This is a genomic window from Aestuariivirga sp., from assembly GCF_046294715.1.
Taxonomy (GTDB): domain Bacteria; phylum Pseudomonadota; class Alphaproteobacteria; order Rhizobiales; family Aestuariivirgaceae; genus Aestuariivirga.
The window spans coordinates 1-55,002 of sequence record NZ_JBKBKI010000023.1 but is presented as its reverse complement, the minus strand read 5'-3'; the positions used below and the strand labels follow the sequence as shown (position 1 = coordinate 55,002).

The 55,002-nt window shown below is 67.3% G+C and carries 52 protein-coding genes (1 of these 52 only partly in view); 34 read left to right on the top strand and 18 right to left on the bottom strand.

The features are described 5' to 3' along the window. From ACK4HL_RS14780 to lpdA, 11 genes are all read left to right on the top strand, one after another. Positions 1-766, top strand: partial view of an aminotransferase class IV gene (locus tag ACK4HL_RS14780; RefSeq protein WP_409761660.1) — the 3' portion only. 125 nt of this gene lie to the left of the window's left edge; 766 of the gene's 891 nt are visible here — the last part of the coding sequence; its start codon lies beyond the left edge, outside the window; its stop codon occupies positions 764-766. A gap of 3 nt (positions 767-769) precedes the next feature. Further along, positions 770-1,420 (top strand): fructose-6-phosphate aldolase, encoded by a 651-nt coding sequence (gene fsa / locus ACK4HL_RS14775; protein WP_409761658.1) that lies wholly within the window; start codon positions 770-772, stop codon positions 1,418-1,420. 149 nt (positions 1,421-1,569) lie between these two features. Then, positions 1,570-2,775, top strand: a complete 1,206-nt coding sequence (locus ACK4HL_RS14770) for a metalloprotease (protein WP_409761656.1) — start codon at positions 1,570-1,572, stop codon at positions 2,773-2,775. An 8-nt stretch (positions 2,776-2,783) separates the two neighbouring features. Continuing rightward, entirely contained in the window at positions 2,784-3,875 is a 1,092-nt protein-coding gene (zapE, locus tag ACK4HL_RS14765) for a cell division protein ZapE (protein ID WP_409761654.1), read from the top strand. Positions 3,876-4,005: 130 nt separating this feature from the next. Beyond that, on the top strand, positions 4,006-4,968 hold the full coding sequence (mdh, locus tag ACK4HL_RS14760) for a malate dehydrogenase (protein WP_409761652.1): 963 nt from the start codon (positions 4,006-4,008) through the stop codon (positions 4,966-4,968). 35 nt (positions 4,969-5,003) lie between these two features. After that, positions 5,004-6,173, top strand: a complete 1,170-nt coding sequence (sucC, locus tag ACK4HL_RS14755; RefSeq protein WP_409761650.1) for an ADP-forming succinate--CoA ligase subunit beta — start codon at positions 5,004-5,006, stop codon at positions 6,171-6,173. Then, the gene (gene sucD, locus ACK4HL_RS14750) at positions 6,173-7,048 is read left to right on the top strand and encodes a succinate--CoA ligase subunit alpha (RefSeq protein ID WP_409761648.1); all 876 of its coding nucleotides are present in this window, start codon (positions 6,173-6,175) and stop codon (positions 7,046-7,048) included. The genes sucC and sucD overlap by 1 nt, the downstream gene beginning before the upstream one ends. A gap of 52 nt (positions 7,049-7,100) precedes the next feature. Next, on the top strand, positions 7,101-10,061 hold the full coding sequence (locus ACK4HL_RS14745) for a 2-oxoglutarate dehydrogenase E1 component (protein ID WP_409761646.1): 2,961 nt from the start codon (positions 7,101-7,103) through the stop codon (positions 10,059-10,061). A 12-nt stretch (positions 10,062-10,073) separates the two neighbouring features. Beyond that, the gene (gene odhB / locus ACK4HL_RS14740; RefSeq protein WP_409761644.1) at positions 10,074-11,327 is read left to right on the top strand and encodes a 2-oxoglutarate dehydrogenase complex dihydrolipoyllysine-residue succinyltransferase; all 1,254 of its coding nucleotides are present in this window, start codon (positions 10,074-10,076) and stop codon (positions 11,325-11,327) included. A gap of 2 nt (positions 11,328-11,329) precedes the next feature. Further along, complete coding sequence (locus tag ACK4HL_RS14735; protein WP_409761642.1) at positions 11,330-12,085, top strand: SDR family oxidoreductase; 756 nt, start codon at positions 11,330-11,332, stop codon at positions 12,083-12,085. A gap of 16 nt (positions 12,086-12,101) precedes the next feature. Continuing rightward, a complete protein-coding gene (gene lpdA / locus ACK4HL_RS14730; RefSeq protein ID WP_409761640.1) occupies positions 12,102-13,490 on the top strand; it encodes a dihydrolipoyl dehydrogenase in 1,389 nt (462 codons plus the stop codon). A gap of 14 nt (positions 13,491-13,504) precedes the next feature. On the opposite strand, the gene ACK4HL_RS14725 is transcribed toward lpdA, so the two are convergent. The 5 genes from ACK4HL_RS14725 to ACK4HL_RS14705 are packed head-to-tail and all read right to left on the bottom strand — an operon-like array spanning position 13,505 to position 18,360. Beyond that, complete coding sequence (locus tag ACK4HL_RS14725; RefSeq protein WP_409761638.1) at positions 13,505-14,833, bottom strand: NAD(P)/FAD-dependent oxidoreductase; 1,329 nt, start codon at positions 14,831-14,833, stop codon at positions 13,505-13,507. 60 nt (positions 14,834-14,893) lie between these two features. After that, complete coding sequence (locus ACK4HL_RS14720; RefSeq protein ID WP_409761636.1) at positions 14,894-15,829, bottom strand: tyrosine recombinase XerC; 936 nt, start codon at positions 15,827-15,829, stop codon at positions 14,894-14,896. A gap of 51 nt (positions 15,830-15,880) precedes the next feature. After that, entirely contained in the window at positions 15,881-16,492 is a 612-nt protein-coding gene (locus ACK4HL_RS14715) for a GNAT family N-acetyltransferase (protein ID WP_409761634.1), read from the bottom strand. 24 nt (positions 16,493-16,516) lie between these two features. Further along, positions 16,517-16,810 (bottom strand): hypothetical protein, encoded by a 294-nt coding sequence (locus ACK4HL_RS14710; protein ID WP_409761632.1) that lies wholly within the window; start codon positions 16,808-16,810, stop codon positions 16,517-16,519. Positions 16,811-16,860: 50 nt separating this feature from the next. Further along, positions 16,861-18,360 (bottom strand): CoA-acylating methylmalonate-semialdehyde dehydrogenase, encoded by a 1,500-nt coding sequence (locus ACK4HL_RS14705; RefSeq protein WP_409761630.1) that lies wholly within the window; start codon positions 18,358-18,360, stop codon positions 16,861-16,863. A 219-nt stretch (positions 18,361-18,579) separates the two neighbouring features. On the opposite strand from ACK4HL_RS14705, the gene ACK4HL_RS14700 reads away from it, so the two are divergent. Further along, on the top strand, positions 18,580-19,185 hold the full coding sequence (locus ACK4HL_RS14700; protein WP_409761628.1) for an N-acetyltransferase family protein: 606 nt from the start codon (positions 18,580-18,582) through the stop codon (positions 19,183-19,185). On the opposite strand, the gene ACK4HL_RS14695 is transcribed toward ACK4HL_RS14700, so the two are convergent. The 4 genes from ACK4HL_RS14695 to ACK4HL_RS14680 all read right to left on the bottom strand — a co-directional run bounded on the left by ACK4HL_RS14695 (position 19,130) and on the right by ACK4HL_RS14680 (position 22,480). Next, positions 19,130-19,573, bottom strand: coding sequence for a hypothetical protein (locus tag ACK4HL_RS14695; protein WP_409761626.1), 444 nt, complete (start codon positions 19,571-19,573; stop codon positions 19,130-19,132). The two genes, ACK4HL_RS14700 and ACK4HL_RS14695, sit on opposite strands and share 56 nt — an antisense overlap. Continuing rightward, positions 19,570-19,977: a hypothetical protein gene (locus ACK4HL_RS14690; RefSeq protein WP_409761624.1), complete on the bottom strand. Its 408-nt coding sequence runs from the start codon at positions 19,975-19,977 to the stop codon at positions 19,570-19,572. The genes ACK4HL_RS14695 and ACK4HL_RS14690 overlap by 4 nt, the downstream gene beginning before the upstream one ends. A 96-nt stretch (positions 19,978-20,073) precedes the next feature. Beyond that, the gene (locus ACK4HL_RS14685; protein ID WP_409761622.1) at positions 20,074-21,045 is read right to left on the bottom strand and encodes a lysozyme inhibitor LprI family protein; all 972 of its coding nucleotides are present in this window, start codon (positions 21,043-21,045) and stop codon (positions 20,074-20,076) included. A 31-nt stretch (positions 21,046-21,076) separates the two neighbouring features. Then, positions 21,077-22,480, bottom strand: a complete 1,404-nt coding sequence (locus tag ACK4HL_RS14680) for an FGGY-family carbohydrate kinase (RefSeq protein WP_409761620.1) — start codon at positions 22,478-22,480, stop codon at positions 21,077-21,079. Positions 22,481-22,616: 136 nt separating this feature from the next. Here ACK4HL_RS14680 and ACK4HL_RS14675 point away from each other — a divergent pair, with 136 nt between their 5' ends. From ACK4HL_RS14675 to ACK4HL_RS14615, 13 genes are all read left to right on the top strand, one after another. Beyond that, positions 22,617-23,378, top strand: coding sequence for a class II aldolase/adducin family protein (locus tag ACK4HL_RS14675; protein WP_409761618.1), 762 nt, complete (start codon positions 22,617-22,619; stop codon positions 23,376-23,378). Next, the gene (locus ACK4HL_RS14670) at positions 23,375-24,697 is read left to right on the top strand and encodes an NAD(P)H-dependent oxidoreductase (RefSeq protein WP_409761616.1); all 1,323 of its coding nucleotides are present in this window, start codon (positions 23,375-23,377) and stop codon (positions 24,695-24,697) included. Before ACK4HL_RS14675 ends, ACK4HL_RS14670 begins: the two co-directional genes overlap by 4 nt. Positions 24,698-24,874: 177 nt before the next feature. Continuing rightward, positions 24,875-25,813 (top strand): carbohydrate ABC transporter permease, encoded by a 939-nt coding sequence (locus tag ACK4HL_RS14665; protein ID WP_409761614.1) that lies wholly within the window; start codon positions 24,875-24,877, stop codon positions 25,811-25,813. Continuing rightward, a complete protein-coding gene (locus ACK4HL_RS14660) occupies positions 25,813-26,721 on the top strand; it encodes a carbohydrate ABC transporter permease (RefSeq protein WP_409761612.1) in 909 nt (302 codons plus the stop codon). Before ACK4HL_RS14665 ends, ACK4HL_RS14660 begins: the two co-directional genes overlap by 1 nt. Positions 26,722-26,765: 44 nt before the next feature. Beyond that, positions 26,766-28,286, top strand: coding sequence for an ABC transporter substrate-binding protein (locus ACK4HL_RS14655; protein WP_409761610.1), 1,521 nt, complete (start codon positions 26,766-26,768; stop codon positions 28,284-28,286). 7 nt (positions 28,287-28,293) lie between these two features. Beyond that, on the top strand, positions 28,294-29,877 hold the full coding sequence (locus ACK4HL_RS14650) for a xylulokinase (RefSeq protein ID WP_409761608.1): 1,584 nt from the start codon (positions 28,294-28,296) through the stop codon (positions 29,875-29,877). Beyond that, complete coding sequence (locus ACK4HL_RS14645) at positions 29,874-31,193, top strand: iron-containing alcohol dehydrogenase (protein ID WP_409761606.1); 1,320 nt, start codon at positions 29,874-29,876, stop codon at positions 31,191-31,193. Before ACK4HL_RS14650 ends, ACK4HL_RS14645 begins: the two co-directional genes overlap by 4 nt. A 12-nt stretch (positions 31,194-31,205) precedes the next feature. Then, complete coding sequence (locus ACK4HL_RS14640) at positions 31,206-32,258, top strand: ABC transporter ATP-binding protein (RefSeq protein ID WP_409761604.1); 1,053 nt, start codon at positions 31,206-31,208, stop codon at positions 32,256-32,258. After that, positions 32,255-33,313, top strand: a complete 1,059-nt coding sequence (locus ACK4HL_RS14635; protein WP_409761602.1) for an NAD(P)H-dependent glycerol-3-phosphate dehydrogenase — start codon at positions 32,255-32,257, stop codon at positions 33,311-33,313. The genes ACK4HL_RS14640 and ACK4HL_RS14635 overlap by 4 nt, the downstream gene beginning before the upstream one ends. Positions 33,314-33,321: 8 nt before the next feature. Further along, positions 33,322-34,338, top strand: coding sequence for a sugar-binding transcriptional regulator (locus tag ACK4HL_RS14630; protein WP_409761600.1), 1,017 nt, complete (start codon positions 33,322-33,324; stop codon positions 34,336-34,338). Beyond that, complete coding sequence (locus ACK4HL_RS14625) at positions 34,335-35,603, top strand: FGGY-family carbohydrate kinase (protein WP_409761598.1); 1,269 nt, start codon at positions 34,335-34,337, stop codon at positions 35,601-35,603. Before ACK4HL_RS14630 ends, ACK4HL_RS14625 begins: the two co-directional genes overlap by 4 nt. Further along, positions 35,593-36,357, top strand: a complete 765-nt coding sequence (locus ACK4HL_RS14620; RefSeq protein ID WP_409761596.1) for a TIGR01459 family HAD-type hydrolase — start codon at positions 35,593-35,595, stop codon at positions 36,355-36,357. The genes ACK4HL_RS14625 and ACK4HL_RS14620 overlap by 11 nt, the downstream gene beginning before the upstream one ends. Beyond that, positions 36,351-37,334, top strand: a complete 984-nt coding sequence (locus ACK4HL_RS14615; protein ID WP_409761595.1) for a class II aldolase/adducin family protein — start codon at positions 36,351-36,353, stop codon at positions 37,332-37,334. Before ACK4HL_RS14620 ends, ACK4HL_RS14615 begins: the two co-directional genes overlap by 7 nt. 137 nt (positions 37,335-37,471) lie before the next feature. Here ACK4HL_RS14615 and iolB read toward each other — a convergent pair whose 3' ends face one another. Both iolB and iolC read right to left on the bottom strand, forming a co-directional pair. Further along, on the bottom strand, positions 37,472-38,269 hold the full coding sequence (gene iolB / locus ACK4HL_RS14610) for a 5-deoxy-glucuronate isomerase (RefSeq protein WP_409761593.1): 798 nt from the start codon (positions 38,267-38,269) through the stop codon (positions 37,472-37,474). A 14-nt stretch (positions 38,270-38,283) separates the two neighbouring features. Then, positions 38,284-40,200, bottom strand: coding sequence for a 5-dehydro-2-deoxygluconokinase (iolC, locus tag ACK4HL_RS14605; protein WP_409761591.1), 1,917 nt, complete (start codon positions 40,198-40,200; stop codon positions 38,284-38,286). Between the two features lie 196 nt (positions 40,201-40,396). Between iolC and iolG the strand changes: the two genes are divergently transcribed. Next, positions 40,397-41,386 carry an inositol 2-dehydrogenase gene (iolG, locus tag ACK4HL_RS14600; protein WP_409761589.1) on the top strand — a complete coding sequence of 330 codons (990 nt, stop codon included), beginning with the start codon at positions 40,397-40,399 and terminating at the stop codon, positions 41,384-41,386. A 5-nt stretch (positions 41,387-41,391) separates the two neighbouring features. Next, complete coding sequence (locus ACK4HL_RS14595) at positions 41,392-42,222, top strand: SDR family oxidoreductase (protein WP_409761587.1); 831 nt, start codon at positions 41,392-41,394, stop codon at positions 42,220-42,222. 231 nt (positions 42,223-42,453) lie between these two features. Here ACK4HL_RS14595 and ACK4HL_RS14590 read toward each other — a convergent pair whose 3' ends face one another. Continuing rightward, positions 42,454-43,371 carry a LysR substrate-binding domain-containing protein gene (locus ACK4HL_RS14590; RefSeq protein WP_409761585.1) on the bottom strand — a complete coding sequence of 306 codons (918 nt, stop codon included), beginning with the start codon at positions 43,369-43,371 and terminating at the stop codon, positions 42,454-42,456. 375 nt (positions 43,372-43,746) lie between these two features. Here ACK4HL_RS14590 and ACK4HL_RS14585 point away from each other — a divergent pair, with 375 nt between their 5' ends. From ACK4HL_RS14585 to ACK4HL_RS14575, 3 genes are all read left to right on the top strand, one after another. Next, complete coding sequence (locus ACK4HL_RS14585) at positions 43,747-43,962, top strand: hypothetical protein (RefSeq protein WP_409761583.1); 216 nt, start codon at positions 43,747-43,749, stop codon at positions 43,960-43,962. A gap of 23 nt (positions 43,963-43,985) precedes the next feature. After that, positions 43,986-44,708 carry a DUF1194 domain-containing protein gene (locus ACK4HL_RS14580; protein WP_409761581.1) on the top strand — a complete coding sequence of 241 codons (723 nt, stop codon included), beginning with the start codon at positions 43,986-43,988 and terminating at the stop codon, positions 44,706-44,708. Positions 44,709-44,796: 88 nt separating this feature from the next. Then, a complete protein-coding gene (locus ACK4HL_RS14575) occupies positions 44,797-45,030 on the top strand; it encodes a hypothetical protein (RefSeq protein WP_409761579.1) in 234 nt (77 codons plus the stop codon). A 66-nt stretch (positions 45,031-45,096) separates the two neighbouring features. Here ACK4HL_RS14575 and ACK4HL_RS14570 read toward each other — a convergent pair whose 3' ends face one another. Then, entirely contained in the window at positions 45,097-45,861 is a 765-nt protein-coding gene (locus tag ACK4HL_RS14570) for an SDR family NAD(P)-dependent oxidoreductase (RefSeq protein WP_409761577.1), read from the bottom strand. Between the two features lie 2 nt (positions 45,862-45,863). Beyond that, a complete protein-coding gene (locus tag ACK4HL_RS14565) occupies positions 45,864-46,691 on the bottom strand; it encodes a polyphosphate kinase 2 family protein (RefSeq protein ID WP_409761575.1) in 828 nt (275 codons plus the stop codon). Positions 46,692-46,855: 164 nt separating this feature from the next. Between ACK4HL_RS14565 and ACK4HL_RS14560 the strand changes: the two genes are divergently transcribed. The 4 genes from ACK4HL_RS14560 to ACK4HL_RS14545 all read left to right on the top strand — a co-directional run bounded on the left by ACK4HL_RS14560 (position 46,856) and on the right by ACK4HL_RS14545 (position 51,246). Continuing rightward, complete coding sequence (locus ACK4HL_RS14560) at positions 46,856-47,581, top strand: LOG family protein (RefSeq protein WP_409761668.1); 726 nt, start codon at positions 46,856-46,858, stop codon at positions 47,579-47,581. Positions 47,582-47,584: 3 nt separating this feature from the next. Next, entirely contained in the window at positions 47,585-49,246 is a 1,662-nt protein-coding gene (locus ACK4HL_RS14555) for an MBL fold metallo-hydrolase (RefSeq protein WP_409761573.1), read from the top strand. A 67-nt stretch (positions 49,247-49,313) separates the two neighbouring features. Beyond that, positions 49,314-50,174, top strand: coding sequence for a MurR/RpiR family transcriptional regulator (locus ACK4HL_RS14550; RefSeq protein WP_409761571.1), 861 nt, complete (start codon positions 49,314-49,316; stop codon positions 50,172-50,174). A gap of 43 nt (positions 50,175-50,217) precedes the next feature. Next, positions 50,218-51,246, top strand: coding sequence for a DnaJ domain-containing protein (locus ACK4HL_RS14545; protein WP_409761569.1), 1,029 nt, complete (start codon positions 50,218-50,220; stop codon positions 51,244-51,246). A gap of 9 nt (positions 51,247-51,255) precedes the next feature. On the opposite strand, the gene rbsK is transcribed toward ACK4HL_RS14545, so the two are convergent. From rbsK to ACK4HL_RS14525, 4 genes are all read right to left on the bottom strand, one after another. Further along, positions 51,256-52,176: a ribokinase gene (rbsK, locus tag ACK4HL_RS14540; protein ID WP_409761567.1), complete on the bottom strand. Its 921-nt coding sequence runs from the start codon at positions 52,174-52,176 to the stop codon at positions 51,256-51,258. Continuing rightward, positions 52,173-53,204, bottom strand: a complete 1,032-nt coding sequence (gene rfbB, locus ACK4HL_RS14535) for a dTDP-glucose 4,6-dehydratase (RefSeq protein WP_409761565.1) — start codon at positions 53,202-53,204, stop codon at positions 52,173-52,175. Before rfbB ends, rbsK begins: the two co-directional genes overlap by 4 nt. Before the next feature lie 16 nt (positions 53,205-53,220). Then, positions 53,221-54,441 carry an argininosuccinate synthase gene (locus tag ACK4HL_RS14530; RefSeq protein ID WP_409761563.1) on the bottom strand — a complete coding sequence of 407 codons (1,221 nt, stop codon included), beginning with the start codon at positions 54,439-54,441 and terminating at the stop codon, positions 53,221-53,223. 78 nt (positions 54,442-54,519) lie between these two features. Continuing rightward, positions 54,520-55,002: DUF2971 domain-containing protein (locus ACK4HL_RS14525; protein WP_409761561.1), on the bottom strand; the 483-nt coding region annotated here is incomplete at its 5' end.

The window sequence follows — 55,002 nt, the reverse complement described above, 5'->3', positions numbered from 1 at the left end:
CTGGGGCAACATGCATTTCGCCAGGCTCGAGGCCTCCTCCCGCGAACTGGGGATCGGCTTCGACCGCAACCTGCTGGATGACGCCCTGGAGGAGCTGCTCGCCGGCGCGCCCTCCTCCCACCAGGTGCTGCGCGTCACGCTGACGCGCGGCAGCGCCGGGCGCGGCCTTGCCGCCACTGGCGGCACCTCGAGCCTGCTGCTCACCCTCGATCCCTTCGATCCCGGGCTGATGTTCCGCCCGGTGGCGCTGGCCTCCACGGCGATCCGCCGCAATCCGCACAGCATGTCCTCGCGGCTGAAGACGCTCTCCTACATCGACAACGTCGCCGCCGCGCGCGAGGCGGCGGCGCGCGGCATGGAAGACGCGCTGATGCTCAACACCGAGGGCAACGCCGCCTCCTCGACCATCGCCAATTTGTTCCTGCTGAAGGAGGGAAGGCTGGTGACCCCGGCGCGCGGCCAGGGCATCCTCACCGGCGTCATGCGCCAGGCCCTCCTCCACACGGCTGCGCATCTCGGGATCGAAACCGAGGAGCGCGCCGTCGCCCCCGGTGAACTCGCCGGGGCGGAAGCCGTGTTCCTCACCAACAGCCTGCGCTTCGTGCGGCCGGTTTCGGCAGTCGACCAGCAGCCCCTCGCCCAGGGCGATCTCTCCCAGCTCGTGTCTGCCCTGTGCGAGGCCGCACGGCTGCAATGCGGCGCAGATCCGCGGTTGATTTGGGAAGCCCCCGGGGTTAAGCGTCCGGCCCACAAGGAAGGACGCTGAGCCATGAAATTCTTTGCCGATACCGCCGAAGTGAAGGACATCCGGGAACTCGCCGATCTGGGCCTGCTCGACGGCGTCACCACCAATCCCTCGCTCGTCGCCAAGTCGGGCCGCCAGTTCAAGGACGTGATCGCCGAGATCTGCGGCATCGTCGAGGGCCCGGTCTCGGCCGAGGTCGTCTCGCTCGACTATGAAGGAATGATGCGCGAGGCGGCCGATCTCCGGAAGATCGCGAAGAACGTCGCGATCAAGGTGCCGCTGACGCTCGATGGCCTCAGGGCCTGCAAGGCGCTCTCCTCCGACGGCTGCATGGTGAACGTCACGCTGTGTTTCTCGGCCAACCAGGCCCTGCTCGCCGCCAAGGCAGGCGCCTCCTTCATCTCGCCCTTCATCGGCAGGCTCGACGACATTCACCTCGAGGGCACCGACCTCATCGCCGAGATCCGGCAGATCTACGACAACTATGCCTTCGACACCGAGATCCTCGCGGCCTCGGTGCGCACCGCGCTGCACGTCAAGCAGGTGGCGCTGATCGGCGCCGACGTCGCGACCTGCCCGCCCGCGGTGATCAAGTCGCTGGTCAAGCACCCGCTGACCGACAGGGGAATCGAGCTGTTCCTGGCGGACTGGAAGAAGACCGGCCAGACGCTCTAGCCCGTGCGACATCCTCTCAGCCCCGGATCGTTCGGACATTCTTCACCCTGTCGTCCGGCGCGGGCCGGCGCGTTAACGCCAGAAAGAGTTCCCTCGCGCAAGCTGCGGCACAGCGGGGAACGGGGAGTGCCGAGGTGAGTCCGGAGGTCATGAGCAATTTGGGGCACGAGCTGCCCCTGATCCTCCTGCTCATCGCGCTTCTCGGCCTGCGCGTCAGGGTTACGCCGCGCGCCCGCATCTTCATTGCCGCGCCGCCGGAGAAGGTCTTCGCGCTCGTCGATTTCAGCGAAGGCGAGACGCAGCGCTGGCAGAGGACGCGCGTGCGCTCGATGCTGGTCGATCCCGCAAGCCGCACCTACAAGCTCAGCTTCACGACGCCGCTCGCCACCGGGGCGGTGCAATCCGGCGAGGCCTTGTTCCGGGTCAGCCGGCGCGACGTGCCGTTTCGACTGGAGGCCGAGCGCGTGGGGCTCGAGGGCCAGTCCAGCAACAGCCAGCTTCTCAGCATCAGGGCGGAGCTCGTTCCCCAGCAGGGCGGAACCATGCTCACCCTCATGCACCGGTGGGGCCCCCGGCCGCTTCTGGCGCAGCTCCTCGCGCGGGCCGATCTCTGGGGCAGCGTCCACCGCATCAAGGGCGTGGCCGAAACCGGCGTGCCGAATTTCCGGGCCGATGCGCTGATCTCCGCGGCGGTGGCTTCGCTCACCGGCGTCGCCTCGCTCTATGCCTTCGCCTATGCCTTCGGCTGGACCTTTGCCGGGCTTCTCGTGGTGGCCCTGCTTGTTCATGAATTCGGCCATCTCCTCGCCTACCGGCTCATCGGCCAGCCCTGGGGGCGGCTCGTCTTCCTTCCCTTCCTCGGCGCCGTGGCCGTGCCGCGCGTCGGTTTCACCAGCCAGGCCCAGATCGTCTTCTCGGCCCTCATGGGGCCGGGCTTCAGCGTGCTCCTCTCGGCGGGCTGCATGTTGTGGGTCTGGATGGGCCTGCCGCATGGCGAAACGGCCGCCATGCTGGGCATCGTCTCCTGTGCGCTCAACCTCTTCAACCTGCTGCCGGTGGAGCCGCTCGACGGCGGCGTGGCGCTGCGCTCCGTGCTCGGCCGGCTGATGGGGTCCGGGGCGCGCTTCGGGCTCATGGCGGCGGGTGCGCTCATCATCCTGGCGGGCCTCGCGATCGACCAGGTGCTGCTCGTGATCTTCGGCGCCCTGGCCTTCGTCTTCAACATCCGCAAGCGCTCGATCGACCGGGGGCTCGAGCCGCTCTCCCGCCTCGGCATCGTGATTTCGGCCTTCAGCTTTTCTTCGGTGCTTGCTGCCCACGCAACCCTGCTGCGGCACTTCCTCGGAAACGGGTGATCCCCGCAATGGGCGCCGTGCGCGAGGAATACGACCGCCGCCGCGGGACCGGCGCCCTCAAGCCGGACGCTGCCCAGCGTCCCGTCGCGGAAAAGCTCGACGAGCTGGCCGGGCGGCTGAAGGAAGCGCGCAGGCCCTCCGGGCTCCTCGGTTTCCTGAGGAAGCCGCCGCCTCCGCCCAAGGGCCTCTACATCCATGGCGAGGTCGGCCGCGGCAAGACCATGCTGATGGACCTGTTCTATGCCGCCGTGGAGGTCCAGCCGAAGCGCCGGGTGCACTTCCACGCCTTTATGCAGGACGTCCACGCCCGCCTCCATGCCGCCCGCCGCTCACAGGCGCAGGATGCGATCGCCCCCGTCGCCCGGGAACTGGCGAAGGAGGCAAGCCTCCTCTGCCTCGACGAGATGCAGGTGACCGACATCGCCGACGCCATGATCGTGGGCCGCCTCTTCGAGGGCCTGCTCGCGGCCGGCACCGTCATCGTCACCACCTCCAACCTGGCCCCGCAGGACCTCTACCGCGACGGCCTGAACCGCCAGCTCTTCCTGCCCTTCATCGCGCTCATCGCCGCGAGGCTCGAGGTCGTGTCCCTCGACAGCGCGACCGACTACCGCCTGGGCCGGGTCAAGGCGCACGAGACATTTCTCACCCCCCTCTCTCCGGAAACCGATTCCCGCCTCCAGGACCTGTGGCGGAGGCTCACCGATACGGAGCACGGCGAACCGATGGAGATCGACGTCCTCGGCCGCAGGCTGCACGTGCCGGAAGCCGCCCATGGCTGCGCCCGGTTCAGCTTTGACGATCTCTGCGCGAAACCCCTGGGCCCGCCGGATTACCTGGCGCTTGCCCACAACTTCCGCATTCTCTTCGTCGAGCGCATTCCCGCTCTGGGGCCGGAGCGGCGGAACGAGGCCAAGCGCTTCGTCCTCCTTGTCGATACGCTCTATGACGGCAAGGTCAGGCTGGTGGCGAGTTCCGCGCAAGCCCCGGAGGCGATCTATCCGGCGGGTGAGCATGCCTTGGAATTCGGCAGAACCGTCTCGCGCCTCAAGGAGATGCAGTCAGCCTCCTGGTGGGGCAAAAAAATCGCCGAAACTTGACGTTTTGGTCAAGTTTATAGTTCGAATTGACTAGGCGCGCGTCTTGAAGGTGGTAGATAACGGGGCTACACCAACGTCGCTTTTGCAATGCAAAACGACCTGACGGCTCGCCTCAAGAAGGACATCAGACATGGCTCGGAAGAAAATCGCGTTGATCGGCGGCGGCATGATCGGCGGCACGCTGGCGCATCTCGCTGCCCTCAGGGAACTGGGCGACATCGTCGTGTTCGACATTGCGGAAGGCCTCCCCCAGGGCAAGGCGCTGGACATCGCCCAGTCGGGACCCGTGGAAGGCTTCGACGCCAGGCTTTCCGGCGCCAATTCCTACGAGGCGATCGCCGGGGCAGACGTCTGCATCGTCACCGCCGGCGTGCCGCGGAAGCCCGGCATGAGCCGTGACGACCTCCTCGGCATCAACCTCAAGGTGATGGCTTCGGTGGGTGCCGGCATCCGCCAGCATGCCCCTCACTCCTTCGTCATCTGCATCACCAACCCGCTCGACGTCATGGTCTGGGCGCTCCAGAAATATTCGGGCCTTCCCACCAGCAAGGTGGTCGGCATGGCGGGCGTGCTCGACTCCGCCCGCTTCCGCCACTTCCTGGCGGAGGAATTCAACGTGTCCGTGGAAGACGTTACGGCCTTCGTGCTGGGCGGCCACGGCGACACCATGGTTCCCCTGATCCGCTATTCCACGGTCGCCGGCATCCCCGTGCCGGACCTCGTCAAGATGGGCTGGTCCACCCAGGAGCGGATCGACAAGATCGTGCAGCGCACACGCGACGGCGGCGCCGAGATCGTGAGCCTTCTCAAGACGGGTTCGGCCTATTACGCGCCCGCCACCTCGGCCATCGCCATGGCCGAAAGCTACCTGAAGGACAAGAAGCGCCTCCTGCCCTGCGCCGCCCATCTCACCGGCCAATATGGCGTGAGCGACACTTACGTCGGGGTTCCGGTGGTGATCGGCGCCGGGGGCGTGGAGCGCATCGCCGAGATTTCCCTGAACGAAGAGGACAAGGCCGGGTTCAAGAAGTCGGTGGATGCGGTGCATGGCCTCATGGCCGCGGCGAAGACCATCGCCCCCGATCTCGCCTGAATAGCTGACGCGCACGTAAACCCGAGGGAGCGCAGATGAACATTCATGAATACCAGGCCAAGGAAGTGCTCCGCGGCTTCGGCGTGCCGACGGGCCGCGGTATCCCGGCCTTCAGCGTGGACGAGGCGGTCAAGGCCGCGGAAACCCTGGGCGGCCCCGTCTGGGTGGTGAAGGCCCAGATCCATGCCGGCGGCCGCGGCAAGGGCGGCGGCGTCAAGGTCGTGAAGTCGGTGGAAGAGGTGAAGGCGGAAGCCGCCCGCATGCTGGGCATGACGCTCGTCACCCACCAGACGGGACCTGAAGGAAAGCTGGTGCAGCGCCTCTACATCGAGGAAGGCACGGCGATTGCCCGCGAACTCTATCTCTCGATCCTGGTGGACCGCGAGACATCGCGCGTCGCCTTCATCGCCTCGACCGAGGGCGGCATGAACATCGAGGAGGTGGCGCACGCCACGCCGGAGAAGATCATCACCGTGCAGGTGGACCCCGCGGCGGGCTATGCCCCCTATGTCGGCCGCCGCATCGCTGCGGCGCTGAAGCTCGAGGGCGATCAGGTGAAGCAGTGCGTGCGGATGATCGGCCAGCTCTACAAGGCCTTCGTCGAGAAGGACATGAGCCTCCTCGAGATCAACCCGCTGGTGGTGACGAAGGACGGCAACCTGATCTGCCTCGACGCCAAGATCAATTTCGACTCCAACGCCCTCGACCGGCACCCCGAGATCAAGGAGCTGCGCGATCTTACGGAGGAGGACCCGAAGGAGATCGAGGCCTCGAAGTTCGACCTCTCCTACGTGGCGCTCGACGGCTCGATCGGCTGCATGGTGAACGGCGCGGGCCTGGCAATGGCGACGATGGACATCATCAAGCTCTACGGCGCCGAACCCGCCAACTTCCTCGACGTGGGCGGCGGCGCCTCGAAGGAAAAGGTGGCGGCGGCCTTCAAGATCATCACCGCGGACCCCAAGGTGAAGGGCATCCTCGTCAACATCTTCGGCGGCATCATGAAATGCGACGTGATCGCCGAAGGCGTCATCGCCGCGGTGAAGGAGGTGGGCCTCAAGGTTCCCCTCGTCGTGCGCCTCGAGGGCACCAACGTCGACCTCGGCAAGAGGATCATCGGCGAGTCTGGCCTCAACGTCATCCCCGCCGACGATCTCGACGACGCGGCGGCCAAGATCGTCAAAGCTGTGAAGGAAGCGGCCTGATGTCCATTCTCGTCGGCAAGAACACCAAGGTCATCTGCCAGGGCATCACCGGCAACAACGGCACCTTCCACACCGAGCAGGCCATCGCCTACGGCACGCAGATGGTGGCGGGCGTCACCCCGGGCAAGGGCGGCACAAAGCACATCGGCCTCCCCGTATTCGACACGGTATGGGATGCGAAGCAGGCCACCGGGGCCGATGCCTCCGTGATCTACGTCCCGCCGCCGTTTGCCGCGGACGCCATCCTCGAGGCGATCGACGCCGCGATCCCCTTGATCGTCTGCATCACCGAGGGCATCCCGGTGATGGACATGGTGAAGGTGAAGCGCGCGCTCTCGGGAAGCAAGTCGCGCCTCATCGGGCCGAACTGCCCGGGCGTGCTGACGCCCAACGAGTGCAAGATCGGCATCATGCCGGGCAACATCTTCAAGAAGGGCTCGGTCGGCATCGTCTCGCGCTCCGGCACCCTCACCTACGAGGCGGTGTTCCAGACGACCCAGGAAGGCCTCGGCCAGACCACCGCCGTCGGCATCGGGGGCGACCCCGTGAAGGGCACCGAGTTCATCGACATGCTGGAGATGTTCCTCGCCGACGACGCCACGGAATCGATCATCATGATCGGCGAGATCGGCGGATCTGCGGAGGAGGACGCGGCGGAGTTCATCGCGAAGTCCAGGCGCAAGAAGCCCATGGCGGGCTTCATCGCGGGCCGCACCGCGCCGCCCGGCCGCCGCATGGGCCATGCCGGCGCCATCATTTCCGGCGGCAAGGGCGGGGCGGAATCGAAGATCGAGGCGATGAAGCGCGCCGGCATCGCCGTCGCGGATTCGCCCGCTTTGCTTGGCAAGACGCTGGTGAAGAAGCTGAAGGGCTGAAGGGCCCTTCAGGCGCAACGCCCCGGGGAGCGCCCGGACAGAGGAAAATGGGATGAACAAGACCGATCTCACGACTGCCTTCGAGCAAACCTCCTTCCTCTATGGCGGCAACGCCCAGTTCATCGAACAGCTCTACGCGAAATATCTCGAGAACCCTGCCGCCGTGGACACCCACTGGCGGCAGTTCTTTGCCGGTCTCGAGGACAATGCCGAGCTCGCCCGCCGCCAGGTGAGCGGCCCCTCCTGGGCGAGGAAGGACTGGCCGAGGCCCGAATCGGGCGAGCTCGTCTCCGCCTTCGACGGCAACTGGCCCGCAACCCCCGCCCCCGCCGCGAAGCCCGGCAAGGGCGAGGCCAAGGCGCCCGGCCTCTCGGCGGACGACGTGCGCAAGGCCACGATGGATTCGGTGCGCGCGCTGATGATGATCCGCGCCTACCGCATGCGCGGCCATCTCGCCGCCGACCTCGACCCCCTGAAGCTCAAGAAGCCCGAGAGCCACCCCGAGCTCGATCCCGCCTCCTACGGCTTCACCGAGGCCGACATGGACCGCCCGATCTTCCTCGACAAGGTGCTGGGCCTTGAGCACGCCACGGTGCGCCAGATCGTCGCCATCCTGCAGCGCACCTATTGCGGCACGCTCGGCGTCGAGTTCATGCACATCTCGGACCCCGAGCAGAAGGCCTGGATCCAGGAGCGCATCGAAGGCGCGGCGAAGCCGATCACCTTCACGCCCGAAGGCAAGAAGGCGATCCTCAACAAGCTGATCGAGGCGGAAGGCTTCGAGCAGTTCCTCAACGTGAAATACACCGGCACCAAGCGCTTCGGCCTCGACGGCGGGGAATCGATGATCCCCGCGCTCGAGCAGATCATCAAGCGCGGCGGCCAGCTCGGCCTCAAGGAGATCGTGCTCGGCATGGCGCACCGCGGCCGCCTCAACGTGCTGGCCAACGTCATGTCGAAGCCCTTCTCGGCGATCTTCCACGAGTTCAAGGGCGGCTCCTCCACACCGGACGAGGTCGAGGGCTCGGGCGACGTGAAGTACCACCTCGGCTCCTCCTCCGACCGCACCTTCGACGGCAACAACGTCCACCTCTCGCTCACCGCCAACCCCTCCCATCTCGAGATCGTCGATCCGGTGGTGCTCGGCAAGGCGCGCGCCAAGCAGGACCAGAGGAAGGACAAGGAGCGCACCTCGGTGCTGCCGCTGCTGATCCACGGCGATGCCGCCTTCGCCGGCCAGGGCGTCGTCGCGGAATGCTTCGGGCTCTCGGGGCTGCGCGGCCACCGCTCTGGCGGTTCCATCCACTTCATCGTCAACAACCAGATCGGCTTCACCACCAGCCCGCACTGGTCGCGCTCCTCGCCCTACCCTTCCGACGTCGCCAAGATGATCGAGGCGCCGATCTTCCACTGCAACGGCGATGATCCGGAATCGGTCGTCTACGCCGCCAAGATCGCCACCGAGTTCCGGCAGCGGTTCAAGAAGCCGGTGGTGGTGGACATGTTCTGCTACCGCCGCTTCGGCCACAACGAGACCGACGAGCCGGCCTTCACCCAGCCCCTGATGTACAAGCGCATCGCCGGCCAGCCCACCGTGGTGGCGCTCTACGGCAAGCGCCTCGTCGAGGAAGGCGTCATCGCCGCGGACGAGTTCGACGCCATGAAGGCCGCCTACCGCAAGACGCTGGACGAGAACTTCACCGCCGCCGAGGGCTACAAGGCCAACAAGGCGGACTGGCTCGACGGCCGCTGGGCCGGCCTCAAGGCCGCCAGGGACCACGAGGAGCCGAGGAAGGGCGACACCGGCGTTCCCGTCGACAAGCTGAAGGACATCGGCCTCAAGCTCACCAAGATCCCGAAGACCTTCAAGGTCCACCGCACCATGCAGCGCGTGCTCGACGCCCGCCGCAAGATGATGGAGGACGGCAGCGGCATCGACTGGGCGATGGCCGAGCACCTCGCATTCGGCACGCTGCTGCTCGAGGGCTTCCCCGTTCGGCTCTCCGGCCAGGACGTGCAGCGCGGCACCTTCTCGCAGCGCCACGCCGTGCTCGTCGACCAGGAAACGGAGAAGCGCTACACCCCGCTAAACCACCTGGTGAAGGACCAGCAGGTGAAGATCGACGCCATCAATTCCATGCTCTCGGAAGAGGCGGTGCTGGGCTTCGAATACGGCTACTCGCTGGCCGAGCCCAATGCGCTGACGATCTGGGAAGCGCAGTTCGGCGACTTCGCCAACGGCGCGCAGGTGGTGTTCGACCAGTTCATCTCGAGCGGCGAGCGCAAGTGGCTGCGCATGTCGGGACTCGTCGTGCTGCTGCCGCACGGCTACGAGGGCCAGGGGCCGGAGCATTCCTCCGCCCGTCTCGAACGCTATCTCCAGATGTGCGCGGAAGACAACATGCAGGTGGCGAACTGCACCACACCCGCCAACTACTTCCACATTCTCAGGCGGCAGCTGAAGCGCGACATCCGCAAGCCCCTGATCCTGATGACGCCGAAGTCGCTGCTCCGCCACAAGCGCGCCACCTCGCCGCTCTCCATGATGGGCGAAGGCACGTCCTTCCACCGCCTCCTGTGGGACGATGCCGAGATGCTGCCGGGCGAAAGCGTGAAGCTCGTCGCCGACGACAAGATCCGGCGCGTCATCCTGTGTTCCGGCAAGGTCTATTACGACCTCTACGAGGAGCGCGAGAAGCGCGGCCTCACCGACGTTTACCTGATCCGCGTCGAGCAGCTCTATCCCTGGCCGCACAAGGCCCTCATCAACATCCTCTCGCGTTTCAGGCAGGCGGAGTTCGTGTGGTGCCAGGAAGAGCCCTACAACATGGGCGCCTGGAGCTTCGTGCAGCCCAACATCGAGCGCGCGCTGGAATTCGTGGCCGCCAGGAACCCGCGCCCGCGCTATGTGGGGCGTTCCGCCTCCGCCTCCACGGCAACCGGATTGATGAGCAGGCACCTCAAGGAACTGAAGAGCTTCCTCGAGGAAGCGCTCGGCGACAGCAAGGCTTAAGGGACAGACAGAATGGCAAAGGAAATCCGCGTTCCGGCTCTCGGTGAATCGGTCACCGAGGCCACCATTGCGAAGTGGTTCAGGCAGGCCGGCGATGCCGTCAAGGCCGACGAGCCGCTGGTTGAGCTCGAAACCGACAAGGTGACGGTCGAGGTTCCGGCCCCAGCCTCCGGCAAGCTCGCCGCGATCTCCGCCGAGCCCGGCAGCACGGTGAACGTCGGCGCCCTCCTCGGCCTCATCGAGGAAGGCGCGGCCGGTGCCGCGCCCGCCCGAGCTGCCGAAGCTCCGAAGAAGGCCGAGGCGGCCGCCCCCGCCGCTGCGGCTCCCGCGGCGCCCGCGAAGGCCGAGCAGCCGCTCTCGCCGGCCGTCCGGAAGATGGTGGAGGAGAACAAGGTCGATACCGCGGCCGTCGCCGGCACCGGCAAGGACGGCCGTATCACCAAGGGCGACGTCATCGCCCATCTCGAGAAGCCTGCCGCGCCTTCGGCGGAGGCCCGTCCGCTGGTGATCCCGGCGGCACCCGCGCCCGCCCCCGCCCCACGCGCGCCCTCGGCCGCGCCCGATGCCGCGCGCGAGGAGCGCGTGCGCATGTCGCGCCTGCGCCAGACCATCGCGCGCCGCCTCAAGGATGCGCAGAACACCGCCGCCATGCTCACCACCTTCAACGAGGTGGACATGTCGGCCACCATGACGCTGCGCAACCAGTACAAGGACATCTTCGAGAAGAAGCACGGCGTGAAGCTCGGCTTCATGAGCTTCTTCGTGAAGGCCTGCATCCAGGCGCTGAAGGAGATCCCGGCCGTCAACGCCGAGATCGACGGCGAGGACATCGTCTACAAGAATTACTATCACGTCGGCGTGGCGGTGGGCACCGAGAAGGGCCTCGTCGTTCCCGTGCTGCGCGACGCGGACATGCTCTCCTTCGCGGGGATCGAGAAGACCATCGCCGACTTCGGACGCCGCGCGCGTGACGGCCAGCTGCAGATCGCCGAGATGCAGGGCGGCACCTTCACCATCTCGAACGGCGGCGTCTATGGCTCGCTGATGTCGACGCCGATCCTCAACGCCCCGCAATCGGGCATCCTCGGCATGCACAAGATCCAGGAGCGCCCGGTGGTGGTGAACGGCCAGGTCGTCGTGCGCCCGATGATGTATCTCGCCCTCTCCTACGATCACCGCATCGTCGACGGCAAGGAGGCCGTCACCTTCCTGGTGCGCGTGAAGGAGAACCTCGAAGACCCGCAGCGCGCGATTCTGGATCTGTGAACATGGCTACGGAAGCGGGCGTCGCCATCGTCACCGGAGGAAGCCGCGGCATCGGCAGGGCCGCGGCGCTGAAGCTCGGCAATGCGGGTTACACCGTCGTCGTGAACTATGCCGCGAACGAAACCGCGGCCGCCGAGGTGGTGAGGGACATCGCCGCCAAGGGCGGCAAGGCCGTGGCGGTGAAGGGCGACGTCGCCAGCGAGGCCGACGTGCTCGCGCTCTTCGAGGCCGCCGACAGGCTCGGCACCCTCAAGGTGCTCGTCAACAACGCCGGCATCATGGGCCACCAGAACCGGCTGGACGAGATGACGACGGAGCGCCTCCGCCGTCTCTTCGACATCAACATCATGGGCTCCGTGCTCTGCGCCCGCGAGGCGGTGAAGCGCATGTCGACGAAGCACGGCGGATCGGGCGGCGCGATCGTCAACCTCGGCTCGGCCGCCTCCGTCCTGGGCGCCCCGTCGCTCGGCGTCGAATATGCCGCGAGCAAGGGCGCCATCGACGTGCTCACGATCGGGCTTGGCCGCGAGGTGGCCTCCGAGGGCATCCGCGTCAATGCCGTGCGCCCCGGCATCATCGACACCGAGATCCATGACAGTTCCGGCATCAAGGGCCGCGTCCAGATGATGCGCGAACAGATCCCGATGAAGCGCGAGGGCAAGGCCGAGGAGGTGGCGGACGCCATCCTCTGGCTCTGCTCGGACCAATCCTCCTACGTCACCGGCTCCATCATCCCCGTGGCCGGCGGGCGCTGCTGAAGAACAGGAAGAACCCATGGCGAACCAGTTCGACGTCACCATCATCGGCACCGGCCCCGGCGGCTATGTCTGCGCCATCCGCGCCGCACAGCTCGGCCTCAAGGTCGCGGTCGTCGAGAAGCGGGAAAGCCATGGCGGCACCTGCCTGAACGTCGGCTGCATTCCCTCGAAGGCCCTGCTCCACGCTTCCGAGCTCTATGCCGAGGCGAGGCACTCCTTCCCGAAGATGGGCATCAAGGCCGAGCCCTCCTTCGATTTCACGAAGATGATGGGCTTCAAGCAGGAGGCGATCGACGGCAACACCAAGGGCATCGACTTCCTGTTCAAGAAGAACAAGGTCGCCGTGTTCCGCGGCACGGGCCGGATCGCCGGCCGGGGCAAGGTCACGGTCGGCAGCGAGACCATCGAGACGAAGAGCATCGTCATCGCCACCGGTTCGGACGTGGCCAGGCTCAAGGGCATCGACATCGACGAGGACCGCATCGTCTCCTCCACGGGGGCGCTGGCGCTGAAGCAGGTTCCGGCTCATCTCGCCGTCATCGGCGCGGGCGTCATCGGCCTCGAGCTCGGCTCCGTCTATGCGCGCCTCGGCGCCAAGGTCACCGTCGTCGAATATCTCGATCGAATCCTCCCCGGCATGGACGCCGACGTCGCCAAGAACTTCCAGCGCATGCTGCAGAAGCAGGGCTTCGCGTTCCGGCTCTCCTCGAGGGTCACGGGTGCCGTGAAGGCGAAGGACAAGGTGACGCTCTCGCTCGAGCCCGCCGCCGGAGGAGCTGCAGAGTCGATCGAGGCCGACGTGGTGCTCGTCGCGGTGGGGCGCGTGCCCTTCACCGAGGGGCTGGGCCTCGAGGAGGCGGGCGTGAAGCGCGACAACCGCGGCCGCGTGGAGGTGGACGATCATTTCGCCACCAGTGTTCCCGGCATCTATGCGATCGGCGACGTGATCCGCGGCCCCATGCTCGCCCACAAGGCGGAGGACGAGGGCGTGGCGCTGGCCGAGATCCTCGCCGGCCAGGCCGGCCACGTGAACTACGGCGTCATTCCGGGCGTGGTCTATACGGCACCCGAGGTGGCCGCCGTCGGCAAGACCGAGGAGGAGCTCAAGGCCGAGGGCGTGGACTACAAGGCCGGCAAGTTCCTCTTCCTCGCCAATGGCCGCGCCAAGGCCAACCAGACCACGGACGGTTTCGTGAAGGTGCTGGCGGACGCGAAGACGGACCGCGTGCTCGGCGTCCACATCGTCGGCCCCGTGGCCGGCGAACTCATCCACGAGGCCGCCGTGCTGATGGAATTCGGCGGCTCCGCGGAAGACCTGGCCCGCACCTGCCACGCCCATCCCACGCTCTCGGAAGCGGTGAAGGAAGCCGCCCTCGCGGTGGCGGGCCGGGCGATTCATTCCTAGGCGAACAGAGCCCCCTACAGCCCCGTCGTCGGCCGCGGCTTGGAGCCGTCGAAGAAACGGGAATAGCGGAAGGGGGCGGGGTCCACGCAGGGGCGCTCGCCCGTCACGATCTCGGCCATCAGCTTGCCCGCACCCGGGCCCAGCCCGAAGCCGTGGCCGGAGAAGCCGGTGCACAGGTGGAAGCCTTCCAGCCGCTCGACCTTCGAGATGACCGGCACCGCGTCCGGCACCGCGTCGATGCAGCCGGCCCAGCGCTCCGCCACCGTCATCGGCGCGAACGCGGGATAATATTCCTTCAGCCGCTTCGCCGCCTCCTCGAGGATGTCGGTCACCGGCTCGGGATCGAGGATGCGCACCTCCTCGAAGGGCGAGACCTCGTCGAGCGCCCAGCGCCGCTTGAGCTTCGCCTCGTCGATGAAGCGTCTGCCCAGCCGCAGCCGCAGCCCGGACCAGTCGAGCATCAGCGCGGGAAGGAACGCGCCGAACAGCCGGAAGGAGTCGGGCACGATGTCGGCCACCGAATAGTGCTGGTGCGTCACCGTATAGCCGCCGTCCATGCGCTTCCTGAAGGTGAAGCCGCCGCCCGAGCAGGTGCGGGTGAGCCCCGTCTCCAGGGGCTCCGTCCGCATCACCGAATTGACGACGGTGAGCTGCGGCAGCGGAATGCCGAGATTGCCGCAGAACCGCCGCGACCAGGCGCCGCCCGCCAGCACCACCGTGTCGCAGGCGATCGTTCCGTGCTCGGTCACCACGGCGCAAACGCGCCCACCCCGCGTTTCGAGACCGCGCACGGCACAGCGCGTGAAGACCTTGCCGCCCTTCCGCCGCAGCGCCTCGGCCATGGCGGGAACGGCGATGAAGGGCTCGGCGCGCGCATCGTCCGGCGTATAGAGCGCCCCCTTCCACCGCCGCGTCGAGCCAGGCTGCAGCGCATTCGCCTCCTCCGCCCCGATCATCCGCGTCGAGAGCCCGGCGGGCCTGGCGTTCTTCTCGTACCAGTCGGCCTTGGCGGCGATCTGCTCTTCCGTCTCGCAGAGATAGAGGATGCCGCAGCGCGTGAAGCCGGTTTCGGCCTCGATCCGCTGATCGATCCCGTCCCACAGCTCGAGCGCCACGCGGATCAGCGGGATCTCGCGCGGGTCGCGTCCCATCTGGCGGCACCAGCCCCAGTTCCGGCTCGATTGCTCCGCCGCGATCTCGCCCTTCTCCAGCAGCACCACGTCGATGCCGCGTTCGGCCAGCTCGAGGGCGGTCGCAACCCCGGCAATGCCCCCGCCGATCACGGAGACGGCGGCCTGTTTCGGAAGTGTCGTGTCGGACGTGATGGTTCTGATGCGCGGCATGATCACGATTTCTAGCCTGCGCTGCGGCGGAGCACCACCCGCGGGCGCTGCATGCCCGCCTCACGCGCGCGGATGGGCCTTGCGATACTGCTCGAGGAGATGCGCCCGGTTCACTTCCGTATAGACCTGGGTGGTGGAGAGGCTGGCGTGGCCCAGGAGCTCCTGGATCACCCGGAGGTCTGCCCCGCCGGCGAGCAGGTGGCTGGCGAAGGAATGGCGGAGCGCATGCGGTGTCGCCGTGTCGGGGAGGCCCAGCGCGCCGCGCAGCCTCGCGATCAGCAGCTGGATCGTGCGGGCGTTGAGCGGCCCGCCCTTCACGCCGCGGAACATCGGCCCGTTCCTGGCGAGCGCGAAGGGGCAGAGCTCCCGGTAGAGCGCAACCGCCTGCCGCGCCACCGGGAGCAGCGGCACGAGGCGCGTCTTGCTGCCCTTGCCGGTGACGCGGAGCACGGGCGCATCCGCCTGCTCGGGCGTGAGCGACAGCGCCTCCGAGATGCGCAGCCCTGAGCCATAGAGAAGGATCAGCACCGCCTGGTCGCGCGCCAGCACCCATTTCGGCGTGTCGCCGGTGGTGAGCGCGTCGCCGCCGACGAGCCGGGTGGCGGAAGCGACGGGGAGCGGCTTCGGCACCGCATGCGGCAGCTTCGGCGAGCGGATCAGCGTCAGTGCGGCATTGCGGAACAGCCCGCGCTTCTCGGCATGCCGGAAGAAGGAGCGCAGGCTCGACAGCTGCCGCGCCAGCGTGCGGCTTTCCGCGCCCGCCATGCGCCGCCTCGCCAGGAAGGCGCGGAAATCGGCAACGCCGAGCCCGGCGAGAGCGGCATTGTCCGGCGCCTCGCCCAGATGGTCCGCCATGAACAGCGCGAACTGCCCCATGTCCCGTGCATAGGCCTCGAGCGTCTTGGGCGACATGCGCCGCTCGGCCTTGAGGCTCTGGAGCCAGGCTTGCGCGGCCGCCGCGGCATCGGGAGCGAGGCTGATGGCGAAATCGGACATGGGGAAAGGCTAGCCCGAGGACGGTTAAGAACCCGCGACTGCGTGGCGCTTTCACCCCCCGATCAGCGGAACGGCGGGGCTCGCATCCTTCGGCAGGTGGCCGGTGAGGCGCGGGTCCGGGTGCACCTCCACCATCACCTGGTAGGGCCGGAAGCCGGAGCGCTGGTAGAAGGCCAGCGCATTGGGATGGTCATAGTTGCAGGTATGAACCCAGAGCCGCGAAATGGGCTTCTCCCACGCCCGCCGCAGTGCCTCGTTCATCAGGTAGCGCCCCGCGCCCGAGCCAACCGCGGAGGGCACGACGCCGAAGAAGGAGAGCTCGCACTGGCCCTCCTCTCGGAAATCGAGTTCGAGGAGGCCGATGTCCTCGCCGTCCTTCACCAGGACGTGGCAATGGACGTCCGGGTCGCCGATGATGGAGACGAGCTTCTCCTCCGGCATGATGAGGCGCGAGAACCACATGATGTCGCGGCCGATGGCGCGGAACAGCGCGCGGAAGCGCTCCGCGTCGCCGGCACCGAGGCGCTGGAGCGAAAGGCCCTCGATCGGCGGAACGGGCCGCGAGGGCGGCCTCTCCGTCATCTCGAGGCAGGTCACCACATTGGCCAGGTGGCCGGGCGGAAGCGGGTGGTATCCGGGAGGAAGCGGCGTCTCGTGCATCATGCCGCTTCCTTAGAGGCGGAGCGCCTATCGCCGCAAGCGGCGGAGATTGGCCTTCACCCGGCGCGCAGAGGGCCCAAGCGCCGCCTGCATGACCTGCTCGGCGCTGGCGGGCGTCCACGGCGCCAGCATCGCCCGGAACACCTCGATCTGCACGGCGAAGCAGGCCTCGGCGAAGGCCATCTGCTTCTCGACCATCATCTTCGTCATCTCCGCCTGGGAGGCGGCGCTGGGCCTCACCATGCCCCACCAGATCACCGGGAGCCGCCTTGCGATGATCTCGGCGGCCGAGAATCCCATCTCGATGTGTGAATGTCTCATCCCACCCCAACAGCAAAGCGGCCCCGGTTGTTCCGGGGCCGCCCGCTCGCTCAGCGCATGGTGGGGATCGAGAACTGCGCGCCTTCCTTGATGCCGGAGGGCCAGCGCGCCGTCACCGTCTTCGTCTTGGTGTAGAAGCGGACCGAGTCCGGCCCGTGCTGGTTCAGGTCGCCGAAGGCCGAGCGCTTCCAGCCGCCGAAGGTGTGGTAGGCGAGCGGCACCGGGATCGGCACGTTGACCCCCACCATGCCGATCTGGCAGCGCGAGGCGAAGTCGCGCGCCGTGTCGCCGTCGCGGGTGAAGATCGCGGTGCCGTTGCCATATTCATGGTCGTTCACCAGCTTCAGGCCTTCGTCGTAGCTCTTGGCGCGCACCACCGAGAGCACCGGCCCGAAGATCTCCTCCTTGTAGATGCGCATGTCCTTCGTCACGTTGTCGAACAGCGTGCCGCCGAGGAAGTAGCCGTTCTCGTAGCCCTGCATCCGGAAGCCACGGCCGTCGACCTTCAGCGTCGCCCCTTCCTTGACGCCGAGGTCGATGTAGCCCTTCACCCGGTCGAGCGCCTGCCGGGTGACGAGCGGCCCGTAATCCGCCTCGCGGTCGGTCGAAAGGCCCACCTTCAGCTTCTCCACCCGCGGCACGAGCTTTTCGACCAGCGCATTGGCCGTCGCCTCGCCCACCGGCACCGCCACCGAGATCGCCATGCAGCGCTCGCCCGCCGAGCCGTAGCCCGCGCCGATCAGCGCATCGACCGCCTTGTCCATGTCGGCGTCCGGCATGATCAGCATGTGGTTCTTTGCACCGCCGAAGCACTGCGCGCGCTTGCCGTTGTTGGTGGCCCGCCCATAGACATATTGCGCGATGGGGGTCGAGCCGACGAAGCCCACCGCGGCGATGTCGGGGTCGTCCAGAATGCCGTCGACGGCTTCCTTGTCGCCGTTGACCACGTTGAGGATGCCGGGCGGCAGCCCCGCCTCGAGGAAGAGTTCGGCCAGCCGCATTGGGCAGGACGGGTCGCGCTCCGAGGGCTTGAGGATGAAGGCGTTGCCGCAGGCGATCGCCGGGGCAGCCTTCCACAGCGGGATCATGGCCGGGAAGTTGAAGGGTGTGATGCCGGCCGCGACGCCCAGGGGCTGGCGCATCGAGTACATGTCGATGCCGGGCCCGGCGCCGTCGGTGTATTCGCCCTTGAGCAGATGCGGGATGCCGCAGGCGAATTCGACGACCTCGACGCCGCGCTGCAGGTCGCCCAGCGCATCGGGAATGGTCTTGCCGTGCTCCATCGAAATCAGTGCGGCGACCTCCTCCGCGTGGCTGCGCGCCAGTTCGAGGAAGCGCATCATCACCCGGGCCCTCACCTGCGGGTTCCTCGCCGCCCATTCGGGCTGCGCCGCCTTGGCGTTCTCGACCGCCCCCCGGAGTTCCTCGGGGGAAGCCAGCGCCACCCGCGCCGAGACTTCGCCCGTGTTGGGATTGTAAACCTCCGCGAAGCGCCCTGAGGTGCCCTTAACATGCTTTCCGCCGATGAAATGCCCGATATCCTTGACCATGCCGCTGCTGCCCGTTCTGGAAATGTGAACCGGCGGTCACGTTAGAAGCGGGCTTGGGCGCCGGCAAGGGCGGGGCGCGGGAACTTCTGCCCGGCGCAAGGCTTAACTCCCATGCTGCAAGCCATGCGTGACGTGCATAGGTTGCGGCTTGCATCTCCCGCACTGCAACATAATCTTAATTTTGCCGTCCGAAATTAAGGTCGAACGGAAAGATCGCCAATGAACCCGCCGCTCAGCCGTTATCGCATCCGCAAGCTCTGGCCCCTCGAAACCGGGGCTTTCCGCCGTCATCTGCTGCGGCTTGACCCCGAAACCCGCCAGTTCCGCTTCGGCTCGGCGGTGAACGACAATTTCCTCGACGCCTATGCCGATTCGGCCCCTCGCATGGGAACGGTGATCTACGGCGCCTTCATCGGCAGCGAGATGTATGCCTCGGCCGAACTCCGCTCGCTCCATCCCCTGGGCGACGAGATGGCGGAGGCGGCTTTCGTGGTGGAAAGCGCGCATCGCCACCAGGGCCTGGGCTCGGCGCTGATGGACCGCATCATCACTGCGGCCCAGAACCGAGGCATTCACCAGCTCCACATGATCTGTGCGCGGGCCAACCAGCCGATGCAGCGGCTGGGCGAGAAGTTCGGCGCGCAGTTCACCATCGACCATGGCGAGGCGCTGGGCGAGATCGAAACGGAGCCGGCAACGCCCCTCACCCTCCTCGACGAGGCGATGCACGACACCACCGATTTCGTCACCGCCGTGCTCGACTGGTCGGTCAGCGGCGGAGCGCCACCGCCGGCACCCAGGCGTAGCCCTCATCATCGAGGATGACGCACTCGCGGAGGCCGTGGGGCTTGTCCATCGCGCCCGCCAGAACGGTGAAGCCGAGGTCCCGGGCCCGCTGTTCCGCCACGTCCGGGTCGCAGCCATAGATCCTGAGTTCCACCCCGGCGCCCCGGCCCTCGACGCCTTGAACCAGGCCGGAGACCGGGTTGTCCGCGAAGGCATGGTCGGCGTGCAGCATGAAGTCCGCGCCGTTGAAGCGGAGCGCCGCGAAATCCTCGTCGTCATAGAAGCTGGTGGCGCCGATCACCTCGGTGGCGAAGGTCACGGCGCGCGCCATGTCGCGAACCAGAAGGTTGAAGCCGATGCCGCGCAGCGAGCGGCCGTAATCTTCCGCCGCCACCGGCGGGGTCTTGCCCTGTGAGCGTTTCTTCATGCGCCCAGGACAACATGTTCCCGGCCTTCCCGCCCGTGCCACATCACGCTGCAGGCGGGAATCCGCTTCGGGTCGGTGACGCCGTGGCGCCTCATGGCGAGCAGGAAGACGACCGCCGCATCGGTCACCGCCTCGGTGAGATCGGCGGCTGCCAGCCCGCCGTCGAGCAGTTCCGTCAGATGGTCTGCCGCCACCCTGGCCATGTCAGCCGCCTCGCCGGGTGACAGCGCCTCGGCCTCCGTCCAGCTCTCGATGAGGTCGTCATGGGTGAGTTCGGCCACGAGCCGCGTCCCGATGCTGAAGGTCAGCTGGCCCGGCTGCGCGGAGGCGCCGGCGGCGAAGCCCGCCGCCCTGTATCCCGGGCAGAGCAGGGTGAAACTCGGGGAAGGCCTGTCGGACTGCATCGCAACACCTCACGGAAACCATGGCCCCTCGAGCATGCGCTCACGAGTTTTCGGGATGGTTAACCGCCTTTCGCAGGCCTTGCGCCGCAACTGGCCTCAGGGGAGTGCCGCGTCCGGCAGCGCCATCCGCTTCACCCCCTCGGTGGGAAAGCGGCACTCATAGCTCCCCTCGGCATAGGACCCCACGGCGTAAGGGTCGAAGCTCACCGTGATCTCCTCTTCGCCGATGCTCCAGCGCGAGAGGTCGCGCACCGTCTCCGCGATCGTCGCATCGCGCGAGGCCTCGTCATAGGGAACATCGCCCGCCTCCGGCACGCGTCTGGCACGCTCGGCGTCGATCTGCTTCTTGCACCAAAGCGTGAGGATCGCGGCGGACGGCTCGGCCAGCACATCGCCGAGCGCGAGCACCCGGCCGGAGGCCATGTCGACGTTGATGCTGGAGGTGCCGTGATTGCCATGGGCGCCGCCCTGGTTGACGTAGAAGTCGTGCCGCGCCGAGATCAGACGCGGCGAGGCATAGGTTAGGCTGAGCCCCGCCTGCAGGGCATAGACCATGCCCTGCGAGTCTTCGCCGTGCGGCCCGAGCTTCGCCTGCTGGATGATCTCGTCCACCGCGGCGTTGAACGCGGTCTCGCCCGGCGTCTTCGGTTCCGCGAAGCGGAATGCGGCGATGTCGATGTCCCACTGCTGCGGAGTCCCGTCCTGCACGGTCAAGACGGGGACGAGCCTTCCCGGGGCACCCGGCCCGCCTTGAGGTTTGCCCGAGAGCAGGCTCAGCCTGTCCTCGCTCTGCTGGCGCACGCAGGCGGCCATGCCTTCGCCCATGCCGCTGCAGAATTCCCGCCGCGCGATCCAGCGCTTCTGCGATTGCGCCAGGATCGCCTGGCCCGCAGGGTCGAGCCCTGACTTGGCGGCGGCATAGGCCTCCCCCAGCGCATCGTCGGCCTGTTTCAGAGCGGGATCGGCGCAGATCGCCTTTTCGACCTCCGTCCTCGCCTTGGCGCAGTCGAAGGCGAGGGCGGGCGTGGCGAAGACGAGCAGCGAGAGTACTGCAAGACGGATCTTCATTCCTGTTCTCCTCGCATCCCCCTTGCAGGCGTCATCTCTTCTCATGAGCCAACCTCCTCCACTTTGCGTGATACTCTTCCAGTCCGCCGACCCGCGCCGCACTCACCGTTGCGAGCTTCAGCGCGATGGTGGGAAGCGTGCCGTCATCTGCGATGAGCGCCAGCGCCGCCGCGCCCGCCGTCGTGCCGTCGCGCAGTGCCGAGGCCTTCACCGCCTGCCTGGGCCGGAGCTGGGCGAGCAGCGCCAGCAGCACCCTGTTCTGGGAGAATGGCCCGTCGACGATGATCTCATCCCTGGAAGCGATGGCGTCGAGCTGCTCGGAGACCATCTGCGCGCAATAGAGTGCCGCGAGCGAGGCCTTCTCTTCGTCCGAAACGGGAGGCGGGCCCGCGATGCGCCCCCGCCCGCCGGACTGCGGCACCGGTCCGCCCGACACCGTGAAGGAGGGAACGGCCCGAGTGCCGCGCGCCACGAGCCTTGCCACGCAATCGAGGCCCGCCGCCTCCGCCGGGGCCCCTTGCGCCACCGCCTCGAACTCCTTGCCGCCGAAGAACCGGCTGCAGCACACGTTGCGGCCCAGAACGTCGGTGTTGGTGTTGGTGTCGCGATCGGGATCGAGCACGTCGAGCGAGGTCGAAGGATCGAAGCTGATGCTCCAGGTTCCGGTCGAGACCAGCGTGAAGCGGTCGAGGCCGGCGCAGACATAGCGCATGAAATTGGCGGTCGAGTCGTGGACACCCCCCAGCACCTGGCCTTCGCCCCGGAAACTCCCGCCGCGGAACTCCGGCTTCAGCCTGCCGATCCTCTCCCAGGCCCTGGCGCGCGGCGCGAAAAGCCTGTCCCAGCCGAGGTCGCGGGCCATGCGCGAGGGCGCCTGCGCCGCGACGTCGAGAAGATGCGTCTGGCAGGCCATGGAGGAGATCTCCGTCACCGCCACGCCGCTCAGCCGGAAGCCCACATACTGGATCCACGGCAGGAGCGTCGTGACGCGGGAGAAGGCCTCCGGCCACATGCGCTGCTGCCAGTAGAGCTGCAGGCCATGCGTCAGCGCCATGGGCAGCAGCGGGCAGTAGGCCTCATCGAAGCCGGGCATGATCTTCCGGTACTCCGCCACGATCTCGGGCGGCGGCTCGCTCGTGTAGTCCATCACCGGCAGGGCGAGAGCGCCCGTAACGTCGAGGCACGCCATGGCCGCGCCATGGGCCGACGGCACGATCATGTCCACCGGCAGGATGCGGTCGAGCTCGGGAAGGGCTTCCCGGCACAGCGCCACCATCGGCTCGGGGTCGATCCAGCGATAGGGCGGGCCTTCCGCGTGGCGGCTTGCCGCCTTGCGCTCTGCCACAAGCTCGCCCGCGGGCGAGAACAGCGCGATCTTGGTGTTGGTGTATCCGGCATCGACAACCGCGATGCCGCGCGGATCCTTCTCGCCCATGCGCCCGTCCAGTCACTTGCCCGCGCACTCTCTCGCATCCGGCGCATGGGCGTCAATCGTCATGCACACTTGTGGGGCGAGGGGGGAGCGGTCTATAGCGGCGCCCCAAGAACACTCACCGGGAAATGACGCGACAATGGCGAAACTCAAGTACCTCGATCTCCGCCAGGCGGTGATCGACACCTGCCTCAGGATGAACGAGGAGGGCATCAACCAGGGCACCTCTGGCAATGTCAGCGTCCGCACGCCGGAAGGTTTCCTGATGACGGCCTCCGGCATCCCCTATGACCGCATGAAGCCCGAGCACGTCGTCGAGATGGACCTCGACGGCGGCTACGTCGGCGAATACCTGCCCTCCACCGAATGGCGCATGCACATGGACATCTTCAAGCACCGCCCCGAAGCCGGCGCCGTCGTCCACACCCACTCGATTTACGCCACCGCGCTCTCCTGCCTCAGGAAGGACATTCCGCCCTTCCACTACATGATCGGCATCGCCGGCGGCACCACGCTGCGCTGCGCCACCTACGCCGAATACGGCACGCAGGAGCTTTCGGACGCGATGCTGAAGGCCATGAAGGACCGCCAGGCCTGCCTCCTCGCCAATCACGGCCAGATCGCCTTCGGGCCAAACCTCGAGAAGGCGCTGTGGCGGGCGGGCGAGGTCGAGACCCTCTGCCACCAGTACTGGGCAGCACTTCAGGCCGGAAAGCCCGTGCTCCTGAACGAGCGCCAGATGAAGACCGTGCTCGCCCGCTTCAAGACCTATGGCAAGCAGCCGGACGAGCTGAAGACGGGCGATGCCCTCTCGGTCATCGGCCCCGTCCGCCGCGATGCGCCGAAGAGGGCCGCGCCCAGGGTGCTGGCCGCCCGCAAGAAAGCCGGGAAACCGGCGTGATCAGAGGCGTCTCCCCGCTCGTCGCCGAACTCGAGGCCCGCGCTGCTGCGGGGAGGCCCGTCACCATCGGTCTCGCAGGCTGCGGCCAGATGGGAACCGACATCGTGGTGCAATTGGCCCGCATGCCGGGTCTGCGCCTCGGCGCCGTGGCCGAGATGCGCCCGCCCCAGGCGAGGGCCGCCGCCGCGCTCGCGGGCTTCGGCGAGGACCGGACGGTTTACGCCGACACCTCTTCCACGATCGACTCGGCGATCGAGAGGGGGCTTCTCGCCATCACCCAGAGCCCCGAGGCGCTGGCCCGCTCAGGCCACATCGACGTGGTGATCGACGCCACCGGCAACCCCGACGTCGGCACCCAGTTCGCGCTCGATGCCATCGCCAACGGAAAGCACGTGGTGATGCTGAACGTCGAGGCCGACATCACCATCGGCCGCCACCTCCATGCCGAGGCCCGCCGCGCCGGCGTCGTCTACACCGGGGCCGCGGGCGACGAGCCTGCCGCCACGCTGGAGCTGATCGGCTTCGCCCAGTCGATCGGCCTCGAGATCGTGTGTGCCGGCAAGGGCAAGAACAACCCGCTGAAGTTCGATGCCGTGCCCGCCGAATACGAGGCGGAGGCCAGGGCCCGCAACATGAACGCCAGGATGCTCGTCGAATTCGTCGACGGCTCCAAGACCATGATCGAGATGGTGGCGATCGCCAATTGCACCGGCCTCGTGCCGGACGTTCCCGGCATGCACGGCCCCGCCGCCACCCGCGAGGAGCTCGCCTCGGTGCTGATCCCGAGGGAGCATGGCGGCGTGCTCTCGAGGAAGGGCTGCGTGGATTATTCCATCGGCAAGGGTGTCGCCCCCGGGGTCTTCTGCGTCGTCACCACCGACCACCCGCGCCTGCAGGAGCGGCTGGTCGACCTCAAGCTGGGCCAGGGCCCCTATTTCGCCCTGCTGCGCCCCTACCACCTGACGAGCCTCGAGGTGCCGCTCTCCGCCGCCCGCGCCGTGCTGCACCGCCAGGCCGACATGGTGCCGCTCGAGCAGCCGGTGGCGGAAGCCGTCACTCTCGCCAAGCGAGACCTGATGCCGGGCGAGGTGCTGGGCCGCATCGGCGAGACGGATTACCGCGCCTGGGCCATGACCCATGCCGAGGCCCGCAACGCCAATGCCATGCCGTTGGGTCTCGCCCAGGGTGCGCGCGTGGTGAAGCCGGTCAAGGCCGGCCAGCACATCACCTACGACAATTGCGTGCCGGATGAGTCACTGGTCGTCACCCGCATTCGCCGCCGCCTCGACCAGTCCGACACCCGCTTCCATCAGCTCTGAAGACACGGCCGACATCGGCATACCGCATTGCAACATCATGTTTGCACTGCAAAATCACCGATCGGTGAAGCGCTCCGGGTTGACTTCGCGCGGATGCCCGAACTACTGTCCCTGCACTTTTGCAATTCCAAAATAACAAATGCACTGCCCGCGCGGCGGGCCATGGGAGACCGTCTGATGCCTGCGAACACCGCCAGCATCGCACCCGGCGAGGCGCCGCGCCTCGCGGAGCGCCGTCCGTGGCTGCCGCGCTGGCTCTCCTCCGAGCATCCCTTCCCCTGGCTTTTCCCCGCCGCCGCGCTGATGGCGGTGTTCGGCATCTACCCGCTGCTCTATGCGATCTGGCTGTCGCTCTACAAGCGCAACGCCGCCACCCGCAAGATGGTCTTCGACCCGGACCATAACTGGACCAAGATCCTCTGGGACGAGCGCGTGTGGAACGCGCTGATGAACACCTTCGTCTACACCGGCGTGGCGCTCGTCTTCCAGCTCGTGCTCGGCATGCTGATCGCCCTGCTGCTCGATTCGGACCGCAAGGGCTATGGCGTGCTGCGCGCCATGATGACGCTGCCGCTGGTCATTCCGCCCGCCGTCACCGCCATGATGTTCCTGCTGATGCTCAACGGCTCCTTCGGCGTGCTGAGCCGCGGGCTCATCGCCACCGGCGTCCTGCCGCCCGGCTTCTCCATTCTCGGCAGCGCCAACACCGCCATGGCGGGCGTGCTCCTCGCCGAGATATGGCAGTGGACGCCCTTCATGGTGCTGATCATGCTGGCGGGGCTCCGCTCGCTGCCGAAGGAGCCCTTCGAAGCCGCCGCCATCGACGGGGCGAGCGCCGTGCAGGCCTTCTTCCGGCTCACGCTGCCGATGATGTCGAAGGTCATCGCCATCGCGGTGCTGATCCGCGGCATCGACCTGTTCCGCGCCTTCGACTACGTGAAGGTGATGACGGATTCGGGCCCCGGCACGGCCACCGAGACGCTCACCTCCTATGCCGGCCGCATCTATTTCGGCAACGCCGACTTCCCCTATGCCTCGACGGTGGCGCTCCTGACGCTGATCATCGTCATCCTCGTCTCCTCCGCCTTCATGAAGGCCTTCAAGGTCAAGCTCTGATGGAAAGCTCCCGCCCGTTCCGCATCCTGCGCGACATCGCCGCCGTGGTGGTGGTGGGACTGTTCATGTTCCCCATCTTCTGGTGGGCGCTCACCTCGGTCAAGCCGATCTCTGCCATCTTCGACAAGGACCGCGTGGTCTTTTTCGATTTCGAGCCGACCTTCATCAACTATGGCGTCACGCTGTTCGGCCAGTCGCGCTCGCAGCTCGCGATCGACCAGGGGATCGGCATGGGCGTGGGCGGCGCCGAGGCCTATGATTCGCGCCAGTCGATCCTCGAATCGATCATCGTCTCCTTGGGCGCCACCGCCATAACCATGGGTGTCGCCGTCTTCGCCGCCTACGCCATCTCGCGCATGATGTTCCGCGGCCGCGGCGCCTATCTGAACTGGGTGCTGGGCCAGCGCTTCATGCCGCCCATCGCCATCCTCATTCCCCTCGTCACCATCTACAAGACGGCGGGCCTGCGCGACACCGACAACCTCTACATGGGCTATCTCGGGCTCATGCTGATCTATGCGCTGATGAACCTGCCCATCGCCGTCCTCCTCATGAAGTCCTTCCTCGACGACGTGCCGAAGGACGTTGACGAGGCCGCGATGATCGACGGCGCCACCCGCTGGCAGACCTTCCGCAAGGTGGTGCTGCCGATGGTGAAGGGCGGCGTGGCCGCTTCCGCCGTCCTCGTCTTCATCTTTTCCTGGACGGAATTCCTCTTGTCTCTCTTCCTCACCACGGCGATCCGCACCGTGCCGGTGAAGATCCAGACCTTCGTGACCTCGACGGGCAATGAATGGGGCTTCATCGCGGCGCTCGGCACCGCGGCGATCATCCCGAGCTTCGTCTTCATCCTGCTCGTCCAAAAGAATCTGGTGCGCGGCCTCACGCTTGGCTCCCTGAAAGAGTGAGGACGCGCGCGAGAACCTGAGCTCAAACCCATGGGAGGACCTAAATGAGCTTTAAAGACCACGACAAGAAAACCTTCATCGCCGATACGGCGCGCGATTTCGCCGCCCGCCGCATCTCCAAGCGCGACTTCATGAAGAAGATGGCGCTGGCCGGTGTCGGTTTCTCGGCCTTCTCCGCCGGCCTTCTCGGCAACACCCGCGGCTTCCGCGGCGACATGAGCCTCATCGGCTCCGAGGCCATGGCGCAGGACGCCTCCGTCACCCAGTGGCTGAAGGACGTGGGCGCCCCCTTCAAGGGCACCAAGATCCGCTACACCTCGGAGGCAACCCCGCCCACCGTCGTCCTCGACAAGCTGAAGCAGGAGTTCACCGAGCCGACCGGCATCGAGGTCGAGATCGAGATCGTGCCGTTGGAGCAGGTTCTCGCCAAGGCCACGCAGGACGTCCAGGGCCAGCTCGGCACCTACGATCTTTACTATCTCGACCAGTCATGGGTCGCCACCTTCAGCCAGGACACGATCGACCCCGTCCAGTACTACAAGGACAAGCCCGATCTCGCCATGCCCGGCTTCGACTGGGACGACTTCTCGAAGCCGCTGGTCGATGGCCTCGCCCTCTATGAAGGCAAGTGGGGCGGCATCCCCTTCGACATCCCGATCTTCATGCTGATGTACCGCCAGGACATCCTCGAGAAGCACGGCATCGCGGTTCCGACCACGCCGGAGGAATTCACCGCCGCGATCCAGAAGATCACCGAAGCCGAGAAGGCCAACGGCATGTTCGGCACCGGCCTCCAGGCGAAGTCGGGCCACTACTCGCTGAACTGCGACTGGACCCAGATGGTGTGGAACGAGGGCGGCTCGATCTTCGGCGCCGACAAGAAGTTCAAGGGCAATGACGAGGCGGCCGTGCGCGGCCTCGCCATGTACCAGGAATGGGCGAAGAACGCCCCGCCGGAGTCGCTCAACTCCACCTGGGACGGCCAGTTCCAGATGATGGCCGCGGGCCAGTGCGCCCTCGTCCAGTCCTGGGACGAGTTCTTCCCCGGCCTCGACGCCGACGATTCCAAGGTCAAGGGCCTGTGGATGCCGGCCAAGCCGCTGGTCGGCAAGCCGCTGCGTCCGCTCTCCGAGGTGGGCTTCGGCGAGATCCCCAACTACGCCCACCAGGGCGGCTCGATCCTCGGCCTCTCGAAGTACTCGAAGAACATCGACGCGGCCTGGCTGTTCATGCAGTGGGCCTGCTCGAAGGACGTGATGACCCGCTGCACGCTGCTGGGCGGCTTCGCCCCGATGCGTCTCTCCTCCTTCGCCGACGAGCGCGTGAAGGCCAAGGCCGTGGTCGGCCCCGGCACCACCCGCCACCTCGACATGGTGAAGTGGATCATCGACAACAACATCGCCTCCGAGCCCGACATGCCGCTCTGGGCCGGCTTCTCGAACAACGAGATCCCGGTCAACCTCGGCAAGCTGCTGACGGGCCAGGACTTCGGCGGCGACCCGAAGAAGTGCATGGACACCATCGCGGCGGCGATCGATGCCGCGGTGGCCGAAGCCGAACTCTGATCACCTCATGCGGAGGCGGCTTCCCGCCGCCTCCGCGTCCATTCATTCCAGCGGCTCCTCATCCATGCGCGGCGATCTCGTCATCGGCATCGATTCATCGACCACGGCCACCAAGGCCATCGCCTTCGACCCCTCCGGGCGGAGCGTCGCGGAAGGCCGTGCGCCAATTCCGCTCGCCAACCCGAAGCCCGGCTGGTTCGAGCAGGACGTCTCGGACTGGACTGGCTCGGCGGCGAAGGCGCTGAAGCAGCTCACCCGCAAGATCGATGCGAAGCGCATCGCCGGCATATCCATTTCCAACCAGCGCGAAAGCTTCGCGCAATTCGATTCGCGCGGAAAGCCGCTTCGCCCCGGCACCATCTGGCTCGACGAGCGCGCCCAGGCCGAGGTGAAGGAGATCGCCGCCGAACTGGGTTCGGAAAAGCTGCACCGCATCTCCGGCAAACCCGCCGACGTCACACCCTGCCTCTACCGCTGCCGCTGGCTTTCCGCCCACATGCCGAAGATCTGGGCCAGAACTTCCAAGACTGCCGAGGTGCACGGCGTCGTCACCCATTTCCTCACCGGCGAATGGGCCACCTCGATCGCCTCCGCCGATCCGATGGGCCTGATCGACGTCGAGGCCTATGACTGGTCGGACGCGATCCTGAAATCCGCGCGCCTCACGCGCGAGCAGCTGCCGCGTCTCCACCGCACCGGCGAAATCATGGGCGAGGTGAGTGCGGAAGCCGCCAAGCTCACCGGCCTGAAGCCAGGCACGCCCGTCATCGCCGGCGGCGGCGACGGCCAGTGCGCCGGCACCGGGGCCAACACCTTTCTCGAGGGCCGCGCCTATGTGAATCTCGGCACCGCCGCCGTCTCGGGCAGCTATGGCAAGCACTACGCCGTGGACCGCGCCTTCCGCAGCATGGTGGCGGTGGGCGAGGAGGGCTTCTCCTTCGAAACCGCCATCCGCACCGGCACCTTCCTCGTCAACTGGATGGTGGAGCGCCTGTTCAACGTGAACCCGGCGAAGAACCCCACGATCTTCAAGACGCTCGAGGCCGAGGCCAAGGCCTCGCCCATCGGCGCACATGGCCTCGTGCTCGTGCCCTACTGGTCGGGCTGCATGACGCCCTACTGGGATTCGGCCGCGCGCGGCGTGATCGCCGGGCTTTCCGGCAATCACGGCCGCGGCGACGTCTACCGCGCACTCCTCGAAGGCGTGGCCCTCGAGCAGGCGATGATGACCAACAAGGTCGCCGCGGCGACCCGGCCCATCACCCATTTCGCCGCGGTGGGCGGGGGCTCGCGCTCCGATCTCTGGTGCCAGATCCTCGCCGACGCCGCGGGCCGCGAGGTGAAGCGTCTGGAGACGGCGGAAGCCTCGGCCCTGGGCGCCGCCATGGCCGCCGCCAAGGGTGCGGGCTGGTACGGCACGCTCGCCGAGGCCTCCGCCGCCATGTCCGGCAAGCCGTCGAAAACCTTCCGCCCACGGACGAAGGACAGCCGCCGCTACCAGGAGCTCCTCGCGATCTATGCCGAGCTCTGGCCGGCCCTTTCACAATGGAACCAGAAACTCGTCGCCTTTGCCGCAAGCGAGCGTAAATGACCGACTGGAATGAACTGATCGCCGACGTCGTCGCCGGCAGGTGGAAGGACCCCGAGACGGGAAAGCCGGCGAGCGTGCCTTTCGAGGTGATCCGCATCGAGGAGGATCTCGACGGCGGGGAGGCGGACGTTCTCGCGCCCCTGAACCTCGGCAAGCGCCTGGCCGTCGTCTCGGACGTCAACACCCATGAGGCGATGGGCCGCCGCGTGGCGAAGCACCTGAAGGGCCTCGGCACCATCGACGAGCTGGTGCTTCCCGGCAACACACACTGCGACGAGCCGACGGTCGCCATGGTTCAGGAGAAGACCCGCCACGCCGACGCCATCGTCGCCGTGGGCTCGGGCGCGCTCTCCGACACCTGCAAATACGCCACCTTCAAGGACGGCCGGAAATACGCCACCTTCGGCACCGCCGCCTCGATGAACGGCTATGCCGCCTCGACCGCCTCGGTGACGCTCGCCAGCGGCTACAAGACCTCGCTTCCCGCCCATGCGCCCCGCGGCATCTTCCTGGACCTCAAGGTCACCGCCGCCTCGCCGCACTGGCTCTCCGCCGCCGGGCTGGGCGACTCGCTCTGCCGTCCCACCGCGCAGGTCGAATGGTGGACCTCGCACCGCCTCTTCGGCACTTTCTATTCGGGCGTGCCCTATACGCTGATCGCCGCCGACGAGCCCAGGATGATCGAGACGGCCGCCGGGCTTGCCCGGCACGACATCGCCGCCAACGGGCACCTCCACCGCGTGCTCACGCTCTGCGGCCTCGGCGTCTGCTTCACCGGCGTCTCGCACCACGGCTCGATGGGCGAGCACCAGGTCTCGCACTGGATCGACATGTTCTCCGGTCCCGCCCACCCGGGCTCCACCCACGGCCAGCAGGTGGGTGTCGCCTCGCTCGCCATCGCCAGGCTCCACCACGAGCTCCTCGCCCTCGATGCGCCGCCCCTCATCCGCGCCACCCACATCGACGAGCGCGAGTTCATCGACCGCTACGGGCCGGAAATCGGCCGCATCTGCTACGCGGAAGCGAAGAAGAAGTCGTTCGACCGTGCGGGAGCGGAGGCCTTCAACCGCAAGCTCGCCGAGCTCTGGCCGGCGCTGCGCCAGGAGCTTCGCCCCATGCTGATGGACCCGGCGAAGATGAAGGCCACGCTCCAGGCGGCGGGCGGCCCCACCACGGCGACCGAGCTCGGCCTCTCCCGCAAGATCTGGCGCGACGCCATGAAATTCGCCCGCGACGTGCGCAACCGCTGGTCCTTCCTCGACCTCGCGGACGATGCGGGCCTCCTCGACGATTTCCTCGACCGCGACGAACAATAGGACCGTGACGACATGGCATCGGTAACGATCAAGAACGTCAAGAAGAACTACGGCAACCTCGAGGTCGTGCACGGCATCGACCTCAGGATCGAGGACGGCTCCTTCGTCGTGCTGCTCGGCCCGTCGGGCTGCGGCAAGTCCACGCTGCTGCGCATGATCGCCGGGCTCGAGACGGTCACCTCGGGCGACATCGAGATCGACGGAAAGCGCGTCAACGACGTGCACCCGAAGGATCGGAACATCGCCATGGTGTTCCAGAACTACGCCCTCTACGCCCACATGAAGGTCAGGGACAACATGAGCTTCGCGCTGAAGCTCGCCCGGCGCCCGCAGCCGGAGATCGACGAGAAGGTGAAATGGGCGGCGCGGATCCTCAACCTCGAGCCCTATCTCGACCGCTATCCGCGAGAACTCTCGGGCGGTCAGCGCCAGCGCGTCGCCATGGGCCGCGCCATCGTGAGGAATCCCGCCGTCTTCCTCTTCGACGAGCCGCTCTCCAACCTCGACGCCAAGCTCCGCGTGCAGATGCGCACCGAGATCAAGGAACTGCACGGCCGCCTCAAGACGACGACCGTCTACGTCACCCATGACCAGATCGAGGCCATGACCATGGCCGACAAGATCGTCATCCTGCGCGACGGCTACATCGAGCAGGAAGGCTCGCCGCTCGAGGTCTATGACAGGCCCGCCAACCTCTTCGTCGCCGAGTTCATCGGCTCGCCGTCGATGAACCTCATGAGGGGCGAGGCGACGGCGGAAGGGGTGCGCCTGGCCGACGGCACGCTGCTGCCGCTGCCGAAGCTGCACAAGGCGAAGCCCGGCCAGAAGCTCGTCTATGGCATCAGGCCCGAGCACCTGGCGCTCGGCACCGGAACGCCCGCCAAGGTGAACGTCGTGGAGCCGACCGGCCCCGAGATGCACATCTATGCCGATCTCGGCGGCCAGGAGGTCTGCGCCATCACCCAAGACCGGCTGGCGCTCGCGCGCGAGCAGGCGATCGAGCTCAGCCCGCGCCTCGACAAGATCCACCTGTTCGACGCCGAGAGCGGAAAGGCCCTCGCGTGAGCACCATCACCATCCTCGGCGCAGGCGTGATGGGGTCCGCCATGTGCCTTCCCGCGCGCGACCGCGGCAACACCGTGCGCCTCGTCGGCACCCATCTCGACCGCGAGATCATCGACAGCGTCAAGGCGTCGGGCCGCCATCCCAAGCTCAACGTGAAGCTGCCCGGGGGGGTCTGCGCCTTTCATCACGAGGAGTTTGCCGCAGCGCTCGGCAGCGACACGGACCTCATCGTCCTCGGCGTCAGCTCGGCCGGCATTCCCTGGGCGATCGACCGGCTGTGCGAAAGCCTGAAGGCGGCCGTCCCCGTGGTGATGATCACCAAGGGCATGCACCCGGAAGAAGGAAAGCTCACGGCCCTCCCGGACCGCGTCGCGGCGGAGGTGAAGCGCCGCGCCGGGCTCGCCCTTCCCGTCGCCGCCATCGGCGGCCCCTGCATCGCCGGCGAACTCGCGGTGAGGCGCCAGACCGGCACCGTCATCACCTCGCACGACATGGGCCTCGCCGAACGTCTCTGCGCCATGCTGGAGACGGACTACTATCACCCCCGCGTCTCGCCGGACGTGATCGGCGTCGAAATCTGTGCTGCCTTCAAGAACTTCTTCGCCATCGGCGTGGGCTGGGCTGCGGGCCATCTCGAGAAGATGGCGCCGACCGAGAACCGCGCCTTCAACCACAATGCGGCGGCGATCATCTTCGACCAGGCGATCCGCGAGCTCATGCTGCTGGTGAAGGCGCATGGCGGCGGCGAACAGAGCGTCTGGGGCATGCCCGGCGCGGGCGATCTCTACGTCACCTGCCAGGCCGGCCGCAATTCGCGCCTCGGCAACAACCTGGGCCGCGGCCTCACCTACAGCGAGACGAAGCGGGGCCCGATGAAGGGCGACACCATCGAGGGCGCGGAGCTCGGCCTCGCCGTCGCCGCCGCGCTCCGGGCCATGATGGCGGCAGGAACGCTCGATGCCAGGGCGCTGCCGCTCACCAACGCCCTGCTCGATGCCCTCACCAGGGATGCCGCGCTCGACATTCCCTGGCCCGCCTTCCACCGCCACGCGTGAGGTGCCCCATGGACGAGGCCGACAGCCGCTCCCCCGCACCCGATCCCGGTGCCACCGCGCCGCTCCTCGGCAGGAACCTCAATGTCGATGCCGAGGAGCAGCTCGCCACTCGCGCCGCCTGGCTCTATTTCGTTGCGGGCCTCACCCAGGCGCAGATCGGCAAGAAGCTCGGCCTCAACCGCACCCGCGTCAACCGGCTGCTCGCCCAGGCCCGCGACCATGGCCTCGTCCAGATCCACATCACCGGCCGCCTCGCCTCCTGCGTCGAGATCGAGGAGAGGCTGAAGCAGGCCTATGGCCTCGCGGACGCGACCGTGGTTCCCACCCCGCCCGACCAGGAGCTGGTGCCGCAGGTCATCGCCACCGCCGCCGCGGCCTCCCTCTCCGCGCGCCTCAAGGACGGCATGTCGGTGGGCGTCGGCTGGGGCCGCACGCTCCGTCTCTCGATCCAGTCCGTGCCGCGCCGCCAGCTGAACCGCCTCTCCGTCGTCTCGCTGCTCGGAGGGCTGACGCGCGGCTCCGCCATGAACCCGCACGAGACGGCCTCGCACCTTGCCGATCTCGTCGGCGCGCAGTGCTATTACGTCGCCGCCCCCGCGCTCACCGACACGCAGTCGACGCGTGACCTGCTGATCGCCCAGCCCATGCTGCGCGAGATCTTCGAGCGCGGTGCCAAGGTCGATCTCGCCTTCCTGTCGGTGGGCGAGCTGACGCCCCACTGCACCATGACGCGCGTCGGCCTCGTCTCGCGCGCCGAGGTCGACGACTTGCGCAAGGCGGGTGCGGTGGGCGACATCTGCGCCCACTGGATCGACAGCGAGGGCCGCCTCGTCGATCACCCCCTCAACTCCCGTGTCGTGGCGCTCTCGCCCGAGCGGCTCAGGGACATTCCCTGCGTGATGATCGCCTCGGGCGGGCGCGCCAAGGCGCAGGTGCTGCGCGGCGTGCTGAAGGGCCGGATGTGCGACGTCCTCGTCACCGACGAGCAGACGGCGAAAGCCATCCTCGCCATGGACTCGAAATGACCACCGCCGTCGTTCTCGGAATCGACATCGGCACATCGGGCCTCCGCATCGCCGCCACCGACGAGGCGAATGCGCTGAAGGCCATGTCGGTCGCCCCCATCGCCCAACCGCTGCAGGACGGAGGCCGCCTCCGCCAGGACCCTGAACTGTGGTGGACAGCACTCGAATCCGCCTTCGCGGGGCTCGATCTCGCAGGACTCGCGGTGCGCGCCATCGCGGTGGACGGCACCTCCGGCACCATCCTCGCGGTCGAGGCGGACGGCACGCCCGCAAGCCTCGCCTCGATGTACAACGATGTCTGCGAGAGGCCGCATCTGGCGCTGGTCGCCGCGCATGCCCCGCGCGAGACGGCGGCTCTCGGCAGCACCTCGCCGCTGGCGCGTGCCCTGGAACTCGCGGAAAGCGAACGCCGCATCCTGCACCAGGCCGACTGGATCATGGGCCGCCTCTCCGGCCGCTTCGGCGTGACGGACGAGAACAACGCGCTGAAATCCGGCTATGACCCGGTAGCCCGCCGCTGGCCGGACTGGATCGCGAAGACCGGCTTCGACACGGCACTCTTGCCCGAGGTGGTCCCCGCCGGAACGCGCGTTGGCACGATCACCGGAGGGATGGCGGCGCGCTTCGGCCTTCCCCCCGATGCCGCCATCGTGGCGGGCACCACCGACGGCTGCGCCGCCTTCCTTGCGAGCGGCGCGTCGGAACCGGGCGACGGCGTCACCTCGCTCGGCACCACCCTCACGCTGAAGCTCCTGTCGGACTCGCCCGTCTTCGCGCCCGGTTTCGGCATCTACAGCCACCGCATCGGAGATCAGTGGCTGGCGGGCGGGGCGTCCAACACCGGCGGCGCGGCCATCGGCAAGTTTTTCACGAAGGAAGACCTGGCGCGTCTCACGCCGCTGCTCGAACCCGATCACCCGACGGGCCTCGACTATTATCCGCTGCCGAAGCCCGGGGAGCGCTTCCCGGTGAACGATCCCGCCTTCCCGCCGCGGCTCGAGCCCCGTCCCGCCGATGACCGCGTCTTTTTCCAGGCGATGCTCGAGGGCATCGCGCGGATCGAGGCGGAGGCCTATGCCAAGCTCGCGGAGCTCGGCGCCACGCCGCTCCGCTCCATCCGCACGGCGGGTGGCGGTGCGGCGAATCCCGCCTGGACGAAAATGAGACTCAGGGCGCTCGGCGTGCCCGAACGGGCTTCGCTGAGCGAGCATGCGGCGGTGGGCACGGCGCGGCTCGCCTGGCGTGGGATCGGCCATGCGAATTGATGGCCTTTCCGAGATCGCGTCGGGCTTCGGCGGCATGCTGATCGACCAGTTCGGCGTCATCCATGACGGGCAAAAGCTCTATCCCGGCACACTCCGTGTCCTGAGCGAATTGCGCAAGATGGGGATTCCCGTCGCCGTGATGACCAATTCCGGCAAGCGCGCCGAGGCGAACCGCCGCCGCCTCGTGAAGATGGGCGTTCCGCGCGAATGCTTCGTCGATGCGGTGAGTTCGGGCGAGGTCGCCTTCTCCTCCCTCACCGTGCGCAAGGCCTTTCTCATCGGCAAGGACGGCGAGGATTACGGCTTCGACGCCATCGAGTTCGTCAGCGACCCGGCTGAAGCCGAGGTGATCCTCATCCTCGGCTCGAACGTGCCGAAGACCTCGCTCGATGAGTATCGCCGCCTGCTCTCTGGCCTGAAGCTCCCCGCCATCTGCTGCAACCCGGACCGGCTGATGCTGACCCCGCAGGGGCTGATGCCCGCCCCCGGCGCCATCGCCGCGCTCTACGAGGAGATGGGCGGCCACGTCACCTGGATCGGCAAACCCTATCCCGGCATTTACCGGGAGGCCGCCCGCCTCATCGGCAATCCGGAGCGCATCCTCTGCATCGGCGACAGCGCCGAGCACGATGTGGCGGGGGGCCGTGCTGCGGGCTTTTCGACACTGCTCGTGCTGCAGGGCGTCTCGGCGGGGCAGGATCCGGCGGCATTGTCGCCGCAACCCGATTTTCTCATGGAGTGCTTTCAATGGTAGAGCTCGAGAAGCTCCGCGCCCTTTCGGCCCGCGTCGGCGCCGATCCCCTGCTCGTGCAGGCCGCCGGCGGCAACACCTCGCTGAAGGAACCGGGCGTCATGTGGATCAAGGCGTCCGGCACCTGGCTGAAGGACGCCGCCGCGCGCGACATCTTCGTGCCGCTGGACCACGCCGCGATCATGGCGGCCCTGGCCCGCAGCGATCCCGCCTGCGAGTCCTGCACGGACTTCCTCCGCACCGATCTCAATGCGACGGGCCTCCGCCCCTCGATCGAGACCACCGTCCACGCCCTCATGCCGCAGCGCGTCGTGGTGCACGTCCACTGCGTCAACACCATCGCCTGGGCCATCCGGGCGGATGCCGAGCAGCGCCTGGCGGAGCGCCTTCACGAATTCTCCTGGATCTTCATCCCCTATGCCCGCCCGGGCTTGCCGCTTGCCGGCGCCATCTCGGCGCGGCTGCGCCCCGGGGTCGACGTGCTGGTGCTCGGCAATCACGGCCTCGTCGTCGCGGCGGACACTGTGGAGGAAGCCGATGCGCTGCTTGCCCGCGTGGTCGCGGCGGTTGCCCGTCCCGTGCGCAGTGCGGCCCTCGTCGATCATGCGGCACTGGCGATACTCTGCACAGGCAAGCCCTACCGCCCCGCCGCCATGGAGGAGACCCACGCGCTCGCCACCGATCCGCTGGCGCTGAGGCGCGGCAAGGCGAGCGTCTTCTATCCCGACCATGTGGTGTTCCTCGGCGTCGGCGTCGCGACGTCCTTCGCTGGCGATCCGCCGCTTGTCGCCATTCCGGGCGTGGGTGTGGTGATCCGCGACGATGCCAAGTCCGCCATAGAACCCATGGGCCGCTGCCTCGCAGACGTCATGCGCCGCGTCGAGGAACAGGACGAACTCGTCGCCCTCACCGCCGAGGACGTCGACCGCCTCGTCAACTGGGACGCGGAGAAATACCGCCAGACGCTGAAGGTGAATTGAGATCGCCAGCCCCTTCTTCCGTCCGAAGAATGGGACACGGTGTCCGAAGCGCCACCACGGCCGGAGGAGAACGACCGTCTCTCCTTCTCCCGTCCGCAGGATGGGAGAAGGTGCCTGAAGGGCGGATGAGGGCCGCTTCACGCCTTCAGAAGCCACTCGTGCTCCTTCGCATTGTGGAATTTCCATGTGCGCTTGGGGCCCGCCATCACGTTGAGGTAATAGAGGTCATAGCCATGCGTGGTGGCGCAGGGGTGATAGCCCCGGGGCACCAGCGTCACGTCGCCGTCCTCCACCGCCATCGCCTCGTCGAGCGAGCGGTCGTCCGTGTAGACGCGCTGGAAGGCGAAACCCTGCGGCGGATTGAGGCGATGGTAATAGGTCTCCTCAAGCAGCGATTCATGCGGAAGGTTGTCCGCGTCATGCTTGTGCGGCGGATAGGACGAGGTGCAGCCGCCCGGCGTGATGACCTCGACCACGAGCAGCCCCTCGGCCGGCTCCCATTCGGGGATGATGTTGGTGACGTGCCGTGTGTTGGAGCCCTTGCCGCGCGTTTCCTGGTGCAGCCCCTCCGGCGCGATCACCCGTGCCGGGTGCTTGCCGCCCTCCCCCGGCGCGGTGCAGACGGCGAGCGTCACCGCGTTCTCCGCCGCAACGCGCCAGCTCTCACCGGCCGGCACATAGACCGACCAGGGCTTGCCCTCGAAGGGGGAGTTGCGTTCGCCCAGCACGCCGAAGTCCTGCGCCCCCGCGCTGACGCGGCCCTTGCCGCCGATGAAGACGAGGCAGGTTTCCCGCCCCGCCTCGCCGCCTTCCGCCACATCCCCGGGCTTCAGCTTCCAGAGATCGAAGCCCACATGGCGCCAGCCTGCGCTCTCGGGCGTGACGCGGACGACGCGGCCGCTCTCAGCGGTCGGATGGATCTTCAGCTTCGACATTCCGGCACTCCTGCTCAGCCCCGCCTATCGTGCCATAACTGGACGAGATTTTGGAAGCGCTCCGCCATGTCGGCCGTGGCCTGCTCGTCGCTCATCCCGCCTGAAAGCCATCCCCGCGCGGCCTGGGTGAAGATGGTGCGCCCGACAGCGAAGCCCTTCACGACCTTGTGCGGGGCCACGGCGGCGAACCCCCGGGCCAGTTCCTCCTCCGGCGCTTCGAGGCCCAGAAGAAGAACGCCGCGGCACCAGGGATCGTGACGGGCGATGACGGAAGAGATGTTCTCCCAGGCTTTCCCCGAGGCCTGCGGCTCGAGCTTCCACCAGTCGGGCATGATCCCCAGGGCGTAGAGTTCATCGAGTGCCCGCGCGATGGTGTGCTCGTCGAGCGCGCCGTGCTTTCCGGCGATGATCTCGATCAGCAGCTCGCGCCCGAGCTTGCGCGCCGCCTCGTGCAGCATGCGCAGCTTCTCGCGCTGCTCATCCTTCAGTCCCGCCGGATCGTCGGGATGGTAGAAGCAAAGGCATTTGACCGTATGCGTCACCGGCCACTCGACGAGGCGTGAGCCCACATCCTGCGAGACCTCGAATCGCAGCGGCCGCGAGCCTGGCTGTTCCAGGGGCCGGCCCACCCAGAGCCCGAGCTTCGCGGCGTCGAACATGGCTTCGCGGCCATGGACGTCGTCGAGCAGGGTCCCGAAGCCCGCACTTCCATTCGCCACCCGGGCGATCGCCGCGATGGCGAGCCGCTTGAAAGCGCTGATGCGCTCGCGCGGGGCACCCGCCTCCTCCGCCATCTTCTCGAGCTGCATGCGGTGGTCGATGGCGAGCGCCAGGAGCTGGTCCGGTTGCGCGCGCCGCGTCGTCGCCCAGTGCACGTGGTTGATCGCCTCGTCCTTTCGCAGCGCCTTGTGCGGGCTGCCATGCTTCAGGAAGAACTGCAGCTCGTCCCATGTGGGGATCTCGGGCGAGCACAGCAGGCGGGAGACGGCGAAGGCACCGCAGGCATTGGCCCATGTGGCGCTCGTCGCGTGATCCTCGCCCCGGAGCCAGCCCCGGAGGAAGCCGGACATGAAGCTGTCGCCCGCTCCCAGCACGTTGTAGACCTCGATCGGGAAGCCCTTGCCGACGATGCCTTTCTCCAGCTGATCCGGGATGGCGCCGGGATAGACGACGCAGCCCATGGGCCCCCGCTTCAGCACGATCACGGCTTTCGAGAGCGACCGGATGATGCCGAGCGCTTCCAGCGTGTCCTCGCTTCCCGCCGCGATGTGCACCTCTTCTTCCGTTCCAACGATGAGGTCGCAGTCCGGCAGGATGGACTTCAGATGGTCGGACACCTTGTCCGACCGGATGTAGCGCTCCTCGCCCGCGGCATGCCCGGCGAGGCCCCAGAGATTGGGCCGGTAGTCGATGTCGAGGATCACCCTGCCCCCGGCAGCGCGCGCGATCCGCATCGCCTTGCGCTGCGCCGCGTCGGTGCCGGGCTTTGCGAAGTGCGTTCCTGTCACCAGCACCGCCCGAGAGGAGCGGATGAAGCTCTCGTCGATGTCATCTTCGCACAGCGCGCTGTCTGCACAGTTCTCGCGGTAGAAGATCAAGGGAAAGGTCTTGTCGTTCTCCACCGAGAGCAGCACCAGCGAGGTGAGCCGCGCCGGATCGGTCCTGATGCCCTCGAGGGCCACGCCCTCGCGCGCCATCTGCTCCTTGACGAAGCGCCCCATCTGCTCCTCGCCGACCCGCGTGATCAGGCCCGTCTTCAGCCCGAGCCGTGACGCCCCGATCGCGATGTTGGCGGGGCAGCCGCCCACCGACTTGGCGAAGCTCGCCACATCCTCGAGCCGGGAACCGATCTGCTGCCCATAGAGATCGACGGAGCAGCGCCCGATGGTGATGACGTCCAACCGCTCGCCCGGCGCCGGTCCTGCTGCCATGATGGTCCTCTGGAATGTCTGTGCCGCCTTGACAGTACGAAATATCAATTCCAAAATGAAGTCAATTCGGAACGTTTGTTCTAATCGCTGCGGCGATCAACAGAACACGACAACGACGACGACAACAAAAGACAACGAAATGCAACGTTCCGGCATGCAATATGCAACTTCGAACGCGCTTTGACGGAGGACATGGATGTTGAGATTTGGCGTCTTGGGAGCGGGCAGGATCGGCAAGGTCCATGCCCGGACGATCGCCGCTTCGGGAAAGGCCCGGGTGGCCTATCTGGCTGACGCCGTGCCGAAGGCGGCGGCGGATCTGGCGGCGGAGGTGGGGGCGGAGGTCGCGTCCGTCGAGGACATCGTCAAGGCGAAGGACGTGGACGCGATCCTGATCGCGACGCCGACACCCTTCCATGCCGAGCAGATCGAGGCGGGGTCCAACGCCGGCAAGGCGGTGCTCTGCGAAAAGCCGGTGAGCCTCTCGGTGGAGCGGATCGAGCAGTGCCTGAAGGTCGTGGAGAAGAACCGCACGACGCTGATGATCGGCTTCAACCGCCGCTTCGATCCCAATTTCGGCGCGCTCGAGAAGCGCATCCGGCAGGGCGCGGTGGGCGAGGTGGAACTCGCCACCATCATCAGCCGCGACCCCGCTCCTCCGCCTGCGGACTATGTGAAGAGCTCCGGCGGGCTGTTCCGCGACATGATGATCCACGACCTCGACCTCGCGCGCTTCCTGCTCGGCGAGGAGTTCGTCACCGTTCACGCGCTGGGCTCCTCCCTCGTCGACCGCGAGATCGGCGCGGCGGGCGACGTCGACACCGCGGCCGTGCACATGCAGACAGCCTCGGGCAAGATCGCCGTCATCACCAACTCGCGCCGCGCCGCCTATGGCTATGACCAGAGGATCGAGGTGCACGGCTCGAAGGGCATGCTGCGCGCCGGCAACGTGCACAACACCACCGTCGAACTCGCCACGGCGGAGGGCTTCCGCGGAGACCCGATCCTGCACTTCTTCACGGAGCGCTATGGCCAGGCCTATGCGAACGAGGTGCTGGCCTTCATCGACGCTGTGACGAACGGCAAGCAAGTCTCGCCCAGCGGCAAGGACGGCCTCCAGGCGCAGAAACTGGCCGATGCGGCAACCGAATCCTGGAAATCCGGCAAGCCGGTGAAGGTGGCGTGAACATCATGAACCTGGACTCTCTCTCGCATCTCTCGATGGACGGCAAGACGGCCGTCGTCACCGGCTCGACGCAGGGCTTGGGCGAGGCGATCGCCCATCTCTTCGCCGAGCGCGGCATCGCCAACCTGGTGATCACCGGCCGCAACGCCGGACGCGGCGCGAAGGTGAAGGCAGCGCTCGAGGCGAAGAAGGTGAAGACCGTCTTCGTCGAGGCCGATCTCTCGAAGATGGCGGACGTGCGCAAGGTGATCGCCGCCTGCGACTCATCCTTCGGAAGGATCGACGCGCTCGTGAACGCCGCCGCCCTCACCGACCGCGGCTCGATCTGGGATACGACGGAGGAGCGCTACGACGAGATCTTCGACGTCAACGTGAAGGCGCCCTTCTTCCTCATGCAGGACGCCCTGCACCTGATGAAGAGGTCGAAGACGAGCGGCACCATCGTCAACATCCTCTCGATGTCGGGCCATGGCGGGCAGGACTTCATCTCCGCCTATTGCGGCTCGAAGGGGGCGCTCGCCACGCTGACGCGCAACGTGGCCTTCAGCGTGATGCGCTACAGGATCCGCGTCAACGGCCTGAACATCGGCTGGATGGACACGCCCGGCGAGGACCGCATCATGAAGACCTATCACGATGCCGAAGCGGGGTGGCTCGAGAAGGCCGAGAAGGCCCGCCCCTTCGGCCGCCTGCTCAAGCCCGCCGAGGTGGCGCGCGCCGTCGCCTATCTCTCGAGCGAGGAGTCCGGCCTGATGACCGGCTCCATCATCGATTTCGACCAGCAGGTGCTGGGCACCGGCAACGCCATACCGGAGCCGCCCGAAGCGGTGTGGTGAAGTTGCCGGCACGTTGCACAATGTTGCGAAAACGTTGTGTTCCGTTGTCCATTCATGTCGCACGACTGCATGTCGCGCGGGCGCCGAAAGACGCATGTGTTCCGACATCCGGAACGGCATCGTGCAATGGTTTGTGAAATGCTTTGCGCGCGCAGAGGCGACAGGAATAATTTCGGAACGAAAATTCCAGGGGCGGCATGAGCGTTCCAGGGGGCTTGGTGCCAATGGCCCTCAGGCCGCCTGGAGGTCTCTCATGCTGGCATCGCGTTCCTCGATCAGCCAGCTGGCGAAGGCGGCGATGCGGGGCTCCTCCCAGCATTCCTTTCGCACCACGATGTAATACTGATGGGCCGGACTGCGAAACACGAGGTCGGGAAACGGCACCATGAGCGTCCTGCTCGCAAGCTCCTCGCCGAGCAGGGCGAGGTCGCCGATCGTCACGCCCGTGCCCATGATCGCCGCGCGGCAGGCCAGGTCGCGGTTGGGATAGATCTGGCCCCGCGCCACCTCGACGCCGGTTTCGGCGAACGCCTTCGCCCAGATGGACCAGTCGGCATAATCGCCCGAGGAATGCAGCAGCTCGACCTCGCGCAATTTCTCCGGACGGTCGAGCCCGGCGGCAGCGGCGAAGGCGGGTGAGCAAACAGGGGTCGTCGCCTCGGCGAGCAGGCGCACCTTCTTCACGTTCTTGGGAAAGCTGGGCTCGGGCCAGCATCCGCAGTTGATCGCAAGATCGTGGCTGCCGTCGGTCACCAGCGACATCGCGGCATCGGACGTGGTGAGATGAACCGAAAAGCCAAGATTCCTGGCGCTGAACCGATGGAGCCTCGGCACCAGCCAGCGGATCGAGAAGCTGGGCCCGACAGCAACGCGGAGTTCCGTCTTCTTCGCGGCGACCTTGCCGGCCGCGTCGGCGATCTGTGCGAAGGCGCCGGCCAGCGCCGGCAGAAGCAGATGGCCCTGGTCCGTCAGTTCGACCTTGCGGACCAGGCGCCGGAACAGCAGCACGCCCAATTCTTCCTCGAGCAGCTTGATGTGCCGGCTGACGGCACCTTCGGTGACGTGGAGTTCGGAAGCGGCCTTGGCAAAGCTCTGATGCCGGGCGGCGGCTTCGAAGGCACGCAAGGCGTTGAGCGAAGGCAGGCGCATGGCATTGAACCTCAGTTTTCCTGATCCTGTCCTTGAGAAAGCTTGCTTTGTCGCCTCAGGAAAATGGTGGGAATACTTGAGCGTCTTCCGCAATCGGCAAGGAGGCAGGCCAAGCAGAGACCGATCTCACCGGCGGCAGCCGGACCCGGCACGAACCTTCCCCTCCCCTTTGCAGTGCTGATTGTCTAACTCACTTTACCTTACTTTGCAAAGGGGCGCGCCGCGCGAAGACAATCGATGTTTCCGAGGCGTCCCTTCCGGAGGCCGGGGCAAGGCGAATTGGTTCGCAGCTTTCAGCCAACTTAGCCGGACCCGACGTTGTGGTGAGGCCCGTCCCCGAAGCCGACTTGCCGCGATCCACGAACGGAGAGAGTCATGGCACGCTTTGATCTTCTCGACGAATATGCCTCCATCGTCTTGCCTTCCTCGCGCAAGAGCGCCCGGCCGGACTGGCCGGAGCGCTTCGAAGACAGCCATTCCGGCATTCTGCGGAAAAGGAGAAGGACGGAGAGGCCTGCATTCCCGAACGGCCTGTTCCTGATCATCCTCGGCGGGCTGGCGTTGGGGCTCCTTGGCATGAGCCCCCTGTGACAATGCATTGCGGCGGGCGGGCCATGATGAGACGGATTGGGCGCTTCGTGCTGCGGGCCGGGGCAGCGTGCGCTGCGGCAGCCCTATCGGGGACCGTGGCTCTCGCCCAGGGCTGTGCCGATGTGGCGCTCGTTCTCGCGGTCGACGGTTCGAGCAGCGTGGACGACGGCGAGTATCGCCTCCAGCAGCAGGCGATTTCGGCCGCGCTGAGGAACGCTGACGTGCTGGACGCCATGGAAGCCGCGGGGAGCGTGGCAGTCGCCGTGGTCTTCTGGGGAGACCCGGATCGCCCAACCGAGCAGACGGAGCCGGTCGTGATCGAGGGAGCAGAGGATGCCGAACGGCTCGCCCGGGTGGTCGAACGGCTGCCACGGCTGGTGTTCGGCAATACGGGATTGAACACCGGGCTTCAGGCAGCCATCGACAGGCTCGACGCCATGGGATGCGCTCACAGGCGGGTCATCAACGTCTCGGGCGACGGCAGGGGAACGATCCTGTCTCGCCTGAGGCGGCCCTATCCGCGCCTCGAGGCCGTGAGGGCACAAGCCGAGGCGGCGGGGATCACGATCAATGCGCTGACCATTTCCAATGAGGAAGAGGATCTGGCCGAATACTATCGAACCAGAGTGATAACCGGTGATGGAGCGTTCGTGATGGATGTCGACACCCACGCCGACTACGCCGCAGCCCTGCGACGCAAGCTGATCCGCGAGATCGCTCCGATCGTCGTGGGCAGCGCCGAGTGAGTTCGGAGGTTCTCATCCGGCCGGGCGCAGCGACGGTCCGGGACGTATCGCAGTGCAGTTCCACATCAGCATCACAGGAGATCCTCTCATGACGGCGCATCCGGCATCCGTAACGACCTTTATCCTGACGCTCGGCTCGGCGGCGGGCCTCATTGGCGGCATGATGCTTCTCGTGAGTCGCGATCCCGGCCTTGCAGACTGCCTTTCTGGCACACCGGCGGCCCAGGCCTGTTCCGTGCGCGGCGGCTGCAGCGGATTAGCTGACCGCGCCTCCTACGGGCCATGCGGATCGACTGAAGCGGCTCTCGCCCGTAACGAGTGACAAGAAGCATCGCCCACCGGGCGCCTTCGGGACGCTGCCTTCCCTGCAGCGGGAGAAGGAAAGGCGTCAGTTCGGGATGCGCATGGTCAGCGTACCGTCGACCACGAGGTTGGCGCCGGAGATGAAGCTGGCGCGGGGGCTGGCGAGGAAGACGGCGGCGTCGGCGATCTCTTCTGGCCTGGCCATGCGCTTCATCGGGTTCTCCGCCACGCTGCGGGCAAAGCCTTCGGGGTCGTTGATCTTCACCTGGTCCCAGAAGCCGCCCTCGAAATAGGTGGTGCCGGGCGAGACGATGTTGGCCCTCATGCCGCGCGCCGCCACGTGGCGCGCCAGCGACTTGACGTAGAAGAACAGCGCCGCCTTCATGGTGCCGTAGGCGACGGAGCCATAGCCGTAATCCTCCGAGCCCGAGATCGAGGAGATCGCCACGATCGCCCCCTCGCCGGAGCGCTCGAGGAAAGGGAGGGCCGCCTCGCAGGCGTTGCGGGTGTGGAGAAGGTCGATCTCGAAGGCCTGGCGGAAGGCCTCCTCGCCCGCCCCCTCGGCAAGGGCGGAGGCGTTGCAGACGAGAATGTCGAGCCCGCCCAGTGCAGCGGCTGCCTTGCGCACGAAGCCCTCGAGTGCCGGGCCGTCGGACACGTCGAGGGCGGCGCCAAAGCTCTTCACGCCAGTGGCGGCGATCTCCTCCGCCGTCTTGGCCACGGCCGCGGCATCACGCGCGCAGAGGGCCACGTCTGCACCTTCCGCCGCGAGACCGAAGGCGATGGCCCGCCCGATGCCCTTGGTGGCGCCCGTCACCAGCGCGCGTTTTCCCTTGAGATAAAGATCCATGCTCACTCCACCTTGACGGATTTCGGGTCCCAGCCCCTGGGCTCCGGATATTGCGGGTTCATCTCCTCCAGCGTTTCGCGAACGATGCGGGCCACGATGGCGTTGCGCACCCAGTTGCGGTCCGCCGGGATCACGTGCCAGGGCGCGTGCTCCGTCGAGCAGCGCTCGATCGCCGCCTCGTAGGCCGCCATGAACTGGTCCCACAGCTTCCTGTCCTCGAGATCGGCCGGATTGAACTTCCAGCGTTTCTCCGGCACCTCGATGCGCTCGCGCAGGCGCTCGGCCTGCTCATCCTTCGAGATGTGCAGCATGAACTTGAGGATGCGCGTGCCGTTGTCGGTCAGCATCTTCTCGAAGGCGTTGATCTCGCCGTAGCGGCGCTCGATCGCCTCCGCGCTGGCGAAGGCCTTGACCCTGGCGACCAGCACGTCCTCGTAATGCGAGCGGTTGAAGATGCCGATGTAGCCGCGCGCCGGCGTGACCTTGTGCACGCGCCAGAGATAGTCCTGCGCCAGCTCGTCCGCACTTGGTGCCCGGAACGGCTGCACCCTGACGCCGATCGGGCCGCAACGGTTGAAGACGGCGCGCACCGTGCCGTCCTTGCCGGAACAGTCGATCCCCTGCAGGACGACGAGCAGCGCGCGCTTGCCCTCGGCGAAGAGCCTGTCCTGCAGCGCGTCGATGGCCTCGGCATCCTTTTCCGTGGCGGACTTCGTCTCCTCCTTTGCGGCGAAGATGCCATTGCCGCGGGGATCGCGCTCCGCGAGCGAGAAGGGCTTTCCGGGCTCGGCGCAAAAACGCGCGGCAAGAGGCTTCGGCGGGTCGGACATCAAGAGGCCTTTCTTCTCGCTATACCGGCATCCTGTCATGCACGGCATGAAAAAGCCACCCTCCCGGGCGCCACTTGATGAGGCGTGCCGCGTGCACTATCCCTGTTGCAGCAGCCATTTTCCGCAGGATTCCCGCCCCAGTGACACTCTCCAACAAGGCCCAGATGGCCGCCGCCGCCTACCGCCTCCCGGCCATGGACATGGACTTCCTCCTGGGCGACACCACGCGCGGGCTGAGGTTCCAGCTCGAATACCAGAAGGCGGAGGAGCACCTGCGGAAATGGGGCGTGGCCACCACGGTGATCGTCTTCGGCTCGGCAAGGGTGCGCGAGCAGGACGGCAATGGCTGGTACAACGCGGCGCGCGAGTTCGCCCGCATCTGCTCCGAGGAGGGCGGTGCGAAGATCGAGAACCACCTGCCGCGCCAGAACGTGATCGCCACCGGCGGCGGCCCCGGCATCATGGAGGCGGCCAACCGCGGCGCGCACGAGGCGGGCGCCCCATCGATCGGCTTCAACATCACGCTCCCCATGGAGCAGGAACCCAACGCCTATTCCACGCCGGACCTCACCTTCCGCTTCCACTACTTCGCCATGCGCAAGATGCACTTCGCCATCCGCGCCTCGGCCCTCGTGGTGTTCCCCGGCGGCTTCGGCACCATGGACGAGCTGTTCGAGATCCTGACGCTCCGCCAGACCGGCAAGATGGACGACGAGCTTCCGGTTGTTCTCTATGACGCGGCGTTCTGGAAGGGGCTCATCAATTTCGAGCGCTTCGCCGAGGCCGGAATGGTGAGCCGGTCCGACCTCGATCTCTTCGGCTTCGCCGATACGCCGCGCGCGGCGTGGGACGAACTGGTGAAACGCGGCCTCAAGGTTCCGGGAGTGTAGAGCATGGCGGTGCGTCTCAAGTTCCACGGCGCGGCCCGAACGGTGACGGGCTCCTGCTACCTGATCGAGACGGAGCAGGCGCGGCTCCTCGTCGACTGCGGCATGTTCCAGGGCTCGAAGACCGAGCGCGAGCTCAATTACCGGCCGTTCCCCTTCGAGCCCTCCTCGCTCACCGCGGTGCTGCTCACGCATGCCCACATCGACCATGCGGGGCTGCTGCCGAAGCTGGTGAAGCACGGCTATGGCGGATCGATCCACGCCATCGAGGCGACGGTCGATCTCTGCGGCATCATGCTGCCGGATTCGGGCTCGATCCAGGAAATGGAAGTGCGCCAGCTGAACCAGCGCCGGGTGAAGCGCGGCGAGGAGGAGGTGGAGCCCATCTACACCCTCGAGGACGCGATCGCGGCACTCGAGAACTTCACCGGCCACCGCTACCAGAACTGGTTCACGCCGGCGCCGGGAATCCGGGCGCGCTTCTGGAATGCCGGCCACCTCCTCGGCAGCGCCTCGATCGAGGTGGAGATCGAGGAGCAGGGCGGAAAACCGCTGCGGCTGCTGTTCTCCGGCGACATCGGCCCCGACAACAAGATGCTGCACCACGACCCCGAGGCGCCGGCCGATTTCGATTTCGTGCTGTGCGAATCGACCTATGGCGGGCGCGACCGCTTCGAGCGGAGCGAGGAAGGCCGCCGCCAGATCCTCGCCGGCGAGGTGAACGCGGCGGCGCGCAAGAAGGGCGCACTCCTCATCCCCTCCTTCGCGGTGGAGCGCACCCAGGAGCTCGTGACCGACCTGGTGAAGCTGATGGACGAGGGCAAGGTGCCGAAGGCCAACATCTTCATCGACTCGCCCTTGGCCTCCAAGGCGACCGCCATCTTCACCCGCCACGCGAGGGAACTGCAGCATGGCGGCGACCTGACGCGCGCCTTCACCTCTCCCTATGTGCGCTCGACCGAGAGCGTGGAGGATTCCAAGGCGCTCGCCCGCTTCACCGGCTTCCGCATCATCGTGGCGGCGAGCGGCATGTGCGAGGCGGGCCGCATCCGCCACCACCTGAAGAACCACCTGTGGCAGCCTTCCACCACGGTGCTGCTCGCCGGCTTCCAGGCGGAGGGCTCGCTCGGGCGCATCCTGCAGGACGGGGCGAAGACGGTGACCATCATGGGCGAGACGATCAGCGTGAAGGCCGAGATCCGCCAGATGGAGGATTACTCCGGCCATGCCGACGGCCCGGAACTGGTGCAGTGGGTGAAGGAGCGCCTGCCCATCGGCCGCACGGTGTTCCTCACCCATGGCGAGGAGGAAGGCCAGCGCGCCCTGGCGGAGGACCTGAAGGCCCTCGGCCTGCCGCATGACTGCGTGCTGATCCCGAGCCTCGATTCCGTCTACGAGCTTTCGGGGATCTCCTGCGCCTTCCTGGCGGAGGAGACGCGGCCGCGCATCGACCCCGCCATGACGGCCCGCCTCGACAGCCACAACGACCTCGCCGATCTCATCCTCGACATCCGCGACGCGGTGGACCGCGCGGCCGACGAGAAGTCCAAGGGCGTCATCCTGCGCAGGCTGCGCCGCGCCCTCTCGGGCGATGGCGGCGGCGATTCCGGCCGGCGCAGGCCCCCCGTCTCCGGCCCCTCGCGCCGCAGCCGCGGCTGGGAGGAGTAGACGGGCCCCGGGGATGCCTCCCGCAATCCCGCTTGGAACGTTTCCGCTTCCGTGAAATATTCGTTCCATGCAGAACGCTACCCCGCCGCCGCGCGATTTTGCCGCCCTGAAGGCCCTCATCGCCGAGCGGGCCGGCGAACTGCCCAAGCGCCTGACGCAGATCGCCAGCTTCGCGCTGGAGAACCCCGATGAAATCGCCTTCGGCACCGTCTCCTCGATCGCCGGGCAGGCGGACGTCCAGCCCTCGACACTGGTGCGCTTCAGCCAGTCTCTCGGCTATGAGGGCTTTTCCGACATGCAGGAGGTGTTCCGCTCCCGCCTGCGGGACCGCATCCTGAACTATGGCGAGCGGCTGCAGCAGCTGCGCGGGCATGACGGGGAGGCCTCGAAGCCCAAGCTCATCTTCGAGGGCTTCTGCGATGCCTCGGCGAAGTCGATCGAGGCCCTGCGCGAGAAGCTCGACCCCGACGATCTCGACCGGGCGGTGGAAAGGCTCGCCGCCGCCGAGACGATCTACCTGATCGGCCTCAGGCGCTCCTTCCCGATCGCCACCTACATGGCCTATGCGCTGGGAAAGCTCGGCGTGCGCTCGATCCTCGTCGATGCGGTGGGAGGGCTCGCGGCCGAACAGGTGGCCTTCGCCACGGAGAAGGACGCGGTGCTCGCCATCTCCTTCACGCCCTATGCCTCAGAGACCGTCGCGCTGGCCAGGCTGGCTGGCGAGCGCAAGGTGCCGCTGGTCTCGATCACCGACAGCCCCTTTTCGCCGCTGGCCCAGACGGCGGACCTCTGGATCGAGATCTCGGAGGCGAATTTCGAGGGCTTCCGCTCCATGGCGGCGACCCTCACCCTGGCCATGACCCTCACCGTGGCAATTGCGGAACGGCGCGAGCAGAGGCCCGAATTCCGCCCAGAAATTGCCCGATGAGCCGCTCATCGGATTGACGGACCGGCAAGGGGCGGAATTCAACATGGAATCGTTTCCGGATCACTACGCGGCACTGGGCATAGACCCCACCGCCGACCAGGAGGTGATCACCGCGGCCTATCGGGCTCTCGCCAAGAAATTCCACCCGGACACCGGCTCCGCCGCCGGAACCGCCTCGCCCGAGCGCTTCGCCGAGATCCAGCAGGCCTACGAGGTGCTGGGGAAGCCCGACAGCCGCCGCGCCTATGACCTCGAGCTGCTGGAGGCGACCAAGCGCGAGCTCGAGGCGCATCTCGCGGCCAGGAAGCGCCGGCTCGAGCATCGCACCGGAACGGGCGCCGCCGCCCCGCCCCCGCCCGATCTCGGCGACGTCAGGCCGGAGCCGCGCCCGGCAAGGCACCAGCCTTTCAAGGAAGGGCGGAAGGCGGAGCGCCGACAGCTCGGCCCGTTCCTGGTCCTGGGGCTGCTCGTCGCCGCGGTGCTGGGCGGCATTGCCTGGGCGCTGCTCGGCACGCCGCCGGTGGAGCCGGAACTGGCGAGCCTCGGCGATGCCGCGGAGCAGGCCGCACCCGCCGTTCCCGCCAAGAGCTCGAAGCCGGAGGCCGAAGAGGCGCCCGCCGCCGCGCCCGGGCCCGTGGCGGAGCCCGAGCCCGTTCCGGAGGCGGAGCCCGAGCGCCCGCTCTTCGGCTCCTCGGCGACGGACCCCCTGCCGGAGCCGCCCCGCATCGGGGAGCGCGCCGCGGAGACCGCCGCCGCCCCCGAACCGGCTTTCGGGACTGAGCCCCCGCCGGTGCCGAAGGTGCGCCCGGCACGGCCCGTCCAGCCTGCCGTGCCCGCCACGCCGCCAGCCCCCGCCCGGCGCGCCGAAGGCCAGCCCTTCACGCTGGTGATCTACGAGCAGGATGCCGATGGCGAGGTCTTCACCGAACGCGCCAACGTGGCCTTCAATTCGGAGGCCCGCTGCGAGGAGATGGGCGGCGACACCGTCTCCCGCCGCCGCGCCGCCTATGACGGCGAATTCGACGCGCGCCGCATCTGGTACGAGTGCCTCTCCGCCGCCGAGATGCGCTGAGGAAAGCCCTCAGTTGCGGGCCAGGAAGGCCTCGACCTCGGCCCTCGCGGGCGCTGCTGCGGCAGCGCCTTTCTTCGTCGTGGAGAGCGCGCCGCAGGCGGCGGCGAAGCGCAGTGCCGAAGCGAGCGTCTCCCCCCGTTCCAGCGCATGGGCGAGGCCGCCGTTGAAGCAGTCGCCCGCCGCGACGGTGTCGATGGGCGTCACCTTGAAGGCCGGGACGATCGCCTCGAGGCCCGGTGCCGCGACCGCGAGCCCCTTGGCGCCGAGCTTGACGACCGCCGCCGGCACGCCGCGCCGGCGGAGTTCCTGGGCGGCCTTCAGCGCCTCTTCCGGCGTCTGCGGCTGTGCGCCGAGGATGAGCCCCGCCTCCGTCTCGTTGGGGGTGATGATGTCGACCGCCTTCAGCACCTCGGGCGCAAGGCCCCCTTGCGGCGCCGGTGCGGGGTCGAGGATGACGGTGCCGCCATGCGCCTTGACGATCGCCGCCGCCGCGAGCGAAGCGGCAAGCGGCACTTCGAGCTGGAGCAGCAGCACCTTCGCCCTTTCGAGCACCGGGCGGGCGCGGACCACGTCGCTGTCGTCCATGCGCAGGTTGCTGCCGCCGATGAGCGAGATGCAGTTCTCGCCGCCCTCGCCCACATTGATGATGGCAATTCCGGTCGCACCAGCCTCGTCGCGGCGGATGAGCGAGAGATCGACGCCATAGAAGGCGAGCTCGCGCTCCGCCGCGCCGGCGAAGTCATCGGCCCCGAGCCTGCCGATGAAGGCGACCTCGCTGCCGAGCTTCCGCGCCGCCGCCGCCTGGTTGGCGCCCTTGCCGCCCAGCCCCAGCTTGTATTCGCGGCCATGCAGCGTCTCGCCCGGCTTCGGAAGCCTGGGCATGTAGGCCGTCACGTCCATGTTTATGCTGCCGAAGACCGCGATGCTCATGCTTCCCCCCTGCCGCGGAGCGGCCGCCACCAGGCCTCGTTGTCGAGGTACCAGGCGATGGTGCCGCGAAGCCCCGTGTTGAAATCCTGTTGCGCCCGCCAGCCGAGCTCGGACTCCGCCTTGCCGGCGTCGACGGCGTAGCGCAGGTCGTGGCCGGGCCTGTCGCCCACGAAGGTGATGAGGAGCCGGCGCGGGCCCAGCGGGGAAGGCCGCATCTCGTCCAGCACATCCGCGATCGTCTCCACCACCTCGAGGTTCGAGCGCTCGTTGCCGCCGCCGATATTGTAGGCCTGGCCCGGCCTGCCGCGGCTGAGCACGCATGCAAGCGCGCGGGCATGGTCCTCGACGTGGAGCCAGTCCCGCACGTTCTCGCCCGTGCCGTAGACGGGAAGCCTTCGCCCCTCGAGGCCGTTCAGGATCATCAGCGCAATGAGCTTTTCCGGGAATTGCCAAGGCCCGTAGGTGTTGGAGCCATGGGAGAGCACCACCGGCAGACCATAGGTGTGGTGCCAGGCCATGGCGAGATGGTCGGCGGCGGCCTTCGAGGCGGCATAGGGCGAGGAAGGCCGGAAGGGATGCTCCTCGCTGAAGCGCCCGCCCTCCAGCGGCATTTCGCCATAGACCTCGTCAGTGGAGACGTGGTGGAAGCGGAAGGCGGAGCGGCGCGGCTCCGGCAGGCTGGCGTGATAGGCGCGTGCCGCCTGGAGCAGGGCGAAGCTGCCCACGATGTTGGTCTCGACGAAGGCGGCGGGCGCGTCGATCGAGCGGTCGACGTGGCTCTCGGCGGCGAGATGCATGACCGCGTCGACCGCCTCCGAGGCCATGATGGCGGCGACCGCCTCGCGCTCGGCGATGTCGAGCCGGTGGAAGCGGTAGTTGGGGTGGCCCGCCAGCATGGCGGTCGAGCCTTCGCTCGCCGCATAGGTCATCTTGTCGATGTTGACGACGCTGTGGCCGAGGTCGAGCACGAGGTGGCGGCATACGGCCGAGCCGATGAAGCCGCAGCCCCCCGTGACCAGAACCTTCATGCGCCAGCCGTCCGGCTCATGTGGCGCGCTTCCTGGCCGCCAGCGTGCGGAGCCTCAGCGCGTTGAGGCGGATGAAGCCGGCCGCGTCCTTCTGGTCGTAGGCGCCGCGGTCGTCCTCGAAGGTGACGAGAGCGTCGCTGTAGAGCGACTTGGGCGACTTGCGGCCCACCACGATGACGTTGCCCTTGTAGAGCTTGAGCCGAACGGTGCCTTCGACATGCTCCTGGCTCCTGTCGATCGCCGCCTGGAGCATCTCGCGCTCGGGCGAGAACCAGAAGCCGTAATAGACGAGCTCGGCATATTTCGGGATGAAGCTGTCCTTGAGATGGGCGGCCTCGCGGTCGAGCGTCAGCGACTCGATCGCCCGGTGCGCGACGGCGAGAATCGAGCCGCCGGGCGTCTCGTAGACGCCGCGCGACTTCATGCCGACGAAGCGGTTCTCGACCAGATCGAGGCGGCCGATGCCGTTGTCGTGGCCCAGCCGGTTGAGCTCCGTAAACAGTGTGGCGGGCGACATCGCCTTGCCGTCGATGGCGACGGGATCGCCCTTGAGGAATTCGATCTCGATGTAGGTCGCCTTGTCGGGCGCCTCCTCGGGCGCGATGGTGCGCTGGTAGACATAGGGCGGCGGCTCCTGCCAGGGGTCTTCCAGCACCTTGCCCTCGGACGAGGAGTGAAGCAGGTTGGCGTCGACCGAGAAGGGCGCCTCGCCGCGCTTGTCCTTCGCCACCGGAATCTGGTGGGCCTCGGCGAACTCGATCAGGTCCGTGCGGCTCTTGAAGCTCCACTCGCGCCAGGGTGCGATCACCTTGATGTCCGGGTTCAGCGCATAGGCGGTGAGTTCGAAGCGCACCTGGTCGTTGCCCTTGCCGGTGGCGCCATGGGCGATGGCGTCCGCCCCCGTCTCTGCCGCGATCTCGATCAGGCGCTTGGCGATCAGGGGCCGGGCGATCGAGGTGCCGAGCAGGTAGACGCCCTCGTAGACGGCGTTGGCGCGGAACATCGGGAAGACGAAGTCGCGGATGAATTCCTCGCGCTGGTCCTCGATGTAGATTTCCCTGATGCCCAGCATCTCCGCCTTCTGGCGGGCGGGCTCGAGCTCGCCGCCCTGGCCGAGGTCGGCGGTGAAGGTGACGACTTCGGCGCCATATTCCGTCTGCAGCCACTTGAGGATGATCGAGGTGTCGAGCCCCCCGGAATAGGCGAGCACGACTTTCTTCACGTTCTGCTTCGGCATGGCGGCGCTGGTCCCGTTCAAGAATGCCCGGGGCACCTATCACGCCCGGGCTTTGCCCCGCAACTCCCCCTCGACGTCCTAGCGCGCCAGCGGGATTTCCGAGAGCCTCACGGTGACATCGAGGCCGTGGGCGCGCAGGAACTGGACGACGCCCGAAGCACAGCGCCGTTGCAGAGGGCCGGGGCCCACGATGATCTCGGCGAGCGGCAGCTGCCGCCTGCCGCTGAAGATCTCGACATAGGGGATGAGCATTTCTGCCGCCTCGCGGAAGCGCACCGGCCGTGGGCCATGGGGCGGCACCGCGAGCGTGATGCGCGTCTCGTTCTCCTCGCGGAACACCTCGTTCTTCACGAAGGCGGCGAGATCGAGGAAGTCCATGCCGCGCAGGCCGGTAGACGGATCGTCCTCGCCGCCGCCCGCATAGACGATGCCCTTCTCGAAGATGGTGAGGCCCGGCGAGATCCGCCGCTCCGCCTCGACGAGGCCGTCGAGCGCCTCCTCGTCGAAGACCACGCAATAGCCGCCACCCTCCCCGGCATAACCACGCCACTGCGAGAGAAG

What these genes read in the sequence shown, in the direction of transcription:
- fsa (WP_409761658.1), top strand. Translation starts at nt 770, where the DNA reads ATGAAATTCTTTGCCGATACCGCCGAAGTGAAGGACATCCGGGAACTC.
- ACK4HL_RS14770 (WP_409761656.1), top strand. Translation starts at nt 1,570, where the DNA reads ATGAGCAATTTGGGGCACGAGCTGCCCCTGATCCTCCTGCTCATCGCG.
- zapE (WP_409761654.1), top strand. Translation starts at nt 2,784, where the DNA reads ATGGGCGCCGTGCGCGAGGAATACGACCGCCGCCGCGGGACCGGCGCC.
- mdh (WP_409761652.1), top strand. Translation starts at nt 4,006, where the DNA reads ATGGCTCGGAAGAAAATCGCGTTGATCGGCGGCGGCATGATCGGCGGC.
- sucC (WP_409761650.1), top strand. Translation starts at nt 5,004, where the DNA reads ATGAACATTCATGAATACCAGGCCAAGGAAGTGCTCCGCGGCTTCGGC.
- sucD (WP_409761648.1), top strand. Translation starts at nt 6,173, where the DNA reads ATGTCCATTCTCGTCGGCAAGAACACCAAGGTCATCTGCCAGGGCATC.
- ACK4HL_RS14745 (WP_409761646.1), top strand. Translation starts at nt 7,101, where the DNA reads ATGAACAAGACCGATCTCACGACTGCCTTCGAGCAAACCTCCTTCCTC.
- odhB (WP_409761644.1), top strand. Translation starts at nt 10,074, where the DNA reads ATGGCAAAGGAAATCCGCGTTCCGGCTCTCGGTGAATCGGTCACCGAG.
- ACK4HL_RS14735 (WP_409761642.1), top strand. Translation starts at nt 11,330, where the DNA reads ATGGCTACGGAAGCGGGCGTCGCCATCGTCACCGGAGGAAGCCGCGGC.
- lpdA (WP_409761640.1), top strand. Translation starts at nt 12,102, where the DNA reads ATGGCGAACCAGTTCGACGTCACCATCATCGGCACCGGCCCCGGCGGC.
- ACK4HL_RS14725 (WP_409761638.1), bottom strand. Translation starts at nt 14,833, where the DNA reads ATGCCGCGCATCAGAACCATCACGTCCGACACGACACTTCCGAAACAG.
- ACK4HL_RS14720 (WP_409761636.1), bottom strand. Translation starts at nt 15,829, where the DNA reads ATGTCCGATTTCGCCATCAGCCTCGCTCCCGATGCCGCGGCGGCCGCG.
- ACK4HL_RS14715 (WP_409761634.1), bottom strand. Translation starts at nt 16,492, where the DNA reads ATGATGCACGAGACGCCGCTTCCTCCCGGATACCACCCGCTTCCGCCC.
- ACK4HL_RS14710 (WP_409761632.1), bottom strand. Translation starts at nt 16,810, where the DNA reads ATGAGACATTCACACATCGAGATGGGATTCTCGGCCGCCGAGATCATC.
- ACK4HL_RS14705 (WP_409761630.1), bottom strand. Translation starts at nt 18,360, where the DNA reads ATGGTCAAGGATATCGGGCATTTCATCGGCGGAAAGCATGTTAAGGGC.
- ACK4HL_RS14700 (WP_409761628.1), top strand. Translation starts at nt 18,580, where the DNA reads ATGAACCCGCCGCTCAGCCGTTATCGCATCCGCAAGCTCTGGCCCCTC.
- ACK4HL_RS14695 (WP_409761626.1), bottom strand. Translation starts at nt 19,573, where the DNA reads ATGAAGAAACGCTCACAGGGCAAGACCCCGCCGGTGGCGGCGGAAGAT.
- ACK4HL_RS14690 (WP_409761624.1), bottom strand. Translation starts at nt 19,977, where the DNA reads ATGCAGTCCGACAGGCCTTCCCCGAGTTTCACCCTGCTCTGCCCGGGA.
- ACK4HL_RS14685 (WP_409761622.1), bottom strand. Translation starts at nt 21,045, where the DNA reads ATGAAGATCCGTCTTGCAGTACTCTCGCTGCTCGTCTTCGCCACGCCC.
- ACK4HL_RS14680 (WP_409761620.1), bottom strand. Translation starts at nt 22,480, where the DNA reads ATGGGCGAGAAGGATCCGCGCGGCATCGCGGTTGTCGATGCCGGATAC.
- ACK4HL_RS14675 (WP_409761618.1), top strand. Translation starts at nt 22,617, where the DNA reads ATGGCGAAACTCAAGTACCTCGATCTCCGCCAGGCGGTGATCGACACC.
- ACK4HL_RS14665 (WP_409761614.1), top strand. Translation starts at nt 24,875, where the DNA reads ATGCCTGCGAACACCGCCAGCATCGCACCCGGCGAGGCGCCGCGCCTC.
- ACK4HL_RS14660 (WP_409761612.1), top strand. Translation starts at nt 25,813, where the DNA reads ATGGAAAGCTCCCGCCCGTTCCGCATCCTGCGCGACATCGCCGCCGTG.
- ACK4HL_RS14655 (WP_409761610.1), top strand. Translation starts at nt 26,766, where the DNA reads ATGAGCTTTAAAGACCACGACAAGAAAACCTTCATCGCCGATACGGCG.
- ACK4HL_RS14650 (WP_409761608.1), top strand. Translation starts at nt 28,294, where the DNA reads ATGCGGAGGCGGCTTCCCGCCGCCTCCGCGTCCATTCATTCCAGCGGC.
- ACK4HL_RS14645 (WP_409761606.1), top strand. Translation starts at nt 29,874, where the DNA reads ATGACCGACTGGAATGAACTGATCGCCGACGTCGTCGCCGGCAGGTGG.
- ACK4HL_RS14640 (WP_409761604.1), top strand. Translation starts at nt 31,206, where the DNA reads ATGGCATCGGTAACGATCAAGAACGTCAAGAAGAACTACGGCAACCTC.
- ACK4HL_RS14630 (WP_409761600.1), top strand. Translation starts at nt 33,322, where the DNA reads ATGGACGAGGCCGACAGCCGCTCCCCCGCACCCGATCCCGGTGCCACC.
- ACK4HL_RS14625 (WP_409761598.1), top strand. Translation starts at nt 34,335, where the DNA reads ATGACCACCGCCGTCGTTCTCGGAATCGACATCGGCACATCGGGCCTC.
- ACK4HL_RS14620 (WP_409761596.1), top strand. Translation starts at nt 35,593, where the DNA reads ATGCGAATTGATGGCCTTTCCGAGATCGCGTCGGGCTTCGGCGGCATG.
- ACK4HL_RS14615 (WP_409761595.1), top strand. Translation starts at nt 36,351, where the DNA reads ATGGTAGAGCTCGAGAAGCTCCGCGCCCTTTCGGCCCGCGTCGGCGCC.
- iolB (WP_409761593.1), bottom strand. Translation starts at nt 38,269, where the DNA reads ATGTCGAAGCTGAAGATCCATCCGACCGCTGAGAGCGGCCGCGTCGTC.
- iolC (WP_409761591.1), bottom strand. Translation starts at nt 40,200, where the DNA reads ATGGCAGCAGGACCGGCGCCGGGCGAGCGGTTGGACGTCATCACCATC.
- iolG (WP_409761589.1), top strand. Translation starts at nt 40,397, where the DNA reads ATGTTGAGATTTGGCGTCTTGGGAGCGGGCAGGATCGGCAAGGTCCAT.
- ACK4HL_RS14595 (WP_409761587.1), top strand. Translation starts at nt 41,392, where the DNA reads ATGAACCTGGACTCTCTCTCGCATCTCTCGATGGACGGCAAGACGGCC.
- ACK4HL_RS14590 (WP_409761585.1), bottom strand. Translation starts at nt 43,371, where the DNA reads ATGCGCCTGCCTTCGCTCAACGCCTTGCGTGCCTTCGAAGCCGCCGCC.
- ACK4HL_RS14585 (WP_409761583.1), top strand. Translation starts at nt 43,747, where the DNA reads ATGGCACGCTTTGATCTTCTCGACGAATATGCCTCCATCGTCTTGCCT.
- ACK4HL_RS14580 (WP_409761581.1), top strand. Translation starts at nt 43,986, where the DNA reads ATGATGAGACGGATTGGGCGCTTCGTGCTGCGGGCCGGGGCAGCGTGC.
- ACK4HL_RS14575 (WP_409761579.1), top strand. Translation starts at nt 44,797, where the DNA reads ATGACGGCGCATCCGGCATCCGTAACGACCTTTATCCTGACGCTCGGC.
- ACK4HL_RS14570 (WP_409761577.1), bottom strand. Translation starts at nt 45,861, where the DNA reads ATGGATCTTTATCTCAAGGGAAAACGCGCGCTGGTGACGGGCGCCACC.
- ACK4HL_RS14565 (WP_409761575.1), bottom strand. Translation starts at nt 46,691, where the DNA reads ATGTCCGACCCGCCGAAGCCTCTTGCCGCGCGTTTTTGCGCCGAGCCC.
- ACK4HL_RS14560 (WP_409761668.1), top strand. Translation starts at nt 46,856, where the DNA reads ATGGCCGCCGCCGCCTACCGCCTCCCGGCCATGGACATGGACTTCCTC.
- ACK4HL_RS14555 (WP_409761573.1), top strand. Translation starts at nt 47,585, where the DNA reads ATGGCGGTGCGTCTCAAGTTCCACGGCGCGGCCCGAACGGTGACGGGC.
- ACK4HL_RS14550 (WP_409761571.1), top strand. Translation starts at nt 49,314, where the DNA reads ATGCAGAACGCTACCCCGCCGCCGCGCGATTTTGCCGCCCTGAAGGCC.
- ACK4HL_RS14545 (WP_409761569.1), top strand. Translation starts at nt 50,218, where the DNA reads ATGGAATCGTTTCCGGATCACTACGCGGCACTGGGCATAGACCCCACC.
- rbsK (WP_409761567.1), bottom strand. Translation starts at nt 52,176, where the DNA reads ATGAGCATCGCGGTCTTCGGCAGCATAAACATGGACGTGACGGCCTAC.
- rfbB (WP_409761565.1), bottom strand. Translation starts at nt 53,204, where the DNA reads ATGAAGGTTCTGGTCACGGGGGGCTGCGGCTTCATCGGCTCGGCCGTA.
- ACK4HL_RS14530 (WP_409761563.1), bottom strand. Translation starts at nt 54,441, where the DNA reads ATGCCGAAGCAGAACGTGAAGAAAGTCGTGCTCGCCTATTCCGGGGGG.